The organism is Streptomyces pseudovenezuelae (assembly GCF_029892565.1).
In the GTDB taxonomy this organism is placed as follows: domain Bacteria; phylum Actinomycetota; class Actinomycetes; order Streptomycetales; family Streptomycetaceae; genus Streptomyces; species Streptomyces pseudovenezuelae_A.
In genome coordinates this window covers 1-56,429 of the sequence record NZ_JARXVH010000004.1, presented here as the reverse complement: position 1 = coordinate 56,429, position 56,429 = coordinate 1, and the positions used below count along the sequence as shown (strand labels likewise).

56 protein-coding genes, 1 other RNA gene and 1 pseudogene (1 of these 58 running past the window's edge) are annotated in these 56,429 nt (G+C 70.5%); 31 read left to right on the top strand and 27 right to left on the bottom strand.

From position 1 onward, the window contains the following. The 6 genes from M2283_RS13060 to M2283_RS13035 form a co-directional block, all read right to left on the bottom strand. A protein-coding gene (locus M2283_RS13060) for an ECF transporter S component (RefSeq protein WP_280876337.1) crosses the window boundary here: on the bottom strand, positions 1-36 show its beginning. Its footprint begins 828 nt before the window's first position; the window shows 36 of its 864 coding nt (coding positions 1-36); the start codon lies at positions 34-36; its stop codon lies off the left edge, out of view. Then, positions 33-1,670: an ABC transporter ATP-binding protein gene (locus M2283_RS13055; RefSeq protein WP_280876336.1), complete on the bottom strand. Its 1,638-nt coding sequence runs from the start codon at positions 1,668-1,670 to the stop codon at positions 33-35. The genes M2283_RS13060 and M2283_RS13055 overlap by 4 nt, the downstream gene beginning before the upstream one ends. Beyond that, the gene (locus M2283_RS13050) at positions 1,667-2,776 is read right to left on the bottom strand and encodes an energy-coupling factor transporter transmembrane component T (protein ID WP_280876335.1); all 1,110 of its coding nucleotides are present in this window, start codon (positions 2,774-2,776) and stop codon (positions 1,667-1,669) included. The genes M2283_RS13055 and M2283_RS13050 overlap by 4 nt, the downstream gene beginning before the upstream one ends. Beyond that, complete coding sequence (locus tag M2283_RS13045) at positions 2,769-3,428, bottom strand: SCO2322 family protein (RefSeq protein ID WP_280876334.1); 660 nt, start codon at positions 3,426-3,428, stop codon at positions 2,769-2,771. Before M2283_RS13045 ends, M2283_RS13050 begins: the two co-directional genes overlap by 8 nt. Continuing rightward, positions 3,425-4,699: a prenyltransferase/squalene oxidase repeat-containing protein gene (locus M2283_RS13040; protein WP_280876333.1), complete on the bottom strand. Its 1,275-nt coding sequence runs from the start codon at positions 4,697-4,699 to the stop codon at positions 3,425-3,427. Before M2283_RS13040 ends, M2283_RS13045 begins: the two co-directional genes overlap by 4 nt. A 344-nt stretch (positions 4,700-5,043) precedes the next feature. Continuing rightward, positions 5,044-6,072, bottom strand: a complete 1,029-nt coding sequence (locus M2283_RS13035) for an MBL fold metallo-hydrolase (RefSeq protein WP_280876332.1) — start codon at positions 6,070-6,072, stop codon at positions 5,044-5,046. 180 nt (positions 6,073-6,252) lie between these two features. On the opposite strand from M2283_RS13035, the gene M2283_RS13030 reads away from it, so the two are divergent. Together M2283_RS13030 and M2283_RS13025 are read left to right on the top strand one after the other, a co-directional pair. After that, positions 6,253-7,710 (top strand): aldehyde dehydrogenase, encoded by a 1,458-nt coding sequence (locus tag M2283_RS13030; RefSeq protein WP_280876331.1) that lies wholly within the window; start codon positions 6,253-6,255, stop codon positions 7,708-7,710. Between the two features lie 5 nt (positions 7,711-7,715). Beyond that, complete coding sequence (locus M2283_RS13025) at positions 7,716-7,949, top strand: ferredoxin (protein ID WP_280876330.1); 234 nt, start codon at positions 7,716-7,718, stop codon at positions 7,947-7,949. Here M2283_RS13025 and M2283_RS13020 read toward each other — a convergent pair. Next, positions 7,903-8,634 (bottom strand): hypothetical protein, encoded by a 732-nt coding sequence (locus tag M2283_RS13020; RefSeq protein WP_280876329.1) that lies wholly within the window; start codon positions 8,632-8,634, stop codon positions 7,903-7,905. The two genes, M2283_RS13025 and M2283_RS13020, sit on opposite strands and share 47 nt — an antisense overlap. Positions 8,635-8,797: 163 nt before the next feature. Between M2283_RS13020 and M2283_RS13015 the strand changes: the two genes are divergently transcribed. Together M2283_RS13015 and M2283_RS13010 are read left to right on the top strand one after the other, a co-directional pair. Beyond that, positions 8,798-9,070 carry a hypothetical protein gene (locus M2283_RS13015; protein ID WP_280876328.1) on the top strand — a complete coding sequence of 91 codons (273 nt, stop codon included), beginning with the start codon at positions 8,798-8,800 and terminating at the stop codon, positions 9,068-9,070. An 83-nt stretch (positions 9,071-9,153) separates the two neighbouring features. Next, positions 9,154-10,176, top strand: a complete 1,023-nt coding sequence (locus M2283_RS13010; protein ID WP_280876327.1) for a questin oxidase family protein — start codon at positions 9,154-9,156, stop codon at positions 10,174-10,176. A gap of 20 nt (positions 10,177-10,196) precedes the next feature. Here M2283_RS13010 and M2283_RS13005 read toward each other — a convergent pair whose 3' ends face one another. Further along, entirely contained in the window at positions 10,197-10,862 is a 666-nt protein-coding gene (locus M2283_RS13005; RefSeq protein ID WP_280876326.1) for a TetR family transcriptional regulator, read from the bottom strand. Between the two features lie 210 nt (positions 10,863-11,072). Here M2283_RS13005 and M2283_RS13000 point away from each other — a divergent pair, with 210 nt between their 5' ends. Genes M2283_RS13000 through M2283_RS12990 form a run of 3 tightly spaced genes read left to right on the top strand, consistent with a single transcriptional unit; the run spans position 11,073 to position 14,259 of the window. Beyond that, positions 11,073-12,455, top strand: a complete 1,383-nt coding sequence (locus M2283_RS13000; protein ID WP_280876325.1) for a glycosyltransferase family 4 protein — start codon at positions 11,073-11,075, stop codon at positions 12,453-12,455. Continuing rightward, positions 12,449-13,192: a class I SAM-dependent methyltransferase gene (locus tag M2283_RS12995; protein WP_280876324.1), complete on the top strand. Its 744-nt coding sequence runs from the start codon at positions 12,449-12,451 to the stop codon at positions 13,190-13,192. Before M2283_RS13000 ends, M2283_RS12995 begins: the two co-directional genes overlap by 7 nt. Then, positions 13,189-14,259, top strand: coding sequence for a prenyltransferase/squalene oxidase repeat-containing protein (locus M2283_RS12990; RefSeq protein WP_280876323.1), 1,071 nt, complete (start codon positions 13,189-13,191; stop codon positions 14,257-14,259). Before M2283_RS12995 ends, M2283_RS12990 begins: the two co-directional genes overlap by 4 nt. Positions 14,260-14,263: 4 nt before the next feature. Here M2283_RS12990 and M2283_RS12985 read toward each other — a convergent pair whose 3' ends face one another. Beyond that, entirely contained in the window at positions 14,264-14,551 is a 288-nt protein-coding gene (locus M2283_RS12985; RefSeq protein WP_123999533.1) for a hypothetical protein, read from the bottom strand. 153 nt (positions 14,552-14,704) lie between these two features. On the opposite strand from M2283_RS12985, the gene M2283_RS12980 reads away from it, so the two are divergent. Then, entirely contained in the window at positions 14,705-15,298 is a 594-nt protein-coding gene (locus M2283_RS12980) for a hypothetical protein (RefSeq protein WP_280876954.1), read from the top strand. Positions 15,299-15,337: 39 nt separating this feature from the next. Here the strand turns inward: M2283_RS12980 and M2283_RS12975 are convergent, their stop codons facing one another. From M2283_RS12975 to M2283_RS12965, 3 genes are all read right to left on the bottom strand, one after another. Beyond that, complete coding sequence (locus tag M2283_RS12975; protein WP_280876322.1) at positions 15,338-16,348, bottom strand: LLM class F420-dependent oxidoreductase; 1,011 nt, start codon at positions 16,346-16,348, stop codon at positions 15,338-15,340. A gap of 108 nt (positions 16,349-16,456) precedes the next feature. Next, positions 16,457-17,245 (bottom strand): hypothetical protein, encoded by a 789-nt coding sequence (locus M2283_RS12970; protein WP_280876321.1) that lies wholly within the window; start codon positions 17,243-17,245, stop codon positions 16,457-16,459. Between the two features lie 83 nt (positions 17,246-17,328). Continuing rightward, a complete protein-coding gene (locus M2283_RS12965; protein WP_280876320.1) occupies positions 17,329-18,318 on the bottom strand; it encodes an N-acetylmuramoyl-L-alanine amidase in 990 nt (329 codons plus the stop codon). A gap of 113 nt (positions 18,319-18,431) precedes the next feature. Between M2283_RS12965 and M2283_RS12960 the strand changes: the two genes are divergently transcribed. Then, entirely contained in the window at positions 18,432-18,611 is a 180-nt protein-coding gene (locus M2283_RS12960) for a hypothetical protein (protein ID WP_280876319.1), read from the top strand. A gap of 13 nt (positions 18,612-18,624) precedes the next feature. Here the strand turns inward: M2283_RS12960 and M2283_RS12955 are convergent, their stop codons facing one another. From M2283_RS12955 to M2283_RS12940, 4 genes are all read right to left on the bottom strand, one after another. After that, positions 18,625-19,263, bottom strand: coding sequence for a class I SAM-dependent methyltransferase (locus M2283_RS12955; protein ID WP_280876318.1), 639 nt, complete (start codon positions 19,261-19,263; stop codon positions 18,625-18,627). Between the two features lie 128 nt (positions 19,264-19,391). Next, entirely contained in the window at positions 19,392-20,555 is a 1,164-nt protein-coding gene (locus M2283_RS12950; RefSeq protein WP_280876317.1) for a sialidase family protein, read from the bottom strand. Further along, positions 20,552-21,448 (bottom strand): RICIN domain-containing protein, encoded by an 897-nt coding sequence (locus tag M2283_RS12945; RefSeq protein ID WP_280876316.1) that lies wholly within the window; start codon positions 21,446-21,448, stop codon positions 20,552-20,554. Before M2283_RS12945 ends, M2283_RS12950 begins: the two co-directional genes overlap by 4 nt. 243 nt (positions 21,449-21,691) lie before the next feature. Continuing rightward, positions 21,692-23,428, bottom strand: coding sequence for an MFS transporter (locus M2283_RS12940; protein WP_280876315.1), 1,737 nt, complete (start codon positions 23,426-23,428; stop codon positions 21,692-21,694). Positions 23,429-23,612: 184 nt separating this feature from the next. Here M2283_RS12940 and M2283_RS12935 point away from each other — a divergent pair, with 184 nt between their 5' ends. The 4 genes from M2283_RS12935 (at position 23,613) to M2283_RS12920 (ending at position 27,793) form a co-directional block, all read left to right on the top strand. After that, positions 23,613-24,815: a lipid-transfer protein gene (locus M2283_RS12935; protein ID WP_280876314.1), complete on the top strand. Its 1,203-nt coding sequence runs from the start codon at positions 23,613-23,615 to the stop codon at positions 24,813-24,815. A 72-nt stretch (positions 24,816-24,887) separates the two neighbouring features. Next, positions 24,888-26,375: an MFS transporter gene (locus tag M2283_RS12930; RefSeq protein ID WP_280876313.1), complete on the top strand. Its 1,488-nt coding sequence runs from the start codon at positions 24,888-24,890 to the stop codon at positions 26,373-26,375. 51 nt (positions 26,376-26,426) lie between these two features. After that, positions 26,427-26,972: a SigE family RNA polymerase sigma factor gene (locus tag M2283_RS12925; protein ID WP_280876312.1), complete on the top strand. Its 546-nt coding sequence runs from the start codon at positions 26,427-26,429 to the stop codon at positions 26,970-26,972. Positions 26,973-26,998: 26 nt separating this feature from the next. Beyond that, the gene (locus tag M2283_RS12920) at positions 26,999-27,793 is read left to right on the top strand and encodes a hypothetical protein (protein ID WP_280876311.1); all 795 of its coding nucleotides are present in this window, start codon (positions 26,999-27,001) and stop codon (positions 27,791-27,793) included. 9 nt (positions 27,794-27,802) lie between these two features. Here M2283_RS12920 and M2283_RS12915 read toward each other — a convergent pair whose 3' ends face one another. Continuing rightward, positions 27,803-28,435 (bottom strand): response regulator transcription factor, encoded by a 633-nt coding sequence (locus M2283_RS12915; protein ID WP_280876953.1) that lies wholly within the window; start codon positions 28,433-28,435, stop codon positions 27,803-27,805. 286 nt (positions 28,436-28,721) lie between these two features. Between M2283_RS12915 and M2283_RS12910 the strand changes: the two genes are divergently transcribed. Next, positions 28,722-30,290 (top strand): alpha-L-arabinofuranosidase B, encoded by a 1,569-nt coding sequence (locus M2283_RS12910; RefSeq protein WP_280876310.1) that lies wholly within the window; start codon positions 28,722-28,724, stop codon positions 30,288-30,290. On the opposite strand, the gene M2283_RS12905 is transcribed toward M2283_RS12910, so the two are convergent. Genes M2283_RS12905 through M2283_RS12895 form a run of 3 tightly spaced genes read right to left on the bottom strand, consistent with a single transcriptional unit; the run spans position 30,268 to position 33,218 of the window. After that, positions 30,268-31,596: a sensor histidine kinase gene (locus M2283_RS12905; RefSeq protein WP_280876309.1), complete on the bottom strand. Its 1,329-nt coding sequence runs from the start codon at positions 31,594-31,596 to the stop codon at positions 30,268-30,270. The genes M2283_RS12910 and M2283_RS12905 overlap by 23 nt on opposite strands. A gap of 15 nt (positions 31,597-31,611) precedes the next feature. Then, positions 31,612-32,328 carry an ABC transporter permease gene (locus tag M2283_RS12900; protein ID WP_280876308.1) on the bottom strand — a complete coding sequence of 239 codons (717 nt, stop codon included), beginning with the start codon at positions 32,326-32,328 and terminating at the stop codon, positions 31,612-31,614. After that, on the bottom strand, positions 32,328-33,218 hold the full coding sequence (locus M2283_RS12895) for an ABC transporter ATP-binding protein (protein ID WP_280876307.1): 891 nt from the start codon (positions 33,216-33,218) through the stop codon (positions 32,328-32,330). The genes M2283_RS12900 and M2283_RS12895 overlap by 1 nt, the downstream gene beginning before the upstream one ends. A gap of 403 nt (positions 33,219-33,621) precedes the next feature. Between M2283_RS12895 and M2283_RS12890 the strand changes: the two genes are divergently transcribed. From M2283_RS12890 to M2283_RS12880, 3 genes are all read left to right on the top strand, one after another. Continuing rightward, positions 33,622-34,479: a MaoC/PaaZ C-terminal domain-containing protein gene (locus M2283_RS12890; RefSeq protein ID WP_280876306.1), complete on the top strand. Its 858-nt coding sequence runs from the start codon at positions 33,622-33,624 to the stop codon at positions 34,477-34,479. Between the two features lie 75 nt (positions 34,480-34,554). Next, positions 34,555-35,631: a Zn-dependent alcohol dehydrogenase gene (locus tag M2283_RS12885; RefSeq protein WP_280876305.1), complete on the top strand. Its 1,077-nt coding sequence runs from the start codon at positions 34,555-34,557 to the stop codon at positions 35,629-35,631. 71 nt (positions 35,632-35,702) lie between these two features. Continuing rightward, a complete protein-coding gene (locus M2283_RS12880; protein WP_280876304.1) occupies positions 35,703-36,653 on the top strand; it encodes a 3-oxoacyl-ACP reductase in 951 nt (316 codons plus the stop codon). A gap of 115 nt (positions 36,654-36,768) precedes the next feature. Here the strand turns inward: M2283_RS12880 and M2283_RS12875 are convergent, their stop codons facing one another. Together M2283_RS12875 and M2283_RS12870 are read right to left on the bottom strand one after the other, a co-directional pair. Further along, a complete protein-coding gene (locus M2283_RS12875; RefSeq protein ID WP_280876303.1) occupies positions 36,769-36,912 on the bottom strand; it encodes a hypothetical protein in 144 nt (47 codons plus the stop codon). A gap of 95 nt (positions 36,913-37,007) precedes the next feature. Continuing rightward, positions 37,008-38,276, bottom strand: a complete 1,269-nt coding sequence (locus M2283_RS12870; RefSeq protein WP_280876952.1) for a hypothetical protein — start codon at positions 38,274-38,276, stop codon at positions 37,008-37,010. 222 nt (positions 38,277-38,498) lie between these two features. Here M2283_RS12870 and M2283_RS12865 point away from each other — a divergent pair, with 222 nt between their 5' ends. Genes M2283_RS12865 through M2283_RS12855 form a run of 3 tightly spaced genes read left to right on the top strand, consistent with a single transcriptional unit; the run spans position 38,499 to position 41,440 of the window. Continuing rightward, entirely contained in the window at positions 38,499-39,353 is an 855-nt protein-coding gene (locus M2283_RS12865) for a Nif3-like dinuclear metal center hexameric protein (RefSeq protein WP_280876302.1), read from the top strand. Further along, positions 39,350-40,093, top strand: a complete 744-nt coding sequence (locus M2283_RS12860) for a zinc ribbon domain-containing protein (RefSeq protein WP_280876951.1) — start codon at positions 39,350-39,352, stop codon at positions 40,091-40,093. The genes M2283_RS12865 and M2283_RS12860 overlap by 4 nt, the downstream gene beginning before the upstream one ends. 12 nt (positions 40,094-40,105) lie before the next feature. After that, positions 40,106-41,440, top strand: coding sequence for a bifunctional RNase H/acid phosphatase (locus M2283_RS12855; protein ID WP_280876301.1), 1,335 nt, complete (start codon positions 40,106-40,108; stop codon positions 41,438-41,440). Here the strand turns inward: M2283_RS12855 and M2283_RS12850 are convergent. Continuing rightward, the gene (locus M2283_RS12850) at positions 41,428-42,225 is read right to left on the bottom strand and encodes a helix-turn-helix domain-containing protein (RefSeq protein ID WP_280876300.1); all 798 of its coding nucleotides are present in this window, start codon (positions 42,223-42,225) and stop codon (positions 41,428-41,430) included. The genes M2283_RS12855 and M2283_RS12850 overlap by 13 nt on opposite strands. Positions 42,226-42,369: 144 nt before the next feature. On the opposite strand from M2283_RS12850, the gene M2283_RS12845 reads away from it, so the two are divergent. Beyond that, the gene (locus tag M2283_RS12845) at positions 42,370-43,398 is read left to right on the top strand and encodes a zinc-dependent alcohol dehydrogenase family protein (protein ID WP_280876299.1); all 1,029 of its coding nucleotides are present in this window, start codon (positions 42,370-42,372) and stop codon (positions 43,396-43,398) included. On the opposite strand, the gene eda is transcribed toward M2283_RS12845, so the two are convergent. Then, positions 43,382-44,008, bottom strand: coding sequence for a bifunctional 4-hydroxy-2-oxoglutarate aldolase/2-dehydro-3-deoxy-phosphogluconate aldolase (gene eda, locus M2283_RS12840; protein WP_280876298.1), 627 nt, complete (start codon positions 44,006-44,008; stop codon positions 43,382-43,384). The two genes, M2283_RS12845 and eda, sit on opposite strands and share 17 nt — an antisense overlap. Before the next feature lie 104 nt (positions 44,009-44,112). Continuing rightward, positions 44,113-44,895, bottom strand: coding sequence for a peroxide stress protein YaaA (yaaA, locus tag M2283_RS12835; protein WP_280876297.1), 783 nt, complete (start codon positions 44,893-44,895; stop codon positions 44,113-44,115). 77 nt (positions 44,896-44,972) lie between these two features. Here yaaA and M2283_RS12830 point away from each other — a divergent pair, with 77 nt between their 5' ends. Beyond that, on the top strand, positions 44,973-46,409 hold the full coding sequence (locus M2283_RS12830) for an RNB domain-containing ribonuclease (protein WP_280876296.1): 1,437 nt from the start codon (positions 44,973-44,975) through the stop codon (positions 46,407-46,409). Here M2283_RS12830 and M2283_RS12825 read toward each other — a convergent pair. Together M2283_RS12825 and M2283_RS12820 are read right to left on the bottom strand one after the other, a co-directional pair. Further along, positions 46,357-47,004: a hypothetical protein gene (locus M2283_RS12825; protein WP_280876950.1), complete on the bottom strand. Its 648-nt coding sequence runs from the start codon at positions 47,002-47,004 to the stop codon at positions 46,357-46,359. The genes M2283_RS12830 and M2283_RS12825 overlap by 53 nt on opposite strands. Beyond that, positions 47,001-47,783, bottom strand: a complete 783-nt coding sequence (locus M2283_RS12820; RefSeq protein WP_280876295.1) for a MerR family transcriptional regulator — start codon at positions 47,781-47,783, stop codon at positions 47,001-47,003. The genes M2283_RS12825 and M2283_RS12820 overlap by 4 nt, the downstream gene beginning before the upstream one ends. Positions 47,784-47,924: 141 nt before the next feature. Between M2283_RS12820 and M2283_RS12815 the strand changes: the two genes are divergently transcribed. The 9 genes and pseudogenes from M2283_RS12815 to M2283_RS12775 all read left to right on the top strand — a co-directional run bounded on the left by M2283_RS12815 (position 47,925) and on the right by M2283_RS12775 (position 56,072). Next, positions 47,925-48,749, top strand: coding sequence for a helix-turn-helix domain-containing protein (locus tag M2283_RS12815; protein ID WP_280876294.1), 825 nt, complete (start codon positions 47,925-47,927; stop codon positions 48,747-48,749). A 19-nt stretch (positions 48,750-48,768) separates the two neighbouring features. Further along, a pseudogene (locus tag M2283_RS51915) lies at positions 48,769-49,548 on the top strand (DMT family transporter); the annotation flags it as partial. 118 nt (positions 49,549-49,666) lie between these two features. Beyond that, positions 49,667-50,077, top strand: an RNA gene (gene rnpB, locus M2283_RS12805) — RNase P RNA component class A. 596 nt (positions 50,078-50,673) lie between these two features. Further along, positions 50,674-51,294, top strand: coding sequence for an RNA polymerase sigma factor (locus tag M2283_RS12800; RefSeq protein ID WP_280876292.1), 621 nt, complete (start codon positions 50,674-50,676; stop codon positions 51,292-51,294). After that, a complete protein-coding gene (locus M2283_RS12795) occupies positions 51,291-52,238 on the top strand; it encodes a hypothetical protein (RefSeq protein ID WP_280876291.1) in 948 nt (315 codons plus the stop codon). Before M2283_RS12800 ends, M2283_RS12795 begins: the two co-directional genes overlap by 4 nt. Then, complete coding sequence (locus tag M2283_RS12790; protein WP_280876290.1) at positions 52,235-53,983, top strand: AAA family ATPase; 1,749 nt, start codon at positions 52,235-52,237, stop codon at positions 53,981-53,983. Before M2283_RS12795 ends, M2283_RS12790 begins: the two co-directional genes overlap by 4 nt. Positions 53,984-54,078: 95 nt before the next feature. Further along, complete coding sequence (locus M2283_RS12785) at positions 54,079-54,339, top strand: multiubiquitin domain-containing protein (protein WP_280876289.1); 261 nt, start codon at positions 54,079-54,081, stop codon at positions 54,337-54,339. Positions 54,340-54,343: 4 nt separating this feature from the next. Further along, positions 54,344-54,751, top strand: coding sequence for an E2/UBC family protein (locus M2283_RS12780; RefSeq protein ID WP_280876288.1), 408 nt, complete (start codon positions 54,344-54,346; stop codon positions 54,749-54,751). Positions 54,752-54,755: 4 nt separating this feature from the next. After that, positions 54,756-56,072 (top strand): HesA/MoeB/ThiF family protein, encoded by a 1,317-nt coding sequence (locus M2283_RS12775; protein ID WP_280876287.1) that lies wholly within the window; start codon positions 54,756-54,758, stop codon positions 56,070-56,072. Positions 56,073-56,429: the final 357 nt, after the last annotated feature.

The window sequence follows — 56,429 nt, the reverse complement described above, 5'->3', positions numbered from 1 at the left end:
TGGCGGGGTCGCCTTCCTGGTCCATCGGCCGGTCATCCGAGCGCCTCCCGCACCTGCGTGACCGTGAGCCACTGCTGCGGGGCCAGGATCTTCGTCACCTGCGGGGCGAAGGACGGCGAGGACACGACCACCTCGGTCGTCGGACCGTCGGCGATCACCTCGCCCTCGGCCAACAGGACCACCCGGTGGGCGAGTTCGGCCGCCAGTTCCACGTCGTGCGTCGCGAGGACGATCGCGTGGCCCTCGGCGGCGAGCGACCGCAACAGCCGTACCAACCGCGCCTTCGCCGCGTAGTCCAGACCCCGCGTCGGCTCGTCGAGCAGGAGCAGGGGCGGGCGTGCGGTCAGTATGACGGCCAGCGCGAGCGTGAGTCGCTGGCCCTCGGAGAGGTCGCGGGGGTGGGTGTCGTCGGCGACACCGGGGAGCAGGTCCGAGAGGAGGGCCCGACAGGTGCCGGGCTCGGCGTCCGCGTCCCGGTCGGCCGCCGCGCACTCGCCGGCGACCGTGTCGGCGTAGAGCAGATCGCGCGGCTCCTGAGGCACGAGACCGACCTTGCGTACGAGGTCCTTGGGCCGCGTGCGGTGCGGGGTGAGGCCACCGACGCGGACCGTCCCGCCGCTCGGTTCGACCAGCCCGACGAGTGCGCCGAGCAGCGTGGACTTGCCGGCTCCGTTGCGGCCCATCAGAGCGACGGTCTCGCCGGGGGTGACGGTGAGGTCGACGTGGCGGAGAGCTTGGACGCGGGCGCGACGGACGGCGAGGGCTCGAACTTCCGCGATGGGAGCTGGAGTTGAGGGAGAGGGAGCTGACGAAGAGGGGGTGGGCCGTGTGCCGGACGGCACCTCGCGCACCGCCCCCGCCAACCGCTCCCGCAGATCCCCCGCCCGCCGCCTCGCATCCCTGACCGACAGCGGCAGCGGAGACCAACCGGCCAGTCGCCCCAGGCCGACCACCGGCGGATACACCGGCGATACGGCCATCATCTCGGCCGGTGTGCCGAGCAGAAGGGCGGCGCCGGGGGCGGGTAGGACGGCGACCTGGTCGGCGTACTGGACGACCCGTTCGAGTCGGTGTTCCGCCAGCAGGACCGTCGTACCGAGGTCGTGGACGAGACGTTGGAGTACCGCGAGGACCTCTTCCGCGGCGGCCGGGTCGAGGGCGGAGGTCGGTTCGTCGAGGACCAGGACCCGGGGGTGCGGGGTGAGCACCGAGCCGATGGCGACGCGCTGTTGCTGCCCGCCGGAGAGCGTGGCGATCGGGCGGTCGCGCAGATCGGCGAGGCCGAGCAGGTCGAGGGTCTCCTCGACGCGGCGGCGCATCACATCCGGCGCCAGCCCCAACGACTCCATCCCGTAGGCGAGTTCGTCCTCGACGGTGTCCGTCACGAAGTGCGAGAGCGGGTCCTGGCCCACCGTGCCCACGACGTCGGCGAGTTCACGCGGCTTGTGCGTACGGGTGTCCCGCCCTGCGACGGTGACGCGACCGCGCAGGGTGCCGCCGGTGAAGTGCGGGACGAGACCGCTGACGGAGTTGAGGATCGTCGACTTGCCGGTGCCCGACGGGCCGACGAGCAGGACGAGTTCGCCCTCGGGGACCTCGAAGTCCACGCCCCGGACGGCGGGTTCGGCGGCTCCGTCGTAGGTCACGGAGACATCCTCGAAGCGGATCACGACGGCTCCTTGGGGGCGGAAGTAGGGGCGGGGGCGGGGGCGGACGAGGGTGCGACGAACGCGGGCAGCAGGCCGAGCAGTACGGCCGCCGCGGGCCACAGCGGAAGGGCGGGCGCGACCAGCGGGACGACACCGGGGTGCAGCGCGTCCGGATCGGCGCTCGCCGCGAGGGCGAGCAGCGCGGCCACGGCCGCCCCGGAACCGGCGACCAGCCAGGCTCGCACCCCCCAACTGTCGGGGCGATAACGGGTACGGATGCTGCGCCGACCCCCCAGCCGCAGCCCACCGAGCGCCGCTGCGAGCCCCACGAGCAGCAACGGCAGCCCGTACGTGCCCCCTTCGGCGGTGAGCAGCCCGTACGTCCCCGCACAGACGCCGAGCAGCCCGCCGAGGGTGAGGGCGGCGGTCGTACGCCGGACCGGGGCGGGCACGTCGGCGGTGCGGCCGTACCCGCGGGCGTCCATCGCGGCGGCGAGGGAGACGGAACGCTCCAACGCGCCCTCCAGCACCGGGAGTCCGACCTGGAGGAGGCCGCGGACGCCCTTGTCGGGACGGCCCCGCAGCCGGCGCGCGGCGCGCAGGCGTTGGACGTCGGCGATGAGGTTCGGCGCGAAGGTGAGCGCGACGACGACCGCCACGCCGATCTCGTACAGGGCGCCCGGCAGGGACTTGAGCAGCCGGGCCGGGTTGGCGAGCGCGTTCGCCGTGCCCACGCAGATCAGCAGAGTGGCCAGCTTCAGACCGTCGTAGAGCGCGAAGACGAGCGCCTCCGCGGTCACCTCGCCGCCGAGCCGGATGCCCTGCGCCCAGTGCGGGAGCGGGACTTCGGGGAGCGTGACGAGCACGTGCGTGCCGGGGATGGGGGAGCCGAGGGCGACCGCGAAGAACAGCCGGATGAGCAGCACGGCGAGCGCGAGCTTGACGAAGGCCGAGTAGGAGTGCGCCCAGGGGGTGTCGGGGCGACAGGTGGCCACGACGTACGCGGAGACCGCGATGAGCAGGGCGAGGAGGAGGGGGTTGGTGGTGCGGGTGGCGGCGGTACCGAGGGCGAGGGCCCACAACCACCAGGCGCCGGGGTGGAGTTGGGAGCCGCGGCCGTCAGCCATGCCTGCGTCGCCGTGCCTGCCACACCGCTGCCGCACCCAGCAGGGCGACGGCCCCGGCACCGGCCCACAGCCCGACCGAGGGTCCGCCGCCGTCGCCTTTCGGCGCCTCGGTGTTCGTCGCCGGCTTCTTCCCGGCAGACACCTGCTCCCCGCACCCCGTCCGCGGATACCCCGCGATCGCGCACAGCAGCGCGCCGGTGTCGTACCGCAGGGGCTTCGCGACGGAGGCGAGCGCCTGCGCCGTCGTCGCGTCGGACGCCACCCGCGCACAGGCCGTACGACGGGCCGGCGGTGTCTCGCCCGACGGGGCGTCCGCCGCCGTACCGAAGTCGATGACGAGGGCGACGCGCTTCTCGCCGTCCTTGGCCGGCGTCCGCGCGCAGATGACGGAGAAGACCGCCGCCCCGCGCGGCCGTGCCGAGTCCGACGAGTCCTCGCTGACGGAGAAACGGAAGCCCTGGACGTCACCGTCGGAGGGGCGGGCGGTGGAGGGGCCCTGGGTGGCGTAGGTCCAGGTGTCGCCGGTGCGGTCCCAGAAGGACCAGTAGCGGTAACCGGCGGCCTGGGCCGGGACGGCCTGGCCGACGGCGGCGGCCAGGGTGAGGAGGAGGGCGGCGAGGCGTAGGGCGTGGTGGGCGCGGGGGCGGGTCACGGCTGCTGCCGCCGTCGGCCGCGGAACATCAGCGCGGCGCCGACGAGGGCACCGAGCAGGAGCCCGCCGCCGACCGCCCACACGGCCTTCGGGGTGCCGTCGTCGTCCCCGTCCGCCGACTTGGTGCCGGGGCTCGCGGTGGCGGTGGCGGTGCCCTGCGCGTCGGGCACCTTCTTCGGCGTCGGGCCGGTCGCGTCGAGCAGGTCGACCAGGTTCTGCCCGCCGAAGTCCCGGGGATCGGAACCCGCGTCGGTGGCGGCGAGGATCAACTGCGCGAACGCCGCCGGTCCTGCCTGCGCCGCCCACTTCGCGGAGTTCGCCTCCAGCCAGCGCACGGCGGCCCCGGCCTGGTCGGTGAGGCCGGCCGAGGTGAGGGCGACGACCGCGTCGGCGGTGTTGCCGTAGTCGGGCTGGTCCTCGGCGCCGGGGAGGGCGGAGGTGAGGTGACCGTCCTTGGCGAGGGCCTTGGCGAGATAACCGGCGCCGTTCAAGGCGGCCTGCTCGGGGTCGGAGGTCTTCGTGCACGGCGACGGGGTCGCGGTGTGGGCGGTGCCCTTGGCGCCTTCGGTGCCGGAACCGGTTATGGGCTTGCCGAGCGCGCCCAGGACCGCCGCCGCGGTCGCGTCCGCGTTGGCGGTGAGCGCGCCCTTCTTGTCCGGCTGGTAGGCGAAGGCCCCGGCGTCGGCCCCGGTGCAGGGCAGCGCGAGCGCGAGCAGGGCGTCGAAGGGGGACTTGCCGGAGCTGCCGGAGGTGCCGCCCTTGCGGATGTCCTGCGGCTTCTGCCCGGCCTGGGCGAACGCGCCGATGACGACGGACGTCGAGTTCGCGTCGCTGGGCCCGCCCGCCGCGTACCCCCAGCCGCCGTCCTTGTTCTGCACGGACTTCAGCCAGTCCAGCGCCTTGCCGGTCGCGGAGTCATGACCGTCCAGCGCCGCAAGGGCCTGTACGGCGACGGCGGTGCTGTTGGTGTCGGCGGCACAGAGCTTCCCGGCGTCCGCACGGAAGGCGCCGAAGGCACCGTTCCCGCACTGCTGCCCGGCCAGCCACGTCACCGCCTTGTCGGCCGGGACCACGCCCACGGCGTCCTGCGCGATCAGGGCGAGCGACTGACGCCAGACGCCGTCGTAGGTCGGGTCGGCGGTGCCGTAGAGCCCGGCGGGGATCGCCACGGACGGCGAGGGCGAGGGCGTCGCGGCGAAGGCGGGTGTTGCGGAGCCGATGACTGCTGTGGCGGCGGCCAGGGCCGCGACGTTGCGGCGGACGACGTTCATGATCGGCGGATGCCTCTCCTGCGGGAGCCGGGCAGGCGCACGGGAACCCCGGGCGGCTCGGCTCCGTATGCCTCGACGGTGCCGTGCGCCGACGGGCTGCCGACACACCTGAGCCGGTCACGATCCGCGCGGGGCGATCCGGCTCACCGGCCCTCGCGGACCGGCTCACGGTTGCGGGTCAGCGCCGGAATTGCACCGGCTTTCCCCCGTACGGGCATGATGGCGACCGGCCCACTGTACCCGCCCGTAACCGGCCCCCTGAGAACGCCCTGTGAGCCCGCGCGACGGCCGACCGGCCGTACGTATGTCACGGTCGCGGCATCCGTCTCCTCCGCCTCCTCCGCTCAGACGGCCACGTACGTCACCGGCTCCGTCCCCGGCACCGCCTCCGCGCGCCCCAGCTTCACCAGTCGCCGCAGATGCGCCTCTGCCTCCGAGACCGCGATGTTCCGTGATCCGTACGGGATTTGGGCCCAGGGCCGGTTCCACTCCATGCGCTCGGCGACCTGCCAGGGGGTGAGCGGCTCGACGAGGAGGGCGCGCAGACCGGTGAGCCGTTCCTCGTGGTGGTCGAGCAACTCCCTTACGCGGCCCGGTCCGTCGGTGAACACGTACTGATGGGCGGGGAGCACCTCGGCGGGGGCGAGCCGGCCGATGCGTTCGAGGGAGTCGAGGTAGTCGCCGAGCGGATCGGTGATCGTGCCGTCGTCGGGATCCTCGTAGAGACCGATGTGCGGGGTGATCTCCGGGAGCAGGTGATCACCGGAGAACAGGCGCCCGTTGCCCGGGAGTTGGGAGGGGTGCTGCTCTTCCAGATGGAGGCAGACATGACCCGGCGTGTGCCCCGGCGTCCAGATCGCGCGCAGCCGCCGACCGGGCAGGTCCAGAAGTTCACCGGGGACGATCTCGCGGTCCGGCAGCGCGGGGGAGAAGCCCGGCAGGGTGCTGCGCGGAGCGGCGTCACGCAGCGGCGCCACATGCTCCTCGGGCGCGCCGACGGTGATCAGCTTGGCGGTCATGTACGAGAACCACCGCCCCGGCCGCGTCTCCCGCGTCCGCCGCACGATCGCCGTGTCCGCCGCGTGCATCGCGATCCAACTCCCGGACGCCTCCCGCACCTTGCCCGACAGCCCGTGATGATCGGGATGGTGATGGGTCACGACCACGCCATGAATCTCGTCGACCGAGGTACCGCATCCGGCCAGCCCCTCGGCGAGCGTGTCCCAGGAGGCGGGGTCGTCCCAGCCGGTGTCGATCAGCACGGGCCCGCGGTCGGTGTCGACGACGTAGACGAGGGTGTGGCCGAGGGGGTTGTCCGGAATGAAGACCTTGATCGACCGTACGCCGCCGCCGTGATCGGCCGTCTCCGCCATGGGTTCCCCTATCGCCGCGTCCCGGCCACTATAACTAGAACGCGTTTCGATGGGAGCCCGAGTCATCCGTCCGTCCCGTTCCGTGGACTCCTCCGAGTGGAACTGGTATCAGTTCCACTGAGTGCGTATCTGATGGATCGTCAGAGACTCAGAGGCGAGGATCCGGAGAGGCAGTCGGCCATGACCGAGCTCGTGGAACACGGACAGCTGTTCATCGGCGGGGAGTTGACCGATCCCCTCGGCAAGAACGTCATCGAGGTGATCTCGCCGCACACCGAGGAGGTCATCGGTCGGGTGCCGCATGCCTCGACGGCGGACGTGGACCGGGCGGTCGCCGTGGCCCGGACGGCGTTCGACCAGGGGCCGTGGCCGCGGATGACACTGGACGAGCGGATCGAGGTGGTCGGCCGGATCAAGGACGGGATCGCCGTACGGCACGAGGAGATCGCCCGCGTGATCTCGTCCGAGAACGGGTCGCCGTACTCCTGGAGCGTCCTCGCGCAGGCGCTCGGCGCGATGATGGTGTGGGACTCGGCGATCAAGGTCGCGCGGGACTTCACCTACGAGGAGACGCGTGACGGCGTCCTCGGCAAGATCCTGGTCCGCCGGGAGCCGGTCGGGGTGGTCGCGGCCGTGGTCCCCTGGAACGTCCCGCAGTTCGTGGCCGCCGCCAAGCTCGCGCCCGCGCTGCTGACCGGCTGCACGGTCATTCTCAAGCCGTCGCCCGAATCGCCCCTGGACGCCTATCTGTTGGGCGAGATAGCCAAGGAGGCCGGGCTGCCGGAGGGCGTGCTGTCGATCCTGCCCGCCGATCGCGAGGTGAGTGAGTACCTGGTCGGGCACCCCGGGATCGACAAGGTCTCCTTCACCGGGTCGGTGCCGGCGGGCAAGCGCGTGATGGAGGTCGCCGCGCGCAATCTCACGCGCGTGACACTGGAGTTGGGCGGCAAGTCGGCGGCGGTCGTCCTGCCCGACGCCGACATCACGACGTCCGTCCCCGGCATCGTCTCGGCGGCCTGGATGAACAACGGCCAGGCCTGCGTGGCCCAGACCCGCATCCTCGTACCGCGCTCGCGCTACGACGAGTTCGCGGACGCCTTCGCCGCGGCGGCGAGCGCGCTGGTGGTCGGCGACCCGCTGGACCCGGCGACCCAGGTCGGCCCGCTGGTCGCCAAACGCCAGCAGCAGCGCAACCTCGACTACATCCGCATCGGCCAGGAAGAGGGCGCCAAAATCCTTACGGGCGGTGGCCGTCCACCCGGCCTCGACCGTGGCTGGTACGTCGAGCCGACCCTCTTCGGCGACGTCGACAACTCCATGCGGATCGCCCGCGAGGAGATCTTCGGCCCCGTCATCTGCCTGCTCCCGTACGGCGACGAGACCGAGGCCGTGAAGATCGCGAACGACTCGGACTACGGGCTGTCCGGCAGCGTGTGGACCGCCGATGTCGCCCACGGCATCGACATCGCCCGCCAGGTCCGTACCGGCACCTACTCCGTCAACACCTTCAGCCTCGACATGCTCGGCCCCTTCGGCGGCTACAAGTCCTCCGGTCTGGGGCGGGAGTTCGGGCCCGAGGGCTACGGCGAGTTCCTCGAACACAAGATGATCCACCTGCCGGCCGGCTGGGAGGCGTGAGCGGTATGGGCGACCGCTGGGAGGTAGAGGTCGACCGCTCCATCTGCATCGGCTCGGCCCAGTGCGTCAACCGCGCCACCGGCGCCTTCCACCTCGACTCCGCCATGCAGTCCCACCCCGTCGAACCGGAGACCGACGCGAACGAACGCATCCTGGAGGCGGCGGAGAGCTGTCCGGTGGAGGCGATCGTGATCACGTTGCTGGGGAGCGGGGAGCCGGTGTTTCCACCGGAGGAGTAGGAGTAGGAGTCGGAGCAAGAGTCGGGCCGCGCGGAGCGGGGAGGTCCGAGGGGCGGAGGAGTCCGAAGGCGGTGGTGGGGAGGGCGGCGAGGAGGTCTCGTGCCCTCCGCGCCCGATCCGGGAAACCGGCTAGCAGGTCGTCCAGAAAACGGGAGCGGTCGTCCGGTCCAGATCCTGCGGGGACCGGCAACTCGTCGCTCGTGTGGGTCAGTTCGAGGCGGCCGTCGGCCAGGAGGTGTACGGCCTGTTCGACGCGCATGTCCAGGTAGGCTCCCGCGTCGAGTTCCAGCGCGGGCGGTACGTACTCGGCAGCGGCAGCGGCAGCGGCAGGAGGAGCGGGCGCCGGCGGCCCCTGCCTCCGCCCCGACTCCCGCGCCGCCTCCAGGGTCCGCACCAACTCCTCGTACCGCCCCCGCCACCACTCCACGTCCAGCCGCATGCCCACGGGCGGACGACCCCCACGAGTGCCTGGCCCGCGCCGTTCGGCGCACAGACGCAGGATCTCCCGTACCGCGTCGAAGTCCGGTTCGGTGCGCCGGCGCCCGTTCAGCAGGTCCGAGGTCCAGCTCGGGGTCCTGCCGGAGTTCCGCGGCGATCGTCGCCTGCCGCACGCGCGCACGAGGCGGCGGAGTTCGGCACAGAAGTCCGCGAGGGGTCCGTCGGCGTCCGCCGGTGCTGCGGCCAACTCCCCGTCCCTTCGGTCCGATTCGCCGGAACACTCCGAAGGGTGGGGCCCGACCTGCGTCTTACGCCCGGAGTTCGGGGCTGTTCGGGATCCGGCCCTGACGGCTCCCGGCCGGGAGAACCTCGTCCCGCAACCAGTCGGCCGTCGCCCTGGAGGAAGCGTGGTGACGTTCCCGTCGCTCCAACTGCACGTGCTGTTCGCGGTGTTCGTCTTCGCGGCCGTCTACGTCGGTGTCGTGCTCCCCGCCGTGTGGTCCCGCAGACCGACACGACGGAGCGTGGCGCTCAAGGTGCTGGTCCGGCTCCTCGGCTCCGTCCGTCGGGGGAGGGGACGTCAGGGCGTTGCACGAAGGCTCGTGATGTGGGGCGACGCGGACCTTGAGCGGGCAAGGCCGTTGACCCTGCAGCAGGGAAGCCGACTTCGAGACGCGACCTAGGCCCGACTCGGGTCCGGGCCTAGGCCCGGACCTAGGCCTTCAGCCCGTTACGCCACCGTGGCGCCCCGCCTACCGTCCTCACCATGGACACGACGGGTGATACGACGGGCATTCTCGACGAGGCGCTCCAGCGGCTGCACAGCTCAGGGCCGGAGCGGCAAGGACGGCTCAGCAATCACGCGCCGATGGCCGTCGAAGCCCTGGCCGCGCACGGTCGGGCCGGCTCGGTGCACCGGTGGCTCGACCTGTACGCACGCAAGCTTGAGGAGTTTCCGTCCGGCATCGAGCCGGTCACCGACGCCAACTGGCGTGCAGCCCTTGGCGATCCGCGCCGCGTCGCCGACTGGATCGACTACTTCGGCCGTGAGATCGCCCAGCGTCCATGGCGCGACGTGCTCACCGAGTGGTGGCCCCGTCTCCTGCCCGGCCTGTACGGCGGCGCGACGCATCCGGTGATCCGGGTGGGCCACGCCGTGCGCACCCTTCTGGCCGACGACGGCACCGAGCCGCGTCTGGTCGAACTCGCCCACGGCCTCGGCTACTGGGCCGCCGACTACCACTCCGTCACGGATGTCGCCCCACTGCCCGGCGCCGACAGCGCGGCCGAGGCCCTCGACGCGGTGCCGCCCATCGCCGAACGGGACGGCGGCTTTCGCGCCCGGCTCAGCGGCGTCACCGGCCTGCCGGTGTGGGCGGCCACCGTCACGGACCCGGACGAGGCACACGGCCGCCTCGCCGAACTGGTGCGGGCGGCCACTCACCGCTACGCCACCCATGGCCACGGCGAGCAGACGATGCTGGTCCACGCGGCCACCGCCCCCAACGCCGTCCTGCGCACCCTTCCCGCGCTTCCGCACGCCTTGTGGATACCGAGCCTGCGGGCCGCCTGGACGGCATCCGCGGCGGTGACCGCGATGTACGCGCCCGACGCCCCGGTCGCGTACGCCCCACCGGGCACTCTCACCCCCGAAGAAGTCTTCGAACGGGCCCTGGCGCACGGCGACGAACACGTCATCAAGCTGACCGACACGGCCCTCGACATCGGCGACGAACAGGCCTTGGCGGCGGCCCTGCGCGCCATCGAACTGAGCGAGCCCCTCGCCTAGAGCCCTAGTGGCCTAGAGCCCTAGCGGCCCTGGTTCGTCGGGTCTGTCGGGTCCGTCAGGTCGATCAACCGGCATACCGTCTCGATGTCGATCTTGACCTGGGCGATGGACGCGCGGCCCGAGAGCCAGGTGATGAGGGCAGAGTGCCAGGTGTGTTCGATGACGCGGACGGCGGAGAGCTGCTCGGGGGTCGGGTTCTCCAGGCCCATCGCGTCCAGGATGATCACCGTGGTCTGGCGGGAGACCTGGTCGACCTCGGGGGAGACGCTGCGGTCCGCGAAGGTCAGCGCACGCACCATCGCGTCGGCCAGGTGCGGCTCGCGCTGCAGGGCGCGGAAGGCCCGCATCAGGGTCTCCGCGACCCGCTGGGCCGAGGTCTCGCCCGACGGCGGCTTCTTGCGGAGCGTGCCGTGCATGTGCTCCAACTGGTCCTGCATGGTGGCGACCAGGAGGTGGACCTTGGACGGGAAGTACCGGTAGAGCGTGCCCAGGGCCACCTGGGAGGACTCCGCCACCTCACGCATCTGCACCGCGTCGAAACCGCCCCGGCTGGCCAACTGCGCGCTCGCGTGCAGGATCCGCCGCCGACGCGCCTCCTGGCGCTCGGTCAGCGGCGCGGAGGAAGGCAGGGAGGGAGGCGGGGAGGTTCTGGCCTCCACCTTGGCCGGCTTGGCTTCCGCAGGCATGGTTCCCGTTCCGTGACAGTCGGTGAGGGCGAGTGATCGGGCCGATCATGACAGGGGCTCCGCCGTGGTGTGAATCACCTGATCCACTTCTCACAGCGCCCCTACCTGCCGGTAGATTCAGAGCCTCCTGGACGATCAAGTCTGAAACTTGTTCTAGATTAGCGTCCCGGCGTAATCTCGCGGGACAGTGCAGGCAGAAGGGGGCTCAGAGTGACCGCTGAGGCCAGTCAGGCGGGTCTCCAGGAAGACCTCGCAACCGACGGCGAGCGACCGCTCCGTATCGCACTCCTCACCTATAAAGGGAACCCGTTCTGCGGCGGCCAGGGCGTCTACGTCCGCCATCTCTCCCGCGAACTCGCCCGCCTCGGCCACCGCGTCGAGGTCATCGGATCCCAGCCCTACCCGGTGCTCGACGAGGTCGAGGACCACGCCGGCCGACTGAGCCTCACCGAGCTGCCGAGCCTCGACCTCTACCGCTCGCCGGACCCCTTCCGCACTCCGAAGCGCGACGAGTACCGCGACTGGATCGACGCCCTCGAAGTCGGCACGATGTGGACCGGCGGTTTCCCGGAGCCGCTGACGTTCTCCCTGCGCGCCCGCCGTCATCTGCGCGCCCGGCGTGGTGAGTTCGATGTCGTGCACGACAACCAGACCCTGGGATATGGGTTGTTGGGGGATGTGGGCGCGCCACTGGTGACGACCATCCACCACCCCATCACCGTGGACCGGCAGTTGGAGATCGACGCCGCCGAGAACCTGCGCCAGCGGCTGTCCAAGCGGCGCTGGTACGCCTTCACGCGCATGCAGCGCCGGGTGGCCCGCCGGCTGCCCTCGGTCCTCACCGTCTCCGGCACCTCCCGCCGGGAGATCGTCGACCAGCTGGGGGTGCGGGACGACCGTATCCACGTGGTCCACATCGGCGCGAACGCCGAGCTCTTCTCGCCCGACCCCTCGGTGTCCGTCGTGCCGGGCCGGATCGTGACGACGTCCAGCGCGGACGTCCCCCTCAAGGGCCTGGTCTTCCTGGTGGAGGCGCTCGCCAAGGTCCGTACCGAACACCCCGACGCGCACCTGGTCGTCGTCGGCAAAAGACCCGCCGAGGGGCCCGTTGCACAGGCCGTGGAGCGCTACGGCCTCGAAGGCGCCGTCGAGTTCGTCAAGGGCATCTCGGACGCCGAACTGGTCGACCTGATCCGCTCGGCGGAGGTCGCCTGCGTGCCGTCCCTGTACGAGGGCTTCTCGCTGCCGGCGGCCGAGGCCATGGCCACCGGTACCCCGCTCGTCGCGACCACGGGCGGCGCGATCCCCGAGGTCGCCGGTCCTGACGGAGAGACGTGCCTCGCGGTGCCGCCGGGCGATCCCGGGGCGCTGGCGACAGGGCTGAGCCGGCTGCTGGGTGACCCGGAGCTGCGCGAGCGGCTCGGCAGGGCAGGCCGTGAGCGGGTGCTGGCCCGCTTCACCTGGGCCCGGGCCGCCGAGGGAACGGTGGCCCGCTACCGCGAGGCGATCGACGCCGCCGCGGCCCACAGCTCCGGCCGCCCGGCGGCCGTCAGTGTTGCAGGCATCTCATCCGAAAGCAGGGCCACGTGCTGACCGTCGACTTCTCCCGGTTCCCGCTCGCGCCGGGCGACCGCGTCCTGGACCTCGGCTGCGGAGCCGGCCGGCACGCGTTCGAGTGCTACCGGCGCGGCGCCCGGGTCGTGGCGCTGGACCAGAACGCCGAGGAGATCCGCGAGGTCGCCAAATGGTTCGCGGCGATGGAGGAGGCGGGCGAGGCACCCGCCGGCGCCACCGCGACCGCGATGGAGGGCGACGCCCTGGCGCTGCCCTTCCCCGACGAGTCCTTCGACGTCGTCATCATCTCCGAGGTGATGGAGCACATCCCCGACGACAAGGGCGTACTCGCCGAGATGGTACGGGTGTTGAAGCCCGGCGGCCGGATCGCGATCACCGTGCCGCGCTACGGACCCGAGAAGGTCTGCTGGGCACTGTCCGACGCCTACCACGAGGTCGAGGGCGGCCACATCCGCATCTACAAGGCCGACGAACTGCTCGCCAAGATGCGCGAGGCGGGCCTGCGCCCCTACGGCCGGCACCACGCCCACGCCCTGCACTCGCCGTACTGGTGGCTGAAGTGCGCGTTCGGCGTCGACAACGACAAGGCGCTGCCCGTGCAGGCGTACCACAAGCTGCTGGTCTGGGACATCATGAAGAAACCCCTCGCGACCCGGGTCGCCGAACAGGCGCTGAACCCGCTGATCGGCAAGAGCTTCGTGGCTTACGCGACCAAGCCGCACCTGCCCGGCCTCGCCGAGGCGGCCGCCAAGTGACCACCCCCCGGACAGAACACCTCGTCCTGGCCGGGGTCCTCACCGAGGAGGAAGCCGCCGCGACCGTCCACGGCGTCCTCGCGGTGCAGCGGGAGGACGGGGCGATCCCGTGGTTCCGCGGGCACCACCTCGACCCCTGGGACCACACCGAGGCCGCGATGGCCCTGGACGCGGCCGGCGAGCACGAGGCCGCCGAGCGGGCCTACGAGTGGCTCGCACGCCACCAGAACGCGGACGGATCCTGGTACGCGGCCTACGCCGACGGGGACTTCGCCGACGTCACCGACCGCGGCCGCGAGACGAACTTCGTGGCGTACGCGGCCGTCGGTGTCTGGCACCACTACCTCTCCACCGGCGACGACATGTTCCTGGACCGCATGTGGCCGATGGTGTACGCGGCCGTCGAGTACGTGCTCAGGCTCCAGCAGCCCGGCGGACAGATCGGCTGGAAGGGCGAGGACGACGGCACCTTCACCGCGGACGCGCTGCTGACCGGCTCCTCGTCGGTGCACCATGCCCTGTGCTGCGCGCTCGCCATCGCCGATCAGCGTGAAGAGCCGCAGCCCGACTGGGAGTTGGCGGTCGGCGCACTGCGGCACGCGATCCGCCGGCACCCGGAGCGGTTCCTCGACAAGGACCGCTACTCGATGGACTGGTACTACCCGGTGCTGGGCGGCGCGTTGACCGGTACGGAGGCCAAGTCCCGTATAGAGGAAGGCTGGGAGCGCTTCGTCGTGCCCGGCCTCGGCGTGCGCTGCGTCGTGCCCAACCCGTGGGTGACGGGCGGCGAATCGGCCGAACTCGCCCTCGCCCTCTGGGCGTTGGGCGAGTCCGACCGTGCGCTGGAGATCCTTCAGTCGATCCAGCACCTGCGCGATCAGGAGACCGGGCTGTACTGGACCGGCTACGTCTTCGAGGACCAGACGATCTGGCCCCAGGAACTCACCACCTGGACGGCCGGCTCGCTCCTCCTCGCGGTCGCCGCACTTGGCGGACACGAGGCCACCTGCACGGTGTTCGGCGGCGAACACCTGCCCAGGGGGCTGGACCCGGACTGCTGTAACTGAGACTTCAGTGGCGCTGCATGCGTCCGGCGATGGCGTGGCCGATGAACAGGTAGACGACCGCTGCCAGTCCGTAGCCCGCGACCACGCGTGCCCACGCCTCGTCGAACGTGAACAGGTCGCGCGACCAGCCGGCCAGCCAGTAGGCCATGTTGTGGACGAACTGCACCAGGTCGTTGGCGCGGTTGGCGTCCAGGAGGTACATCAGAATCCACAGGCCCAGGATGAGGGCCATGACGTCGGCGACGATCGCTATGACCGCGCCGGCCCGATTGCCGCTGCTGTATCGAGACATGTGTTCCGCATTGCCGCCGGATCGCATATGAAACCCGGACGGCTTCGCCCGAGTGGCGCCCCCGCCCGACCCGGGTGAGGCTGTCGGAGGAAAACGCCCGCTCGGGGAGGACACGCCGGAGGACTTCTCGTGCGCGTACAGAAGCCCGTACCGATACCTGTACCGATACGGCGCCTGGTCATGGCGCTCACCCTGTGCTGCGCCCTGCTGGCCGGAGCCACCGCCTGCGGCAGCAGCGGCGGCGGCGACAGGAGCGGCGCCCGGGAGACCACCGCCGCGGCGGCCGCGATCGCCGCGGACCAGGCCGGCACCCCGAGCCCGAGCACCTCGGCCCAGCGCCAGAAGTTCGCCAAGACCCGCTTCGTGGCGAACGCGGGCCTGGCCGCCGGGGCGTCGTACCAGTGGATCGTGAAGCCCTGGAAGGCCGGCAAGTTCGAGAAGGGCGCCAAGGGCCGCAGGTTCGCCCTGGTCAAGGCGGGCCTCGCGGGCGCGTTCGCCTACAACCGGCTCAAGGCGGCCACCCGCAACGCGAAGGGCGACCCCACCCTCTCCAAGGCCCTGGCACCCCTCACCGCGGGCATCGACTCCCTCAAGGACCTCCCGTCCAAGCTCCGCAAGGGCGACTCCGCCGACTCGGTGGCCGGTTCCTTCGACGACATCATCAACAAGGTCAAGGACGCGGGGAAGAGCGCGGGCGCGGAGGTGACGGACAAGGTGCCGTCGGCGGGACAACTCGCGGGCGGCTAGCAGGAGTTCATCCCGGCTCTGCGGAGTTCGGCTCCGCTCTCAGGAGTTCAGCTCCGCCAGGACCCGCAGTGAGTGCGGGTCCGGGGACAGGGCGAGGAGGTCGGTGACCGGGCCCTTGCGCCACAACTCCAGGCGTTCCGCGATGCGTTCGCGTGGGCCGACCAGGGAGATCTCGTCGGCGAAGGCGTCCGGCACAGCCAGTACGGCCTCCTCGCGGCGGCCGGAGAGGAACAGCTCCTGGATCCGGCGGGCCTCCTCCTCGTACCCCATGCGGGCCATCAGATCGGCGTGGAAGTTGCGGGCCGCGTGGCCCATGCCGCCGATGTAGAAGCCGAGCATGGTCTTGACGGGGAGCAGGCCCTCGGACACGTCGTCGCAGACCTGGACGCGGGCCATGGGGGCGACGCGGAAACCCGGGGGGAGTTCCTCAAGTGCCGGTCCGTACGCGTCCGGTCGGGACGGGGACCAGTACAACGGCAGCCAGCCGTCCGCGATCTGCGTCGTCTGGGCGACGTTCTTCGGGCCCTCGGCGCCGAGCAGGATCGGCAGGTCGGGGCGGAGCGGGTGCGTGATCGGCTTCAGCGGCTTGCCGAGACCGGTGCCGTCCGCGCCGCGATAGGGGTGGGAGTGGAACCGTCCGTCCAGCTCGACCGGCGCCTCCCGCCGGAACACCTGCCGTACGACGTCGACGTACTCCCTGGTCGCGGTCAGCGGCGACTTGGGGAACGGCCGTCCGTACCAGCCCTCCACCACCTGCGGTCCCGACAGCCCGAGTCCGAGCATGACGCGCCCGCCGGAGAGGTGGTCGAGGGTGAGGGCGTGCATCGCGGTGGTGGTGGGGGAGCGGGCCGCCATCTGGGCAATGGCCGTACCCAGCTTGATCCTTGAGGTCTGCGCGGCGATCCAGGTCAGGGGCGTGAAGACGTCCGATCCCCACGACTCGGCGGTCCACACGGAGTCGTAGCCGAGCCGCTCCGCCTCCTGGGCGAGCGGTACATGGTCCGCGGAGGGGCCGCGACCCCAGTAACCGAGTGCCAGACCGAGCCGCATGCCTGCCTCCTGACGATCCGTCAGATACCGGGTGACCGCTGGCGACTGTACGACAACGACCCCCTGCCGGGAAGGGCGGGGGGCCGTCGGGAAACTCGGCGGTGGGACTCAGCCGCGCTGGATGCCGCTCGTGTCCTGCAGGACGCCACGGCGGCCGTCCTGCGTCTGCGCCACCAGGCTCGGACCGCGCTGCTCGACGGCCAAGTACCAGGTGCCGGGCGCGAGTTCGGCGATCGGCGACGGCGAGCCGTCCTCCGCGAACAGGGGGCGCGGCACCGGCACGGCGAACCAGAACGGCGCGAACTCCCCGGCCGGCTGCGGCGGCTGGGCGGCGGCGGGCGCCGGCTGGGCACCGTAGGGCTGGCCCGGCTGCGGCTGACCGCCGTACGGCTGGGGCTGCTGCGGCTGCTGTGCGCCCGGGTAGCCGTAGCCACCGGGGGGCTGGGCGCCGTAGGGCTGGGCCGTCGCGGGCTTGGGGGCCGGGAGCAGGGCCGCCTGCAGCGGGGGCAGGAGCGGGGTGGCGATGGCGCCGCCGGCCAGGATGAGGGCGGCGAGGAAGCCGAGGATGAGGCCGATGGCGGCGCTGGCGCCGTCCGGGACATCCACCAGCGTCCAGAACATGGCCCACGCGGCGAGGACCGTGAACGCCACGCCGACCGTGCCGAGGTCCAGGCCGAGGATCTTGCGCGGTTGCGGGAGCGCACGGTTGACGACGATCAGGGCGGCGCCGATGACTCCGCCCATGTACACGCCGAGGCCCGTGCCGAGGTTTTCCCACGCGTTCGCATCGAGGTTGAAACCATCGGCGGAGTAGAACTTGAGGAAGGACGCGATGAACAGCAATACCGCTGCCCCGATCACCACGCCGTCGCCTCGAGTGAGGGAGCGGATATTCACTTCAGGTCCTTCGTAGGTCGTCTCGTCGTCGGTAGACCCTATCGTCCACCCGACCTGGGTGTCCGCTGGGATCCGCCCGCCGATCAGGAACCGCGCAGGAAACTCACGATTCCCTCAGAGATCCCCTGCGCGGCCCGCTGTCGCCAGGCGCCGCTGGTGAGCAGTGCCGCATCCTTGCTATCGCGCATGTTCCCGCATTCGATGAACACCTTGGGAACCGTTGACAGATTGAGACCCCCCAGGTCCGTCCGCGTGACCAGTCCGGTGCCGTCACCGATGTAGTTGGACGGGGCGCTGCCGGTCGCGCGCAGGAAGTTGCCCGCGACGCGCTCGCCGAGATCGGCCGAAGGGGCGACGATCTTACGGGTGTCGGCGGCGCCCGCGTGCACGGAGCCCGGCAGGATCACGTGGAAGCCGCGGTTGCCGACGGCGGCGCCGTCCGCGTGGATGGAGATCGCGGCATCGGCGTTCGCCTTGTTCCCGATCTCGGCCCGCTCGTCCACGCACGGCCCCCACGGCCGGTTCCCGTCCTGCGTGAACTTCACCGTGGCGCCCTGCTTCTCCAACAGCGCGCGCAGCCGCCGCGAGACGTCCAGCGTGAACTGGGCTTCCGGGTAGCCGGCGTTGGTGGACGTCCCCGTCGTGTCGCACTCCTTCGAGTTCGTGCCGATGTTCACCTTGCGGTTGATCTCGGCCGTGTGCTGGAAGTTGGTCGGGTTGTGCCCCGGGTCGATGACGACGACCTTGCCCCTGAGCGGGGTGGATCCGGCGGGCGCGGAGGTGCGGGGCGTCGAACTCGTCCCCGGCTGCTTGTCGTCCGCCGCGGAGGAGGAGGGGGCGGAGGGAGAGGACGCGCTGGGGGAGTCGGCGGAATCGTCGGCAGGGCTGCTGTACGACGACGTCCCCAACCCCGCCTGGTCCGACCCGCCACCGTCGCCGGTCCCTCCCACCGCCTCGTACACGAGCCACCCGAGCAGGGCCCCCGGCACGAGCGCGGCGGCCGCGACGGTCAGGGGACGGCGACGGGAACGGCGGGACTGGGGGGGATCGAAATCCGGGCCTACGTACGACACGGGAGCCACCCTAGCGGCCGTCAGCACGCGCGGTCGGGATCCCCGTACCGGGAGCGGTCTGTCCTGAGCGCACCCGAACACCCCGCCGGACAAGGGAACACGGCGCCATCGAAGTGTTCGCGGATCCGGCGGATGCGAAGGCGCGGGCGGACTGCATCCGGGGCGTCACGAAATCCGTGCCGGCGCTCGCCGAGTACGACTACGTCCAGGGCCGGTTCCTCGTCCGGGTCTCGCGGTATCTGACGCCGGAGCGGGCCGCGCTCTACGGGACGGCCGTGGCGCGGCTCTCCTGAGGCAGGTTCTGCGTCACGTCCGCCGCAGGACGCGCAGCGATCCGGTCGACGGGAGTTCGGTGAAGGCGCCGGACTCCAGGGCGCGGAGGTAGACGCGGTACGGGGCCTGGCCGGTGAACTCGTCCTTCGGGTCCGGGAAGACGTCGTGGATGAGGAGGAGGCCGCCCTCGGCGACGTGCGGGGCCCAGCCCTCGTAGTCGGCGGTGGCGTGTTCGTCGGTGTGGCCGCCGTCGATGAAGACGAGGGCGAGGGGGGAGTTCCAGAACTTCGCGATCTGCGGTGAGCGGCCGACGACGGCGACCACGTGGTCCTCCAGGCCTGCCCGGTGCAGCGTCCTGCGGAAGGTCGGCAGGGTGTCCATCAGGCCGAGTTCGGGGTCGACCGTCTCCGGGTCGTGGTACTCCCAGCCCGGCTGCTGCTCCTCGCTGCCGCGGTGGTGGTCGAGCGTCAGCGCGGTGACGCCCGCCTGTCGTGCCGCGTCGGCGAGCAGGATCGTGGACCGGCCGCAGTACGTGCCGACTTCGAGGAGCGGCAGCCCGAGCGCGCCCGCCTCGACGGCGGCCGCGTACAGGGCGAGGCCCTCGTCGACGGGCATGAAGCCCTTCGCCGCCTCGAACGCGGCCAGGATCTCGGGCTTGGGGGCCGCGGGCATGGGGGTCCTCTCGGTCGTACGCGTGTCTGGGCGGCCCATGCTGCCGCACCCCCTGCCGCGGAGGCGACAGGGGGTGCGGCAGGGAGTGCGGACAGGGGTGCCCGGGCGGTGGCGTTCGGGCCGTGGTGTCAGGGTGCGTCGGATATGTCGAGCGTTTTCGTCTTGATGCGGGTGGTGTCGAACTCCCAGACGACCCAGAACTTGCCCGGGGCGTACTCGTCGGCCATGGGGTAGTTGTCCCAGCCCTTGCCGTCGGGCTGGTCCGTGTTGGTGTCCTCCGGGCCGTCGGCGAAGCGCTTGGCGGCGCTCCAGGCCGTCGCGCCGGGGCCTCTGGTCTTGTAGTCGAGGATGTCCCGGCTGCTCAAGCCCGCACCGGTGTTGTAGATGTACAGGTACCGGCCGTTGCTGTCCGTGGTGAAGAAGCTCCTGGCGATGTTGTTGCTCGGCAGGTCGGCGTCCGCCACGAACGGTTGCCAGGTCACGCCGCCGTCGGTGCTGGTGGTCGTCGCGGCGCCGGCCCGGTCGTCGCGGGCGACCATGAACAGCGAATTCTTCGGGGCGCTCGGATTCGCCGGGTTCTGCGAGTAGCCGATCTGGTTCTCTCCCGCCACCAGCCCGGAACCGCTGATGTGGCCACCGAGCGTCCAGGTGCGCAGGTCGCTGGAGAACAGCACCCCGTTCTCCCGCCCCGACGACCAGTACGGCATGACGTACGTCCCGTCCTGCCGCTGGAGCGGGTGGCCGGAGAAGACGAGGTTGGTCTTGACCGGCACGCTGAGGGAGGCGTTCTGCCAGGTGTGGCCCTGGTCGGTGCTGGTCTTGAGGAGGGTGGCGTTGATCGGAAGGCCGTTGTGGTTGAGTCCGTCGGTCGCGTCGCCGTCCGCGCCGTCGCCGTCCGTGTCAGCGATGGTGGTGCGCCCCAGGTAGGCGTACAGCGTGCTGCCGGCCTGGTAGAGGATGACGTAGTGGTAGGCGTACTGGTCGGTCTCCTGGGCCAGCGTCTGGGGGCGGCTCCAGTGGGATCCGCCGTCGGTCGTGTACGCGTACCGCATGTAGCCCATGTCGCGGTTGCCGGGCCGCAGACCCTCCCGCCAGACGACGACCGCGTTGTTCTCGCTGGTGGCCACGATGTCGGGGGTGCGCGTGCCGTCGCCCTTGCTCGCGAGGTTCGTGTAGACGAGCGACTCGCCCGGGATGGGCTCGGCGGAGGCGGTGCGGGGCAGGAGCAGGGTGGTCAGCACGGTCAGCACCACCACGGTCAGCAGAACGGGCCAGGCCCGTCGGAGCGTCACCACAGCCACTGCTCGTTCACGTTGTCCGTGCAGGTCCACTGGATGGCTTCCGTTCCGGGAGTCGGGCTGCTGCTGGGGATGGCGAGGCAGTAGTCGCTCTGCACGTTCCGCAGCCGGTCCCAACTGTCGTGGATCCAGACCTGGTCGGTGCCGATGCCGCATGGCTGCTGGACGGCCTTGGCGCCGAGGGCCGTGCCGACCGCGGGGGTGAGGCACTTGCCGCTCGCCTTGTTGGTCACCCGGTAGCCGCCGGTCACGGCTTCGAGCGACCAGTAGTTGCTGGCGCTGTTGCTGCACGCCCACTGGATCATCGCGGCGCCGTTGGCCGTGTCGGAGCTGGAGTCGGCCAGGCAGAAACCGGTGGCCATGTTGTAGAGGCGCGCCGAGACGGCGTCGTGGTCGAACCAGGTCCAGCGCTGGTCGGTGTTGTCCGAGCAGGTCCACTGGACGGCCTGGGCGAGGTTGGTGGTGTCGGAGGCGAGGATCGCCAGGCACCGGTCGCTGTTCAGGTTCCGCAGCCGGTTCCAGCTGTCGTAGACCCAGATCTGTTCGCTGCCGCTGCCGCACGACCACTGAATGGCCTGCGTGCCGTTGGCCACGCTGGCGCTGGGCATGGCGAGGCACTTGGCGCTGTTGCGGTTGACGATCTGGTAGCGGTCGCCGTTCCCGCCCGCCACCGCGACTAGGCCCCAGTCCTCGTCGTTGATGTCGTCACAGGTCCGCTGGACCAGGCCGGCGCCGTTGGCCGGGCCGGTGGCGGATACGGCCAGACATCTGTCCGAGTTGACGTTGATGAGGTTTCTCCAGGCGCCCTCCGCACTCGCGGGTGTGGAGAACACCAACGTCCACACCACCGTCGCGGCGAGCACGCACATCGCCATGGCGGAGGCCATGAAGATGTTCCTCGGTCTTTTCAGGGGCATGACATCAAGCACCCTCTCTTTTTCCGTCGCCTGACTGCCTGGGCAGCAAATGGCAAGCGCATGCGGGCGGGGTGACGTTGCCGGGAACAGACGGCCACGGACGAACAACGCGGCGGCGAACCTTTCCCGTGCAGAACGAGGAGCGGCCCTCGTAGGGAGGGCCGCTCGGGTCGCCGTTCAGGTTATCGGACGGTTGGCGCTGTCGTGCCGGTGTCAGGGAGCCGCAACCGTCTCCGACGGCAGGGACAGGTCCAGATCCACCGGACGCTCCTCGCCCCCGTGGGTCGCCGAGGACGCCAGCGGACCGTGCCCCGTGGCCCGCGCCGCGAGGACGTACGCGCCACCGGACGGCACGGTCAGCGCGTAGCTGCCGTCCTCGTCGGAGAGGGTCGCGCCCGCCTGCCGGCCCCGTCGGTCGATCAGGGTGACCTTGGCGCGGGCGACCGGGGAGCCGCCGGCGTCCAGGACCCGGCCGCGGAAGCCGCGCAGGATCTGCTCGGCGCGCTCCAGGTTGGCCTCCTCCTCGCTGCTGAAGTTCAGCTGCGGGGCACGGTTGGGCTTGGGGAGGAACAGGGCCATCAGCAGGCCGATCGCCACCGCGCCGGTCGCGATCAGGAAGGAGACGCGGAAGCCGTGCATGGTCGGGATCGCGACGCCGCCCACGTTGTTCGCGGTGTTGGCAAGCACCATGCCGATGACGGCGCTGGAGACCGACGTACCGATCGAGCGCATCAGGGTGTTGAGGCCGTTCGCCGCGCCCGTCTCCGAGGCCGGGACCGCGCCGACGATCAACGCGGGCAGGGAGGAGTAGGCCAGGCCGATGCCCGCGCCGAGGACGACCGCGATGACCAGGCTCTGCCAGGCGGCGCTCATCAGGCCGATGCCCGCGCCGTAGCCGATGCCGATGATCACCATGCCCATGATCAGGGTGACCTTGGGGCCGTACTTCGCCGAGAGGCGGGCGTAGACCGGGGCCGTGAACATCATCGTCAGGCCCAGCGGGGCCACCAGCAGACCCGCGGAGACCATCGACTGGCCGAGGCCGTAGCCGGTCGACTTCGGCAGCTGGAGCAGCTGGGGCAGGACGAGCGAGACGACGTAGAAGCTGACGCCGACCATGATCGACGCGAGGTTGGTGAAGAGGACGGCCGGACGGGCCGTGGTGCGCAGGTCGACCAGCGGGGCCTTGAGGCGCAGTTCCATCACGCCCCACAGGAGGAGTACGACGACGGCCGCGGCGAACAGGCCGAGCGTGGTGCCGGACGTCCAGCCCCAGTCGCTGCCCTTGGTGATCGGCAGCAGGAAGAGGACCAGGCCGATGGAGAGGCCGATCGCACCCAGGACGTCGAAGGTCCCCTTGGCGCGCGCCGGGGACTCCGGTACGACGAGGAGGGTGAGGCCGATGGCGAGCACGCCGAGGCCGGCGGCGCCGTAGAACAGGGCGTGCCAGTCCATGTGCTGCGCGACCAGGGCCGCCGCGGGCAGCGCGAGACCGCCGCCGACGCCGATCGAGGAGCTCATCAGGGCCATCGCCGAGCCGAGCTTCTCGCGGGGCAGCATGTCGCGCATCAGGCCGATGCCCAGCGGTATCGCGCCCATCGCGAAGCCCTGCAGGGTACGGCCGGCGATCATCGTGAGAAGGTCGCTGGTGAGGGCGCTGACCAGCGCGCCGACCACCATGACGGCGAGGCTGAAGATCAGCATCCGCCGCTTGCCGTACAGGTCGCCGAGCCGGCCCATGATCGGGGTGGCGACGGCGCCCGAGAGCAGCGTCGAGGTCAGGACCCAGGTCGCGTTGCTGGGCGCGGTGTCCAGCAGCTGCGGCAGGTCCTTGATGACCGGGACGAGCAGGGTCTGCATCACCGCGACAACGATGCCCGCGAAGGCGAGCACCGGGACCACGGCCCCGCTGGCTGCCCGGGCGGGCTGTTCGTTGGTCGTGTGGGTCATGAGGTGAGGCCTCCAGTGAGAATAAGTGCTGGGTAAACCTCGTATGCATGGGCAACTATTCCGTTGCTTCGCACCTCTAATCAATTCTTGACCACGTCATGGGGATCTGAGTCTCCGTCAGGGGTTGGTGGACATCCCAGTCCAGGTCTGGCGAATAAATGGAACCTGTTCTAGTCTCCGCGCCATGAAGGCTTACGTGGCCGGGGTCGGCATGACGAGGTTCGAGAAGCCCGAGACCCGGGACTGGCAGTACTGGGACATGGTGCGGGAGGCGGGGAGCGCGGCGCTCGCCGACGCCGGGATCACTTACGCGGAGGTGGAACAGGTTCCCGTCGGCTACTGCTTCCAGCCCTCCACCGCCGGCCAGCGCGCCGCCTATGAGCTGGGTCTCACCGGCATCCCCGTCTACAACGTCAACAACAACTGCGCCACCGGCTCCACCGCCCTGATGCTGGCCCGGCAACTCGTCGAGGGCGGGTCCGCGGACTGCGTACTGGCGCTGGGCTTCGAGAAGATGAAGAAGGGCGCGCTGGGTGGGGGAGCGGACGGAGGCGACTTCTCCACGTCCCCCGTCGCCCGGCACTACGGGATCATGGCCGCTCGGCACGGCTTCGAGATGACCCCGCCCACCGCGCAGATCTTCGGCGACGCGGCCCGCGAGCACATGGAGAGGTACGGCACCACCGAGGCGCAGCTCGCCGCCGTTGCCGCCAAGAACCACCGGCACTCGGCGCACAACCCGAACGCGCAGTTCCGGGACGTGTACGAGGTCGACGACATCCTCGCCGCGCGCACGGTCCACCGGCCGCTGACCAAGCTCCAGTGCTCGCCGACCTCGGACGGCGCGGCGGCGGCCGTGGTCGTCTCGGAACGGTTCGCCGAGCGGCGCGAACTCACCGGCCTCGTCGAGATCGTCGCCCAGGCGATGACGACGGACACGGAGGAGTCGTTCGCGTCGGGTTCCTGCATCGACGTGGTCGGACAGCCGATGTCCCGCGAGGCGGCCCGGCAGGTGTACGAGCGGTCCGGACTCGGGATCGACGACGTGGACGTCGTAGAGCTGCACGACTGCTTCTCGATCAACGAGCTGCTGACGTACGAGGCCCTCGGTATGTGCGCGGCGGGCGAGTCCGGGAAGCTCGTCGAGTCGGGGGCGACGACCTACGGCGGGCGCTGGGTGGTCAATCCGTCCGGCGGCCTGATCTCCAAGGGGCACCCGCTGGGCGCCACCGGGCTGGCCCAAGTGGCCGAGCTGGCATGGCAGTTGCGGGGCGCGGCGGGGGAGCGGCAGGTGCCGGGCGCGAGGGTCGGGCTCGCGCACAACATCGGGCTGGGTGGGGCTGCGGTGGTGACGCTGCTGCGAGCCGGGGACCAGGTCCTGTCCTAGGACCTGGGGTCCAGGGCGGGTGCGGCGAAATCCCGATGCAAGGGGCGCAGGCGGGTTGAGAGTATGACACCCATGCTCGAAGCCGCAGACGCCACCCGAACAACCCGCCGTCCCGCGCCGCCGACCTGGCTGGTGGTGGCGCTCGCCTGTGCGGGGCAGTTCCTGGTCGTGCTGGACGTGTCCGTCGTGAACGTGGCGCTGCCGTCGATGCGGACCGACCTCGGGCTGAGCGCGCAGGGGCTGCAGTGGGTGGTCAACGCGTACGCGATCGCCTTCGCCGGGTTCATGCTGCTCGGCGGACGGGCCGGGGATCTGTACGGGCGCAAGCGGATGTTCCTGGTGGGGCTCGCCCTGTTCACGCTGGCCTCGCTGGGCGGCGGGCTCGCCCAGGAAGGGCCGGAACTGCTGGTCGCCCGGGCCGTGCAGGGCCTCGGCGCCGCCGTCCTCGCGCCCTCGACGCTGACCATCCTCACCGCGGCCGTCCCGGAGGGCGCCGCACGCGCGCGTGCCATCGCCACCTGGACCGCGGTGGGCGCGGGCGGCGGCGCCGCGGGCGGGCTCGTCGGCGGGGCGCTGGTGGACGGGCTGTCGTGGCGCTGGGTGCTGCTGATCAACGTGCCGGTCGGGGCGGTCGTGCTGGCCGGCGCCTACCGGTGGCTCGCGGAGAGCCGGAACGGCGACGGGCGGCGGCTCGACCTGCCGGGCGCGGTCCTGGTCACGGCGGGACTCGCCACCCTCGCCTACGGCATCTCGCAGACCGAGCGCGAGGGCTGGACGGCGGCGGCCACCCTGGTGCCACTCTTCGCCGGACTCGCGCTGATCGCGCTCTTCCTGTTGGTCGAGGCGCGTACGGCGGCCCCGCTGATGCCCCTCGGACTGTTCCGCGCGCGAGCGGTGTCGTCGGCGAACGGGGCGATGTTCCTGACCGGCTCCGCGATGTTCTGCATGTGGTTCTTCATGACGCTGTACGCCCAGAACGTGCTCGGCTACAGCCCGCTGGAGGCCGGTCTCGCCCTGGTGCCCAGCTCCCTCGCCGTGCTCCTCGGCTCCAAGTCCGCGCCCCGCTTCCTGCCCAGGCTCGGCGCGCGCAACGTGGCCGCGCTCGGCACGCTGATCGCGGCGAGCGGCTTCGCCTGGCAGTCGGCGATGACCGCGCGGGGCGACTACCTCACCGAGATCATGTTCCCGGGGATTTTGATGATGCTGGGCGCGGGCCTGACGGCGACCCCGCTCGCCGCGCTCGCCACGTCGGGGGCGGCGCCCGGGGAGGCAGGGCTGGTCTCCGGGCTCATCAACACCTCGCGCACGATGGGCGGTTCACTCGGCCTCGCGGTCATGTCGACGATCGCGGCGTCGCGGACGGGGGCGAGTCTGACGCCGGAGGCGCTGACCGAGGGGTACGCGCTGGTGTTCCGCACGGGGGCGGGGGTGCTGCTCGTGGGGGCGGTGCTGATGCTGGTGTGGCTGCCGAGGATGAAGCCGCCGGGGAGCGAGACGTCGGGGAGCGAGGCGTCGAGGGGAGACTCGGCCGGAGGAATTTCGACGAGTTCGGCCGGGTGAGGCAACGATCCGGGTGGTCCATGGACTCCTTTGAACATCTAGGAGGTGCCCATGGGGGATCGCAAGGAGGCTCGGGACGAGGAGTTCCAGAGCTTTGTCGTCGGCCGCTGGCCGCGGTTGTTGCGGACGGCATTTCTCCTCACGGGGGAGCAGCACGCCGCGGAGGATCTCGTCCAGTCGACGCTCGAACAGGTCTATGTGGCCTGGCGCAGGGTCGGTTCGGCCGATGATCCGGAGGCGTACGTACGGCGCGTGATGATCAACGCGCACGCGCGAAAACACCGCAAGCGCCTCAAGGAGTTCCTCGCGCCCAGGGACGACTCGGGCCTGGCCCGCGAGGTGGCCGACACCGGTGACCGCATCGCCCAGGCGGACGACCGCGGCGCTCTGCTGACGGCTCTGGCCGATCTGCCGCCCCGGCAGCGGGAGGCGGTGGTCCTGCGCTACTGGGAGGACCTCACCGAGACCCAGACCGCAGAGGCGATGGGCTGTTCGGTCGGCGCGGTGAAGAGCAACACGGCCAAGGGGATCGCGAAACTCCGCGCCATACCGGGACTGGCGGACATGGTGACGAGCGGCGAAGGGCGGCGGAAGTGATGAGCGCGGACCGGGAGAGGCACACCATGACGGACAGGGACATCGCCCTCCTGCTGGCCGACGCGGCGGATGGGGCCGAGATCGGTATAGCCCCCACCCAGGCGGTCATCAGGGGCGGGCGCCGACGCCGGGCCCGGCGCTGGGCGATCGCCACGGCGACGGCACTGGCGATCGTCGGCTCCACGGCGACGCTGGCGCTGGCGGGGCTGCCGGACGGGGACGGCCACCAGGTGGCGCCGGCGGCGACACAGCGGGCGACTACGACACCGGACGCGTTCCAGGACGCGCCGCACCGCACCACGCTGGCCACCGGGACCGACCAGGGCAAGAAGTGGAAGGTGTTCATCGACGTCTGGGGTGCGCCGCGCGACGAGGCGGAGGCGCAGGTCCAGTTGACGGCGATGGCCGAGTACGAGGAGTCGGCGCCGGACGTCCGCAAGGCATCCGATCTGGTCGGCAAGGTGGCGTATTTCGTGTACCGCGGCTACGGCGACACGACATCGCCGGTGTTGGAGAACACGGTCGTCGCGTCGGACGCAATGTCGGACACGGACCTCACATCAGGTGCGCTTCCGCTGGTGCCCGGTGCCGGCAACCCCGTGCGGCTGGGCATCGGTTCGGTGGCCAAGACCGCCGAGCGGGTCCTGTGCCACATGAAGGACGGCGACGGCATCTCACTGCTCAAGGCACCCGCGAGCGAGGAGACGGACAACGTCGAGCCGGCGATCCGCTCGGCCGAGGGCTCCCCGTACAACTGGTTCGTGTGCGTGGCGCCGAAGGGCACGGAGTTCGAGTCGGCGGAGGTGACGGCGCTGAGCTGACGCCCCGCGTCACAGCCACCCCTGCTGCCGGGCCTCCCGCATCGCCTCCATCCGGTTGCGGGTGCCGGTCTTGCCGATCGCGGAGGAGAGGTAGTTGCGGACCGTCGACTCGGACAGATGCAGCTTGCCGGCGATGTCCGCGACGGTCGCGCCGTCCACGGAGGCCTTCAGTACGTCGCACTCGCGGGCGGTGAGCGGATTGGGCCCGGCGCTGAGCGCGGCGGCGGCGAGCGCGGGGTCGATCACGGTCTCGCCGGTCAGCACCCGGCGGATCGCGGCGGCGAGCTCCTCCACCGGGCCGTCCTTGACGAGGAAACCGGCGGCTCCCGCCTCCATGGCCCGCCGCAGATAGCCGGGGCGGCCGAAGGTGGTCAGGATCAGGACGCGGCAGTCCGGGGCCTGGTCGCGCAGTTCGGCGGCGGCGTCGAGGCCGCTCATGCCTGGGAGTTCGATGTCGAGCAGCGCGACGTCGGGGCGGTGGATCAGCGCGGTGTCCACGATCACGTCACCGGCGCCCACCTGCGCGACGACCTCGATGTCCGCCTCCAGGCCGAGCAGCAGGGCGAGCGCTCCGCGCATCATGCCCTGGTCCTCGGCGAGCAGCACTCTGATGGACTTGGCGGGCCGGTGATCCTGGGGCATCTCATCCACGGGGCAAGAGTAAGGCCCGAGAAGGCCACCGGCCGTTCCTAAAAACTCGTCCTGGTTCGGCTCCGCGCGTCTTGACGGCTTCCGGCTGCGGGAAAACAATCGCCTCGGCATTCAGCGATCACCCCTGCAATTCCTGCACAGAGTCGATTCCGAAAACTTTCGACATTTCGATCGCGAACAGGTTCGGTATTTCGGTCGAACGGCGTTCGGTATTTCGACAAGGCGTTACCCGCACTGCCCACCCGCACTGCCCCACCAGGAACGGAAGAGGTGCACTGTGTTCCCAAGACTCCCGCGCCCGCGTCCCCGCCCACGGCGACTCAGAAGCGCGGTCCTGGCCGTGCTGTCGGTGTTCGCGACCGTCGTCGCGCTCGCCGTCGGCGTCCCGCAGGCCGAGGCCGCCTCCTCGCTGCCGTGCGACGTCTACGCCGCCGCCGGCACCCCCTGCGTGGCCGCGCACAGTCTCGTCAGGGCGCTCTACTCCTCCTACAACGGCTCGCTCTACCAGGTGCAGCGGGCCTCCGACAGCGGCACCGCGAACATCGGGCTGCTGGCCGCCGGGGGATATGCCAACGCGGCGGCGCAGGACTCGTTCTGCGCTGGTACGACCTGCATCATCACCAAGATCTACGACCAGTCCGCGCGCCACAACGACCTCACGATCGAGGGCGCGGGCGGAGCCGGTGCGGCCGATGTCGGGGCGCCCGCGGACGCGCTGCCGGTGACGGTCGGCGGGCATCAGGTGTACGGCCTGGAGATCTCGGCCGGCATGGGCTACCGCGACAACTCCACCTCGGGCGTGGCCACCAACGGCGCGGCCGAGGGGATGTACATGGTGACGTCCGGCACGCATGTGAACGGCAGCTGCTGCTTCGACTACGGCAACGCCGAGACCAACAACCTGGACACCGGCAACGGGCACATGGACGCCATCAACTTCGGCACCGAGTGCTGGTTCTCGCCCTGCTACGGCCAGGGGCCCTGGGTGCAGGCCGACCTGGAGAACGGGCTGTTCCAGTCGGATGCCGGGTACAGCAAGAACACGGCGAACACCGGCACCGGGGCGATACCGTTCGTCACCGCTTTGCTGAAGAACAACGGCCAGAACCATTTCGCGCTGAAATACGGCAACGCGCAATCCGGCGCTCTCACCACCACGTATTCCGGCGGTGAACCCACGGCCGGTGGCTACTCGCCGATGCACCAGGAGGGCGCGATCGTCCTGGGTACCGGTGGGGACAACAGCAACGGTTCCATCGGCTCGTTCTTCGAGGGCGTCATGACCGCGGGCATCCCGACCGACGCGGCCGACAACTCGGTGCAGGCCAACATCGTCTCCGTCGGCTACGGCGGATCCACCGGCAGCACCGGCACGCTGACCGCCGGCTCGGAGATCTCGCTGCGCGCGACCACCGCGTGCTGCACGGCCGACTACATCCGCCACCAGAACGACGCGGCGACCGTCTCCGCGATCACGTCGAGCAGCTCGGCCCTCGACAAGGGCGATGCCACCTGGATCGTGCGCCGGGGTCTCGCCAACAGCTCCTGCTACTCCTTCGAGTCACGGAACTACCCCGGTGACTTCCTGCGCCACTTCAACTACCAGCTCTACCGACAACCCATGGTCGGCACCACGCAGTTCAGACAGGACGCCACGTTCTGTGCCGGGACCGGGAAGAGCGGCACGGGCACGTCGTTCGCGTCGTACAACTACCCGACCAGATACCTCCGTCACTACAACTTCAACGTCTACATAGCGAGCAACGGCGGGTCGAACGCCTTCGACAGCGCCACCTCGTGGACGGACGACGTCAGCTGGGTGGTCACAGCGCCCTGGGCGCCGTAGCCACCACGTTGGACGTGAAGTCGACCGGTTCCACGGGGAGTTCGGCGGTGACGGTGAAGCCGCCGCGCGGTGACGGGCCGGCCGTCAGGGAGCCGCCCGCCGCCCTGAGGCGTTCCGTGAGGCCCTTGAGACCGGTGCCGCCGATGCCCTCGGCGGGACCGGTCGCGGGGGAGCCGGTGGCCTTGTCGCCGAAGGCGGTGGCAGTGCCCGTGCCGGTGTCAGTGTCGGCGCCGATGCCGTTGTCCGTGACGGTGAGATTGGCGCGGTCGAGGACGCCGCCGATGGTGATCTCGCAGCGGGTCGCGCCGCTGTGCCGGAGGACGTTGGTGACCGCCTCCCGCACCACCCAGCCGAGCAGTACCTCGGTCTGTGGGGTGAGGGGGGCGCCGGAGCGGGTCACGACCGGTTCGATCGCCGCCGCCGACAGTGCCGAGCGGGCCCGGTCCAGCTCGGTGGCCAGGCTGCCCTCGCGGTATCCGGTCACCGCCTCCCGGATCTCGGTCAGCGCCTGGCGGCCGACGGACTCGATGTCGGTGATCTGGGCGAGGGCAGCGTCCATGTCCCGTGCGGCCAGGCGTCGCGCGGCCTCCGACTTCACGACGATCACCGACATGGTGTGCCCGAGCAGGTCGTGCAGGTCGCGGGAGAAGCGCAGGCGTTCCTCCTCGACCGCACGGCGGGCCAACTCCTCGCGGGCGGCGCGCAGTTCGCGTACCGCCTCGGAGAGGGAGAGGATCGCGGCCGTGACCATGGTGGACAGGAAGGTGCCGTAGGCGATGTTGATGGCGTCCCAGCCGGCCCGGAACACGGAGACCGTCGCGGCCAGCGCGGTCAGTCCGAGACCGACCTGGCCGAGCCGCGGGCCCCGCAGTGCCGCGCCGGCGGCGAGGCCGAGCAGCGGGAAGAAGTACAGCCAGCTGCCGCCGTACCCGATGGCGAGACCGCAGGTGACCAGCCCCATCACGGCGAGCGCCACCCGGGTCGAGAGCTCCTCGCGCTTCTCCTTCACGAAGGAACGGAAGGTCACGTAGATGTAGAGGGAGTTGAAGGTGAGCAGGCCCAGGCCGCCAACCCAGGGGTTCGGGGTCTCGCCCTGGAACAGGTTGGAGAACGCGCCCATCCCCATCAGCAGCCACGGCAGCAGGGAGAAGCCGGTCGGCGGCGGGCCCGGGTCCTCGGGCATCGCCTCCCCGTTGCGGCGGGCCTCCTTCTGCGCGGCCTTGAAGGCCTCCATGTCCGCCTTCCACTGGGCCCGCGCGGCCCGCGCCCGGCCCACCTGGCAGGTCACCTCTCGCATCCAGGTCATCTCTCAGCTCCCCGTTCAGACGGTCCGGCCGGACCGGCGGTACGACAGCACAGCGTACGAACCGAAGGCCAGCAGCCAGAGGGTCAGGACCAGAATGGCGCCGAGGGCGGGGGCGTGTCCCTCCGCTACCCCCGTGCCCAGCTGGGCGAAGCGGTACGTGGGGGTGTACGCCGACAGGGTGCGCAGCCAGTCGGGGAACAGGGTGACCGGGAACCACAGGCCGCCGAGGACGGCCAGACCCAGGTTGCAGGCCATGTTGGTCACGCCGGTGGTCTGGCCGGTCAGCCGGTATCCGTTGCCCAGGCCCAGCAGGGTGAAGGGCACCGAGCCCAGCCACAGCAGCAGGGCGACCGTCGCCCACTGCCAGGCGGCCATCCGGACGCCGTTGACCAGACCGCCCGCCGCGAGCACCACGACGATCGCCGGCAGCACGGTCACCGAACCGGTCAGGGTGCGGCCCACCACGACCTGGCGCGGGGTCATCGGGGTCACCCGCAGTTGCCGCAGCCAGCCGATCGCCCGGTCCTCGGCGACCCCGCCGCCGGTGTTCAGGGCGCAGCCGACGGCGCCGTACCCGGCCATGCCGATCATCGAGCCGGTCTTCCAACCGCCGTCGTCCGCACCGAGGTTGGTGAACAGCAGATACATCAGCACCGGCATCCCGATGCCGCCGATCACGAACCCCGCGTCCCGCAGGGTCCGGCGCACTTCGAGCCGCAGATAGTCCAGCATCACGCCACCTCCGTCACGGACGAGGTCGAAGAAGAGGTCGAGGTCGAAGGAGAGGTTGAAGTCGAGGCCGAGGTCGAGGTCAGGGCCAGGAACGCGTCGTCCAGGGAAGCAGGGGCGACCTCCAGGCCGCGGATCGCGCCGAGACCGGCGAGCGCGATCACCGTCGCGTCCGGGTCGTCGGTGCGCAGCCGGGCCCGGTCGCCGCGCACCTCCAGGGAGCGCACACCGGGCAGCAGGTCGAGGCCCGTCGTGTCGCGCCCGGCGAGGTCGAAGGCGACCAGGCCGCCGCCCACCGACCGCTTGAGCTGCTCGCCGGTGCCGTCGGCGACGATCCGGCCGCGGTCGATGACGAGGATGCGGTCGGCGTACGCGTCCGCCTCCTCCAGGTGGTGCGTGGAGAACAGGACCGTGTGGCCGCGGCGCGCGAACACCCGCATCGACGCCCAGAATGCCTGCCGCGCCTCCACGTCCAGGGCGGCGGTCGGCTCGTCAAGGACGATCAGCGAGGGGTTCCCGGCCAGCGCCACGGCGAAGCGGACCCGCTGGGTCTGGCCGCCGGAGAGCCGGTCCACGCGCCGTCCGGCCAGTTCGGTGATGCCGGCCAGCCGCAGGGCCTCGGAGACGGGGAGCGGCGCCGGGTAGCGGCCGGCGACGAAGGCGACCAGTTCACGGACCGTGACCCGGGGCACCGCCCGAGCCTCCTGGAGCATGGCGCCGACCCGCCCGGCTCGCACCGACAGCTCCGGGGGAGCGCCGAAGAGCCGGACGGTGCCCTCGTCGGGCTCGTTCAGGCCGAGCAGCAGCGAGATCGTCGTCGACTTGCCGGCGCCGTTGCGGCCGAGCAGGGCCACGGTCTCGCCGGGGGCGATGTCGAGGTCGATGCCGTCCACGGCGCGGACGGCGCCGAAGGATTTGACGGCCGCGGTGAACCGTACGGCTGGGTCTGTCTGTGCAGCCGCTGTCTGTGCACCAGCGGTTGTACCCGCTGTCTGTTTACCCGTCCCCTGAGTCATGGCTATGACGCTACGAACTCGCCCCCGCCCTCCGGCAGATGCGCTTGTACGGACTCGGGCAGGACAAATGTCACGGCCCGGAACGGGAGGGGGACCGGGAGTCGGCCGGGGCGCGTCCGGCCACCTGACACAGCGTCAGGAGCCTTCACAAGTGCGGTGCGCTGGGCTATACAAGGGGCGCCGGACTGGAACGCGTTCTAGATCGGCCCGTGACGACCTCGGTGCGGCCGACGGTGCGGACGGCCGTACCGGGGTCTCTCCGATTACTCAGGGAGCCGCATTGCCCATCGACGCCGCCAAGGCCCTGGCCGCCGAACCCCGGACCGGCGAGATCACCTGGACCTCGAAGGACGTCCAGCTCTACCACCTCGGCATCGGGGCCGGCCGCCCCGCCACCGACCCCGACGAACTGCGCTACACCCTGGAGTCCCGGCTGCACGTCCTGCCGAGCTTCGCCACCGTCGCCGGCTCCGGCGCGCCCGGCGTGATCAGCGGACTGTCCCTGCCCGGCATCGACGTCGAGCTGGCCAAGGTCCTGCACGGCGGCCAGACGCTGGAGCTGCACCGTCCGATCCCGGCGACGGGCACCGCGACCACCACCGGCCGCATCGCCGCCGTGTACGACAAGGGCAAGGCCGCCGTCCTGGTGATGCGCACCGAAGTCGCCGACGCCGACGGCCCGTTGTGGACCAACGACTCGCAGATCTTCGTACGGGGGGAGGGCGGCTGGGGCGGCGATCGTGGTCCATCGGCTCGTCTCGACCCGCCCTCCGGTGAGCCCGACCGGACCGTCGAGCGCGGCATCCGTGAGGACCAGGCCCTGCTCTACCGGCTCTCCGGCGACTGGAATCCACTGCACGCGGACCCCGAGTTCGCGAAGGTGGCCGGGTTCGAGAGGCCGATCCTGCACGGGCTGTGCACGTACGGCATGACGCTGAAGGCGGTTGTCGACACGCTGCTCGACGGGGATGTGGGCCGGGTCCGGGCGTACAGCACCCGGTTCGCGGGTGTCGTCTATCCCGGCGAGACCCTGCGCATCCGCATGTGGCGGCAGGACGGTTCGGCCCGGGTGGCCGTGAGCGCCGTGGAGCGGGACGACGCGCCCGTCCTCGCCGACACCATCGTCCAACACTCCTGAATCCGGGCCGACTTGACCGCGACGACGACTTGACCGGGACGACTTCGACCGGGCAGACCTGAGGGGAGCCGCACCATGCGCGCAGCCGTACTGCAAGAGATCGGCCAGGACAAACTGGAGGTCCTCGACGACGTCGAGGCGGTGGGCTTCGGGCCCGGCAGGGTGCGGATCCGGGTGCGGGCCACGGGGCTCTGCCACTCGGACCTGTCCGCGATGAGCGGGGTGCTGCCGCAGCCGGCGCCTTTCGTACCCGGGCACGAGGGTGCGGGAGAGATCCTCGAAGTCGGCGAAGGCGTGACCAACTTGAAGGTCGGCGACCGGGTGGTCGTGTGCTGGCTGCCGGCCTGCGGTGTGTGCGCGGCCTGCAAGCGCGGTCAGACCGAGCTGTGTCTGGCCGGGTTCATGAACGCCGGTACCCCCAACTTCCGGCGCCCCACCGGTGACGTCTTCGGCTTCGCGGGGACCGGCACCTTCGCCGAGGAGGTCGTCGTCGACGCGGGCAGCGCGGTGCCGATACCCGACGACGTGCCCTTCGACATCGCCGCGCTGATCGGCTGCGGGGTGACCACCGGGCTCGGCGCGGCCCTCAACACCGCTGATGTGGAGGCCGGTTCGTCGGTCGCGGTGATCGGCTGTGGGGGTGTAGGGATCTCGGCGATCCAGGGCGCCCGGCTCAAGGGCGCCGCCGAGATAGTCGCCGTCGACCCGGTCGCCTCCCGGCGCGAGTCCGCGCTCAAGTTCGGTGCCACCAGGGCCGTTTCGCCCGAGGAACTGCCCGACGCCAAGCAACAGGTCACCGCGGGCGAGGGGTTCGACTACGTCTTCGAGGTCGTCGGCCGCTCCGCCACCGCACGCACCGCCTACGACAACACCCGGCGCGGCGGCAGCCTGATCATCGTCGGCGCGGGCTCCATGGACGACTTCCTCCAACTCAACATGTTCGAGCTGTTCTTCGACGAGAAGCGGATCCTGCCGTCGATGTACGGCGGCGGCGACGTGCTGCGCTCCTACGAGCGGACCATCGCCCTGTGGCGGGCCGGCCGCATCGACCTGGAGGGCCTGATCACGCACCGGGTGCCGCTGGCCGACATCAACGAGGCCCTGGACCAGATGCGTACCGGGACGGCCCTGCGTACGTGCATCGAGATCTGACGGGGGTCGCGGTGTCGCTACCAGACCCGACGGAGGTTCCTGTGCCGCTGCCACAACCGACGGGAGTCCCCGTGTCGTTGCCACTGGAGGGGCTGTCCGCCGTAGTCACCGGCGCAGGTCGTGGGCTCGGGCGGGCCGAGGCGCTGGAACTCGCCCGGCTCGGCGCCGCCGTCGTCGTCAACGACTTCGGTCAGCCGGGCCGGGACGGCTCGGGGGACGCCTCCGCGGGCCCCGCCGAGCAGGTCGCCGCCGAGATCCGCGCGGCGGGCGGCACGGCGCTCGCCCACACCGGGGACGTCGCCGACTTCGCCCAGGCCCGCGCCCTCATCGAGTCGGCCGTCTCCGAGTTCGGCAAGCTGGACGTGCTGGTCAACAACGCGGGCATCCTGCGCGACCGGATGGTCTTCTCGATGACCGAGGGCGAGTGGGACGCGGTGATCCGGGTCCATCTCAAGGGGCACTTCAACACCACCCACTTCGCGTCCGCGCACTGGCGCGAGCGGTCCAAGGCGGCGGGTGCACCGGTGTACGGGCGGATCGTGAACACCTCCTCGGAAGCGTTCCTCGCGGGCTCGGCTGGGCAGCCCAACTACGCGGCCGCGAAAGGCGGAATCGTCGGCCTGACCACCTCCACGGCCCTCGCGCTCGCCAAGTACGGCGTGACGGCCAACGCCATCTGCCCCCGCGCCCGCACCCGGATGACCGAGGACGTCTTCGCCGGCTTAGCCACCCCCGAGGAGGGCCTCGACCCGCTCGCCCCCGAGCATGTCGCCCCGCTCGTCGGCTACTTGGCCTCGCCCGCCGCGGCCCGCGTCAACGGCCAACTGCTGGTGGTGCACGGCGGCATGGTGGCGATCGTGGAACGCCCGCACGTCCAGGCGAAGTTCGACAGCAAGCAGGACATCTTCAGCTACGACGAACTCGACGCCCTGCTCACCCCGCACTACGCGGACCGGCCGACGGGGGAGACGTTCGCGGCGGCGGAGGTACTGGGGCTCAAACGGACCGACACGGCGGACTGACAGGGCGGACTGACAGGGCGGGCTCACACGAAGGGCCGGCACCAACAGGTAGGCGCACGAAAGGGGGTGACCCGTGCACCGGGCCACCCCCTTCATCTACGTGCCGTCAGGCCACCTATTCGCCCGACTCCGGCTTGCGGTGTCGGCCGCGAGGGGCCGTGTCGCCGTCCTGGGCCGAGACCGGCCCCCGGTGTCGGCCCTGCCCGTTGTCCTCGTGGGTATCGGCGGTCAGCGGCTGCATCGTGCTTGCGTCGCTCATCGGAAGGTTCACCCCGTCAACATGATCTTTCTAACAGCCCGGCGAGTTTATCCAGCACACCTGACCTCGGATCCACAAGGGCGCGCCAACCGGCACTAGTTCGTTACAAGACGCGCCAACGGCGCCTTCCCCAGCGGCACCGGACGCGGCACGGCGGGCACCGGGGGATCCGGCTGCGACGACCCGTCGGCGGCCGAGGACGAACTTCCCGACGCCGCCTGTACGGCCGTACCGCCCCGATCCGAATCCCCCGGGCCCGCGCCCCCAGCGCCCCACGAGCCCCCCGCCATCCCCGCATCCCCCGATTCCCCCGCGTCCCCCGTCTCCCCCCAGGGCACCGCCACCCGCGCCACTCCGCACGGCACCTCGGCCGTGGTGTAGGGCAGTTGGAGCACCCCGTCCCTGGACCACAACCCGGTGCCCGCCAACCACCCCTCGGGCGCCGGGAGATGGAGCATCCGCCGACCGGACGGCCGCCATACGCCGACCCAGCTGCCGACCGGCCCGTCCACCCGCAGCGCCACCGCGCAGCTCTCCGGCAGCAGCACCTGCCCCGGCTGGATCGCGAACGGCGTCACCGCGCAGTCCGGCAGTCGCAGGCTCTCCGGGAAGCGCACCGGCAGCGTGCTGCCCAACACCCCCCAGCCCAGCCGGTCCTCGCCCGGCGACGGCGCGTCGGAGCGGATCAGCAGCAGCCCGCTGTCCGGGTCGGCGAGCAGCAGCCGGTCGTCGCTGCCGGCTGCGATCTGCAGCAGCGGCGAGACCTCGCCGGCCCGCTCCAGGTCCACGACGATCGCCTTGGTGCAGCCGCCGACCTCCCGGTCCAGGGCGAGCATCCGACCCGTGCGGTCCAGCCACACCCCGCCCGAGCAGCGCCCCGGGATCTCCGCCACGTGCTCGGGCCCGAAGGAGCCGCCCGCCACCAGCCACAGCGTGCTGGCGCGCCGGCCCACGGCGAGGGCGTACGCCTTCCCGCCGCCCGGCGCGGGCGGCACCAGCCGCAGCCGGGTGTCCTCGTCCGGGCACTCGACCCCGCCGATCAGCACCTCGCCGGTGCCGGGCCCGGTCGGGTACAGCAGCGTGAAGACGTGCCGCCCGTCCACCAGGCGCCGGATCAGGACCCGCCCGTCGCTCATCGGCTGCACCTCGGTGCCGGGCTCCTCCGGCTGGTTGCCGGGCAGCGGGACGGCGTACGGCTCGGGGCCGTCCAGGGTCCAGCGCTCCGGGAACCAGGAGCCGCCGTCGAACGCGAGGCGGGCCGCGTAGGCACCGTCCGCGCTGATCGTGCACTCCACCTGCGGAGCCCCCTCCTCAGGGGTCGTCTCCTCAGGGGTCGTCCCGGGTTCGATCGCACAGGCCGTCATCGTCTGGTCACCTCCGGCCACGAAGCTAGTTTTCGTACGCACGGACGTGGGACCACCAGGCACCCTCTTCACACATAAGGGTGGCCCAGGAACGATTCGCCTGAGGAAACGGTGGCGGATGTGCTGAGCGGGGCCCAGGGGAGAGCCCGGGCGTCTCCATCGGTTCAGTACCGGACGTCTCCGTCGGTTCAGTGCCACAGATCAGCCAGGTAGCCTTTGACCGTGCCCCGTCTGTCTGAAGTCATCGCCGCGCTGGACGCTCTGTGGCCCGCCGCGCGGGCCGAGTCCTGGGACGCGGTCGGCACGGTCGTGGGCGACCCCGAGCAGGAGGTCACCCGGGTCCTGTTCGCCGTGGACCCCGTCCAGGAGATCGTCGACGAGGCGGTGAAGCTGGGCGCCGACCTGCTGGTCACCCACCACCCGCTCTACCTCCGCGGTACGACGACGGTGGCGGCCACCCACTTCAAGGGCCGGGTCGTGCACACGCTGATCAAGAACGACATCGCGCTGCACGTCGCCCACACCAACGCCGACACCGCCGACCCCGGCGTCTCCGACGCGCTCGCCGGCGCCCTGGACCTGCGGGTCCTACGACCCCTCGTACCGGACCCGACCGATCCGGCGGGCCGCCGGGGCCTGGGCCGGATCGGCGAACTGGACCACCCGCTGCCGCTCCGCGAGTTCGCCGCCCGCGCCGCCGAACGGCTGCCCGCCACCGCGCAGGGCATCCGCGTCGCTGGCGACCCCGAGGCCACCATCCGCACGGTCGCCGTCAGCGGCGGCTCCGGCGACAGCCTCTTCGACCAGGTCCGCGCGGCCGGCGTCGACGCCTTCCTCACCGCGGACCTGCGCCACCACCCGGCCTCCGAAGCGGTGGCCCAAAGCCCCCTCGCGCTGCTCGACGCGGCGCACTGGGCCACCGAGTGGCCCTGGTGCGAGCTGGCCGCAGCCCAGCTCGACCAGATCTCCGACCGCCACGGCTGGGACCTGCGCGTCCACGTCTCGCCGACGGTCACCGACCCCTGGACCGCCCACGCGGCGTCCAACCCGACGCACACCCCTGGAGCCCCCAACTGAACGCCGCGCCCGCCGACCAGATCCGACTCCTCGAAGTCCAGGCCCTCGACGTCCGCCTCCAGCAGCTCGCGCACCGCCGCCGCTCGCTGCCCGAGCACGCCGAGATCGACGCGCTGACCAAGGACGCCACCCAGCTGCGCGACCTCCTGGTCGCCGCGCAGACCGAGGAGAGCGACACCACCCGCGAGCAGACCAAGGCCGAGCAGGACGTGGACCAGGTGCGCCAGCGCGCCGTCCGCGACCAGCATCGCCTGGACTCCGGTGCCGCCACCTCGCCCAAGGACCTGGAGAACCTCCAGCGCGAGATCGTCTCCCTCGCCAAGCGCCAGGGCGACCTGGAGGACGTCGTCCTGGAGGTCATGGAGCGCATCGAGTCCGTCCAGGAGCGGATCGCCGAGCTCACCGAGCGGGTCTCCTCCGTCCAGTCGAAGATCGACGACGCGACCGCGCGCCGCGGTGCCGCGCTCTCGGAGATCGACGGCGAGGTCGCCACGGTGACCAAGGAGCGCGCGGTCATCGCGGCCACCATCCCCGCCGACCTCCTGAAGCTCTACGACAAGCTCCGCGAGCAGCAGGGCGGCATCGGCGCGGCCAAGCTGTACCAGCGCAGCTGCCAGGGCTGCCGCCAGGAGCTGTCCATCACCGACATCAACGAGATCCGCGCCGCCGCCCCCGACACCGTGGTGCGCTGCGAGAACTGCCGCCGCATCCTGGTCCGCACCTCCGAGTCCGGTCTCTAAGGAGCAAGCGCCGTGCGGGAGTTCATCGTCGAGGCCGACGGCGGCTCACGGGGCAACCCGGGGCCGGCGGGCTACGGTTCCGTGGTGCTGGATGCCGCGACGGGCGAGACGTTGATGGAGGCCGCGGAATACATCGGGGTCGCCACGAACAACGTGGCCGAGTACCGAGGGTTGTTGGCGGGTCTGAGGGCGGCCTACGCCCTCGACCCCTCCGCCTCCGTCCACGTCCGCATGGACTCCAAGCTCGTCGTCGAGCAGATGTCGGGCCGCTGGAAGATCAAACACCCGGACATGAAGCCGCTGGCGGCGGAGGCGGCGGGGATCTTCCCGCCGGACCGGGTGACGTACGAGTGGATCCCCCGAGAGCAGAACAAGCACGCGGACCGGCTCGCCAACGAGGCGATGGATGCGGGGAAGCGGGGCGAACAGTGGTCGGCGGAGGCTTCTACGGCGGAGCTGGACGCGGGGCAGAAGAGCGAACGGTGGTCGGCGGGGGCTCCTACGGCGGAGCTGGACGCGGGCCAGAGGGGCGAACGGTGGTCGGCCGTGACGTCCGGGGCGCAGTCGGACGTGCCTTTTAAGGGGCGCGGGGAACTGCGCGACCAGCCCCCACCGGCCGCCACTGTGGCGACGACCGACAAGACCACGGTCGACACCCGCGCCGCGCGCAACGTATCGGCGGCACCGAAACCCACAGTCGGCTGGGGCTCGTCCCCCGACATGGGCGCCCCCGCCACCTTCGTACTGCTCCGGCACGGCGAAACCCCGCTAACTCCCCAAAAGCGCTTCTCCGGCAGCGGCGGCACCGACCCGTCCCTGTCCGAGGTCGGCCGCGACCAGGCCGAGAGAGCGGGCGCCGCCTTGGCAAGACGCGGCACGATCCAGGCCATCGTCGCGTCCCCCCTGACCCGCACTCGCGAAACCGCAGCCATCGTCGCCGCCCACCTCGGCCTGGAGGTGACCATCGACGAAGGCCTACGCGAAACGGACTTCGGCGCCTGGGAGGGCCTGACCTTCGGTGAGGTCCGCGAACGCCACCCGGAAGACCTGACAGCCTGGTTGGCCGACCCAGAGGCCCAACCCACCGGCGGCGGCGAGAGCTTCGCAGAAACCGGCACCCGAATCGCCGCCACCCGCGACAAGTTGGTCGCGGCCTACGCGGGCCGCACGGTCCTACTCGTCAGCCACGTCACACCGATCAAGACCTTCGTACGCCTCGCCCTGGGCGCCCCGCCCGAGGCCCTGTTCCGCATGGAACTCTCGGCGGCGGCCCTCTCGGCGGTGGCGTACTTCGCGGACGGCAACGCGAGCGTACGGCTCTTCAACGACACCTCTCACCTGCGCTGAGCGGCACGGGCGCGCAGGATCTCCGCCGTCCGTGCGTCCGCCGGCAGGAACGCCTCCAGTTGCAACTCGGCGAGAGTGACGTCGACGGCGGTGGCGAACGACGTCAAGGTCGTCAGCAGCCGCAACTCGCCCTCGGCACATCGCAGTCGAAGAGGTACGGCGAAGCCGAGGTAGTCGTCGTCGGACCCACCCGACGGCGGTACATACCCGGCCAACTCCGTCGCCAGCTCGTCCAGCGACGGGTCGGCGCTGCGAGCCGCCCGCGCCCGCAGGTTCTCCACGATGTGGCGCCCCCATGCATCCAGGTTGATCACCCGCGGCGCCGTCCCGCGCGGATGCAGCGCCAGCCGCAGGACGTTGACCGGCGGCTTCAGCAGCTCCGCCGCCGCGCCCTCGGTGAGCACGTCGAACGCCTCGTTCGCCGCGACGAGTTCACCGCGCGGGCCGGCGACGAGCGCCGGATACGGCTGATGCCCTTCCAGGATGCCGTCCAACGCCTCGCGCACCGGCCCCAGTTCGACCGCGTCCAACGGTGACTCGGGGAACGCGGGCGCGTAACCCGCCGCGAGCAACAGCGTGTTGCGCTCCCGCAGGGTCAACCCCAGCGACTCGGCCAACCGCAGCACGACCGCCCGCCCCGGCACCGAGCGCCCCCGCTCGATGAAACTGACGTACCGCTGAGTGGTCCCGGCCCGCGAGGCCAGCTCCAGCTGACTGACCCGGCGCGCGGTGCGCCAACGCAGCAACTCGCGGGCGAAGGGGGGTGGTTGTCCCACAGTGGTCATGTGGTCAGTTGTACGGGACGGGTACGACACCCAGAGGCAGTGAGAGACAGCCAGAGCCGGCGAGCCCCTAGCCCTACCGAACCCCGCGGCGCCCATACCCCGCAGGGAATTGAGCGCCCCACCCGGGACAACCAGCATGACGACATGCGCACTTACCACCTGGAAACCCTGGGTTCCCTCGACGGCATCGTCGCCCGCGACACCGCCCGTCACCCCGAACCCGGCCCCCGCGACCTCGTCGTCCGGATGCGCGCGGCCTCGCTCAACCGACGAGATCTGCTGATCCTGAACGGGAGTTACCCGCTGAAGGCCGTCGCCGATGTCGTCCCGCTCAGTGACGGCGCGGGCGAGGTCGTCGCCGTCGGGGACGAGGTCACGCGGTTCTCCGTCGGCGACCGGGTGACCAGTACGTACTTCCCGCGCTGGCTCGGCGGCCGGATCACCCCGGCCCTGATCGACCAACCCGGCGTCACCCTCCCCGGCATGCTCGCCGAGTACGTCCGCCTCGACCAGGACGCGGCCGTCGCCGTACCCGGTCACCTGACCTGGGAGGAGGCGGCCTGTCTGCCCTGCGCCGGCGTCACGGCCTGGAACGCGGTGACCGGCGGCGCCGAACCGGTGCTCCCCGGTGAGACGGTCCTGACCCTCGGCACGGGCGCCCTCGCGCTCTTCGCCGTATCGTTCGCGAAGGCCCTCGGCGCCGAGGTCGTCGCCACCACGTCCGCTCCGGCCAAGGCGGAGCGCCTCAAGGCCCTGGGCGCGGACCACGTCGTCAACTACGTCGAGAATCCCGGCTGGTGGCGGGACGTCCGCGAACTAACCGGCGGACGCGGCGCCGACCTCGTCGTGGAAACCGGCGGCCCGGAGACCGTCGAGCAGTCGGTGCGCGCCGCCGCGCTCTACGGCCGTATCGCCCTGATCGCCGCCAACAGCCCGCACCGGACGTCCATGGAGATCAGCACCGACGCGCTCGGATCCGCCCTGGTCACCCTGCGGCGCATCTTCGTCGGCAGCCGTGCCCACTTCGAGCGGATGAACCGTGCGATCACCCTGCATGCCGTCCGCCCGCCCGTGGACCGGGTCTTCGGCTTCGGCCACGACGAGGTGCGCAAGGCGTACACCTACTACGCGACCGGCGCCGCCTTCGGCAAGGTCGTCATCCGGATCGCCTGAGCCCCGCCGCCTCCCGCGCCAGCGACTCGATCCGCCCCCAGTCCCCGGCGGTCACGGCATCCGCGGGAATCATCCAAGTCCCGCCCACACACCCGACGTTGGACAGCTCCAAATACTCCGCCGCGTTCGCCGCCCCGATCCCGCCCGTCGGACAGAACCGCGCCTGCGGCAACGGCCCCGCAAGCGACTTCAGATACGCCGTCCCACCCGCCGCCTCCGCCGGGAAGAACTTCATCTCCCGCACCCCGCGCTCCAACAGCGCCACGACCTCCGACGTCGTCGACACCCCCGGCAGATACGCCACCCCGGACCCCCGCATAGCCTCCAGCAGTACGTCCGTCCAGCCCGGGCTGACCAGAAAACGCGCCCCCGCCGCCACCGACTCCCGCACCTGCGCCGGAGTGATGACGGTCCCGGCCCCGACCACCGCGTCCGGCACCGCACCGGCGATCGCCCGTATCGCGTCCAGCGCGACCGGCGTCCGCAACGTCACCTCGATCGCAGGCAGCCCACCGGCGACCAGCGCCCGAGCGAGCGGAACGGCATCGGCGACGTCATCGAGGACGACAACGGGGACGACGGGGGCAAGGTCCAGTACAGACGTGGGCATGCCGCTCATCCTGCCGGGGTGATGCAGGGTGCGCAAAGGGTGTTGCGCATACTGCAACGCGACCTGGCCTTCTGACGCCCGGCAACGCCTACTGGCCGGCCGCGTCAGTGAATCTCGTCCACCAACACATCCAACGACCACGCCTGCCCGCCCCGCGAAGGCGCCTCCCCCTCCACCACATACCCGAGGTCCCGCAACGCTTCGACCAGCTCAGCCGGCCCCTTGGGGGCCACCCCGGCCGACAGCAGACTCCGTACGATCCGCCCCTTGGTCGCCTTGTTGAAGTGGCTGACCACCTTCCGGGTCGGCGCGTGCAGCACCCGTACGCTCGCCGTCCGCGAGGCCACCTCGCCCTTCGGCTTCCAGGCGCCCGTGTACGCGGAGGACCGCAGGTCGAGGACCAGTCCGTCCCCGGCGACCTCGGGCAGGGCATCGGCCATCGGCGCCCGCCAGTGCGTGCCCAGCGCCCCGAGCCCCGGCAGCTTCACGCCCATCGAGCAGCGGTAGGAGGGGATGCGGTCGGTGACGCGGACCGCGCCCCACAGTCCCGAGAAGACGAGCAGCGACCGCGCGGCCCGCCTCTTCGCGGCGGTGTCCAGCGTGGCCAGGTCGAGGGCGTCGTACAGCACCCCCGTATAGATCTCCCCGGCGGGGCGCGCGGCGGCCGTGCGCAGTTCGAGGTTCTTCGCGATCTCGCCGCGCAGGCCCTCGGTCAGCCCGAGCACCTCGCGTGCTTTCTCCTCGTCGGCGGCGCACAACTCGACCAGCTCGTCGAGTACGGCCGCGCGGGCGTCGGAGAGCCCCGGCAAGGACAGTGACTCCATCTTCAGCGGGGTACCACGGCCAAAGGACGCCTTGCCTTCGGAGGGCGGCAGCAGGACGAGCACGGGATCGATCTCCTTCGGTTGAGCTCCGGGACAGCGTACGGCGTGCCACCCGGCGAACCGGGACCTACGCTCGCTACATGCCCAGCCGCCACATCCGCGTGACCGGCGCCCCCGAAGCACCCCTCCGCGCCGCCCTCACCGCGCTGCGCACCGAACTCGGGGTGCCCGAGAGCTACCCGCCCGACGCCCTCGCCGAGGCCGAGCGGGCCGCGAAGGCTCCCACGCTGCCGTCGCACGACGCGACCGACATCCCCCTGTTCACCATCGACCCGCCCACCTCCACCGACCTCGACCAGGCGATGCACCTCTCCCGCCGGCCCGGCGGCTACCGCGTCCGGTACGCCATCGCCGACGTCGCCGCCTTCGTCGTACCCGGCGCGCCGCTGGACCTGGAGGCACACCGGCGGGTGACGACCCTCTACTTCCCCGACGAGAAGGTGCCGCTGCACCCGACCGTGCTGAGCGAGGGCATCGCGAGCCTGCTGCCGGACCAGACCTGCCCGGCCGCGCTGTGGACTATCGACCTCGACGCGGACGGCCGGACGGTCGCCGTCGACGTCCGCCGGGCCCTGGTCCGCAGCCGCGCCAAGCTCGACTACGCGGGCGTACAGCGACGGATCGACGACGGCACGGCAGAGGAGCCGCTCGCGCTGCTCAAGGAGATCGGCGGGCTGCGGGAGGCGCTGGAGGTCGAACGCGGCGGCATCTCGCTCAACGTGCCGGAACAGGAGATCGTCGAGAGGGATCGCGCGTACGAGCTGACGTACCGCGCCCCGCTGCCCGCCGACGGCTGGAACGCGCAGATCTCCCTCCTCACCGGCATGGCGGCGGCCGACCTGATGCTCGCCCACGGCACCGGCGTGCTGCGCACCCTCCCGGCCGCGTCCGACGGCGCCGTCGGCCGCCTTCGCCGCACCGCGCGCGCCCTGCACATCGACTGGCCGCACCACGTCTCGTACGCCCAACTCGTCCGCTCCCTCGACCCACACCGCCCTGACCACGCGGCCTTCCTCCAGGAATGCACGACCCTGCTGCGCGGCGCCGGCTACACGGTCTTCCGAGACGGCGCACTGCCGTCCATCACCACCCACGCCGCAGTCGCCGCGCCCTACGCCCACTGCACCGCTCCTCTCCGCCGCCTGGTCGACCGCTACGCCGCCGAGATCTGCCTGGCTGCCGTCGCGGGGGCGGATGTGCCGGATTGGGTCCTGGCCGCTCTCGACACCCTCCCGAAGGAGATGGCCGACGGCACGCGACGTGCGGGCGCGGTGGAACGGGCCTGCGTGGACATCGTCGAGGCGGCCCTGCTGAAGGACCGGGTCGGGGAGATCTTCGACGCGGTCGTGGTGGACCTCGACGAGCACAAGTCCGGTGTCGGGACGGTGCAGTTGGAGTCCCTGGCGATCATCGGCCGAATCGAGGGGGACCAACTCCCCCTGGGGGAACGGCTACGGGTACGCCTCACACAGGCAGACCCGGGAGCGGCGGCGAGGGTACGGTTCGCTCCCGCGTGACGGTCTGCTCGATGGACTGCTTGATCGCCTGTACGAGGGTGTCGGCGTCGTCGGCGTGGAAGCGGACGACGCTGATGTCCCGTTGGCGGCCGGTGAAGGTGAAGTGGGTGACGGGCTCGGCGAGTTCGAGGGTGACGGTGGTCTGCGAGCCGATGGCGAGGTCGAGTTGGCCGTCGGTCTTGGTGTGCGTCATGCGCAGTTCGCGCCGGACGTTCGCGATCTTCTCCAGCGGTATGAGCAGATCGACGTGCCCGGCCTGCCGGACGCGCAACGAGCCGCCGCCGACATCGAGCACGTGCGGCCGTACGACGGAGGCCGCGTGCATGCCGACGACGAACAGGACGGTGTAGACGTCCAGTACGAGCATCACCGTGTGCACGGCGGGCAGATCGCGGAGCAGCACGGACATCGCGACCGTCTCGACCACGCACACGAAGGCGAACCCGAACATCACCGCGCCCTGCCCCCGCGCGTACCCGAAGGCCTGCTTGCCCTCGGTGCCGTGCGTGCGGCGGGTCGCCCACAACAAGAGGCTAGCGAGCAGGCGGAGTTCGTGGCGGAGTAGGGCGTGCACGGCTCTCGTAGCCGTCGTCATGGCTGTGGGCACGGCTGTTCCTCCGTTCGTCGTTCCTCGGCGAGGATGCGCAGTGCGCGGCGGATGGCGGCGGCCTGGGCGGGGGCGAAGTCGGCGTAGAAGGCGCGCAGGAAGCTGTTGTCGTGGTCGAGCGCGCCGGCGTCCGGGAGCAACTGCGCCGGGGTGCACTCGGCGAGCAGCAGCGCCGCCGCCTCCACCCGGGGATCGGCGGGGTCGGCGTCGACGAGCTGGTCGAGCAGTGCGTACGCCTCATGGGTCCGGGCCACAGTCTCCGGCGAGCCGACGACGGCACCGATGGCCGTCATCAACCGGTCCCGGTCCTCTGGCGCCGCGGCCGTCGCGACCAGCGCGAGAACCTCGCGGTCCTTGGCGGCCATGGGCGAGTCGGGCAGGCTCGCCGTCCGCTCGAACAGCGCGGCCAGCTCGGGCGAGACCGGGGCATCGGCGGACAGCCCGCCCTCCGCCTCCAGCAGGGCCCGCAACCGCGACCGCCGCTCCCGGATCGCCGCCTCCTGCCGGGCGAGGTCCTCGTCCAACTCGGTGAGCACCTCAGCCAGATCCTTCCCGGCATCCTCGGCAAGCACGTCCCGCACCTCGGCCAGCCCCAGCCCCAACTCGGTCAGCCGGCGGATCCGCGCCAGCGCGACCGCGTGCCGCAGCGTGTACTGCCGGTACCCGTTGGACAGCCGCTCGGGCTCGGGCAACAGCCCCTGATGGTGGTAGTGCCGCACGGCCCGCGTGGTGACGCCGACTGTGGCGGCGAGTTCTCCGATCCGCATGGGACCAGTAGAAACGTTGACGCTGCGGCAGGGTCAAGCGACGCGGCTGCCGCTTGTGAAGGGGGGCGGCATGGAATAGGCCCTTGAAGGCGTTGCGCCTGTGGGAGTGAATGGAACGGGCGCACAGGGGGGTCTGGGGCGATGGCCGAAGAGGCACTGTGGACGAAGGCGCGCCTGGGCCGCTGCGGCCCACCGCTGCACCTCCTGACCGCCCGCTTCGACAAGCACGTCTACTCTCCGCACGCGCACGACGAGTTCACCGTCGGCGTCTGCGTCGACGGCTCCGAACTCATCGACTACCGCGGCGGCCACATCCGCACGGCTCCCGGCTCAATCGTCGTCCTGGCCCCCGGCGAGATCCACACGGGCGGCCCCGGCACCACGACCGACGGCTACGCGTACCGGGCCCTGTACGCCGAGCCGATGTTGCTGACGGAGGGCACGGTAGGTGGCGTCCCACACTTCCGTGAGCCGTTGTTGGACGACCCGGAACTGTCCGCGGCCCTGTTGCTGACCCACTCCGAACTGAGCGCTTGCCCGGACCCCCTGGAGGCCGAGTCCCGCCTCCCCTGGCTACTGACGGCCCTGGCCCGCCGCCACTCCACGTCCCGCCCGACCTGCGACCAGGTCCCGGGCGCGGACGCCATAGCCCGAGCGGTACGGGACCGTCTGGCCGACGAACTCCTGGAACCCCCCTCCCTAGCGGCCCTGGCCGGCGACCTCGGCCTGTCCCGCTACCAACTCCTACGGGCCTTCCGTACGTCGATGGGGGTGCCGCCGTATGCCTGGCTGGCGCAGTACCGGGTGGCCAGGGCGCGGCGCCTTCTGGACACGGGCTTGCGCCCTGCCGAGGTCGCCCCACTGGTGGGCTTCGCGGATCAGGCGCATCTGACGCGCTGGTTCCGCCGGGTTCTGGGGGTGACGCCGGCGGCGTACCGCAACAGCGTTCAAGACGCGGGGCGCTAAGGGGACTCATGCTCCCCTCATGACTGCACGCGGCTGGTTCCTGTTCTCCCTCATGGGCGTCATCTGGGGCATCCCCTACCTGATGATCAAGGTGGCGGTGGAGGACCTCTCCCCGTCGATGGTCGTCTTCACGCGCTGCGCCCTGGGCGCACTCCTCCTGTTCCCCTTCGCCCTGCGCGGCGGCGGCCTGATCCGCACGGTCCGTTCCCACTGGCTGCCGATGCTGGCCTTCGCGTGCATCGAGATCATCGGCCCGTGGTTCACGCTGACGGACGCGGAACGGCATCTGTCGAGCTCGACGGCCGGCCTGCTGATCGCGGGCGTCCCGATCGTTGGCGTACTCCTGGCCCGCTTCTTCGGCGACACGGAACGCTTGGGCGCACGACGGGTGACGGGCTTGGGGCTGGGCCTGGCGGGCGTAGGAGTCCTGACCGTCCCGCACCTGACGGGCGGCGACGCGCGTTCCTTGGCGGAGGTCTTCGTGACGGTCCTGGGCTACGCGACGGCCCCGCTCATAGCGGCCCGCTACCTGAAGGACGTCCCGACCCTCCAGCTGACGGCCCCGTGCCTGGCGCTGGCGGCCCTGGTCTACGCTCCCGCGGCGGCAATGACATGGCCCTCATCCGTCCCCTCCGCCTCGGTCCTGGCATCCCTCGCCGGCCTGGGCGTGATCTGCACGGCGGTGGCCTTCGTAGTGTTCCTGGAACTGATCAAGGAGGTGGGCCCGACGCGCTCCACGGTGTTCACGTACGTGAACCCGGCGGTGGCGGTGGCGGCAGGAGCCCTCTTCCTGAACGAGGCTTTCACCCTGGGTATCGCAACGGCCTTCACCCTGATCCTCGCGGGCTCGATCCTGGCCACGGCGGCCTCCGGTCCGCGCAAGGGCACACGCCCGGTAGCATGGTCGACACGGCAGACGAGCCGGGCGGACGGCCGCGTGGAGTCCCCTTGACGGGGGCTTCCCGAGGAACGTCCGGGCTCCACAGAGCAGGGTGGTGGCTAACGGCCACCCGGGGTGACTCGCGGGACAGTGCCACAGAAAACAAACCGCCCGACGCTTCGGCGCCGGGTAAGGGTGAAACGGTGGTGTAAGAGACCACCAGCGCTTGAGGTGACTCAGGCGGCTAGGTAAACCCCACCCGGAGCAAGGTCAAAAGGAGCGCCGCCGTGAAAAGCGCGCTCTGCGCGGACGCCCGAGGGCTGCTCGCCCGAGTCCGCGGGTAGACCGCAGGAGGCCGACGGCAACGTCGGTCGTAGATGGATGGCCGTCGCCCCGGCGCCCGCGAGGGCCCGGGGAACAGAACCCGGCGTACAGCCCGACTCGTCTGCCGCCACCTGCGGCTTTGCCTCGGAAAGGGCCTCTGACCTGCGTCGGAGGCCCTTTCCGATCTTTCAGGGGCTTGCCGTGTTACGCGGTGGAAAGTCCCTCGGAAGTCCCTCAGACAGCATTGAAAGTCCCTGAAAAGTCCCTGGAGTGAGGGACTGGCGAGGCTTCTGAGCTGGCCGTTCGCGACAGTCGCCGACATGGGGGTGGTCTTGGCTCGGCCGGGTTATGCGGCCCCGGCGTTGACCGTCGTGTCAGTCCGCACGGCCCACTCGGCGTGGGCTGTGGTGAACCGAAGGCACATCATGGGAGGGCTCGTCCGGCTGTCTGGCCACCGCTCGTCCAGTTGGTTCGGATCATCCGTTGGTGGCCTACATGCCGGCGGCCAGCCCGATGAACCGTCACGAAACAGACGGCGGCTGGCTACGATGTGCCCCTTCTCGACATCTCGCCTCTGCATGCTGTGGCCTGGCTTCGTGACTACTGATTCGCAGGCGAACAGACTGGGGCAGAGTGGCGGCGCGCGCATGCGCGATGCGCGGCCAAAGAATTTTCCAGAGAGGGGGTTGCGGTCGCCGCCTTCCGACCGACGTACGGGTGATGGACGACTCTGGGACGGACACTGAAGCCGACGGACTTCTGCTGCGATGGCGGGAGGGTCGGCTCGACGCGTTTGAGCTCTTCAAAGCGGTCCGTGGTGCGATGTACCAGGGCGCCCGACGTGGGATTCACTCGATCACTTCCGCTGTTCCAGATCCCCGCGATGTCGAGGACGCTGTCTGCGAGGCGTTCGAGCAGTTGAGAAAGAAGGACCCCGCTGATGTGTCGTCGGTCACCGGGCTGGCGAAGATGATTGCTCTCCGACGGGGGCAGGACATCGGCAGGGGTGTCGTGCGCGAGCGTGAAGGGATCAAGGGGTTCCTTGCTGACCCGGTAGCCATGGCAGCGGTGGAGTTCCATGACGACGATGCGCGAGCCGCAGAGGAAGACGAGCGTGTAGTCGCCCTGGCCAAAGGATGCCTTGGGTTTCTGACCGATGAGCAACGCGATCTGGTCGTAGAGACGATCATGGGAGAGGAGCTCTTGTCCGACTGGGCGTTCCGCAACGGCAAGACACACCAAGCAGCGAGTCGGCAGCGAAAGCGCGCCATCGAAGCGATCAGACGCTGCGTCGAATCGAAGCGCAGCAGAGGAACCACAGGATGGGAGGGGGCACAGTGACTGACAACGAGGAACTGGATAACCAGAACGACGCGCTTATCGAGGAATACCTACTGTTTCTGCGCGGCCTCGGCCCTCAGCCGGACCTGTCGGATCTGCCGTCGAGCCGTCGAGAGGTGATCACGGGCCAGTTCGAGATCGTGAGGGCGTTGGCCGACCGAGACCCGGAACTCCCACCTATTGAGCAGGACCCCGTTGCCCGGCGATTGGGCTTGGTGGCGGATGCATCGTCCGCTCCGCTGCTCATGGCTGCCCAGTCGACTCCGAGGGCCTCGGGTGGAGTAGCGGATGAACCGCTTAAGGACTCGCTTGAGGAGTTGGCTTTTCGGTTTCGAGGCCGTATCTCGACGGAGTTCCACCCCGCATGGTCGCCGGAGGTACCGCAGGGTATGCGGGCGATTGCGCAGTGCGCTGTGCTGGCGGAAGCGGTAGCGGTCCTCGTGGGTGATACCGACACGTGGTCGAGCGCACCGGAGGAACTCGGGCGGTTCTTTAACCTGTACGCCGATATCTCGGCGATTTGTGTCACTTCTGCTGACGCCGAGCGGGCTGTCGTTCTCTCGCCTGCCGACGTGACGCGCTCGATCAGTCCGGTGCTTGGCTGGCTCGACCCTCACAGCTCGATGTTGCCGGAGCCTCTGGGGCTCGCCTTGGGACGGTTCTTCGAGCGGCGCCTGCCGCGCTGGGACCGGGTCGCCGATTTCGACGTGCTGCCGGATACGGCAGCCGTCGACGCCGTGGCGAGGGAGGTGACCGAGGCACAGATCGCACAGGCTCTTCGTGCGAAGCCTCGGCTCGAATACAAGAAGGAAGGTCAGCTTGCACTTGGCAACCTCGATGCGGCGGAACTCGCCGCCCTCGTAGTGAGCGTGCAAACGGGCGGCCTGATGCCAGATGACTTCGTAGATCGTCTGGCGGAGATGGCGGGGGCTGCCGCATCGTGATCCGACGCATTCGCCTGAGCCATTGGCGAGCCTACGAGACGCTGAACCTGGAGCTCAGCCGCCCGGTCACGTTCTTCGTCGCTCCGAACGGTGTCGGCAAGACGTCGCTGGTTGAGGCCGTCCGATGGGGCCTGCTCGGCACCCCCCCGGCCCGTCGCCTCGGCCAGGCGGTCCGCGTCGGCCACGAATCGGCAACAGTGTGCCTGGACTTGGTGCTGGCGGACACTGAGGTGCAGCTGACCAGGTCGGTCAAGCGCAGCGGCGCTGCTCGCTTTGCTGCCGAGGCCAATGGCACGGCAATCGATGAAGAGGCCTACACGGAACTCCTGCGCCGTGCTTGGGGTGCTGATCCCGGACTTCTCGACGCGTTGGTTTTCGGCGTAGGGGCGAAAGGGGAAGCCACAGGCTTTCCGATCAAAGATCACCTCGCCGATGTTTTCGGCATCACGCCTATGCTGCAGGCTGCCAAAGCGATCAATACGCGGAGGTCCGAGCTTGCGGTGAAGATCAAGACTCTGCGCGATGACTTGAGCGGGACCGACGAGGCCATCGCGTCGTTGACCGAGACGGTCTCACGGTTGGATACGGAAGTGTCTGGGATCGCGGATCAGCGACAGGCCGCGGAGGCCTTGGCGCACCGGCTGGAACCGGCAGCAACTCTCGCGCAGGCATGGAGCGACTACCGGCAGAACGCTCGTGCCTTCGACGAGCAAGTACGGCGGCTTGTCGCGCGCATGGCCGGTTCCATCGATCTCGGCGATCAGGATCCGAGGGCCGCGATCGCCAATAGTGAGCGCGCTGCCTCGAGCGAGCTCGAGTCCAGCCTGGCGGCCACGTCGGCGGCGGAGGTTCGAGCAGCGCGTGCGGCATCGGCTGCTGAGGTCCTTGCGTCTGCCACGGATCAGTGTCCGACCTGCCTTCGCCCGCTGACGCCGGCCGAACGCGAGGCTGCGGCCTCCGCGCACGGCGGTGTGGACCACGCCGCGCACGCCGAGATTGAACAACGTGTGCGCGACACCGCGCAGGCTCGCGAGCGGCTGATCGCGATTACCGGTTTTCGCGACGCCCTCAATGCGCTGCACACTCCGACTGAACCGGTCGGCGACGATCCTGGCGCAGAAGCAGTCACCGAGCTGGCCGAAGCGCGGCGACGTCTCTCAGATCTCGCTGAACGCCATGGCGATGCGGCAGCTCGACTCGGAGCAGCTAAAAGTGAGCTGGTGAGACTACGGCAAGCCGCACGCGATCAGTCCACCCTTATCGCGGCTGCGCGCGAAGACATGGTCATGGAGGTCAGCGAGAAGACCATCCACAAGCTGGCCGATCGCTACCTGACGGACTACGTCGAACCGATCGCGCACGAGGTCGGCCGCCGCTGGAAGCTCGTGTTCGGCACCGACGGACTGCATTTCGGCGCCGATGGAAACCTCACCATTCCCCACGGAGACGCCACGCTGACGGTGGGCGACCTGAGCGGCGGAGAACGGTCCACCGCTCTGCTCGTGACGCGACTGCTGCTGGCGGGTTCGGTTGCACGTGCCTCGACCGTGTGTTTCGACGAACCACTTGAGCATCTTGATCCGCGCCGCCGCGCCGCAGTCGCCCAGACCTTGGTGTCGGCCGTCCAAGCGGGCACCGTAGGGCAAATCCTCATCACGACCTACGAAGAACGGCTGGCACGCCGTCTGGCCAGCGCCGCACCGGACGTCGTGGAGTTGACCTACGCCGCCACGGATTCGGCTTGAAAAATTCTTGCGCGAAGGGGGTTGCGGACGGTCTGCCGCCAGCGACTAGGAGGTGAAAGCCCGCATCCGGCGGGTCGACCCTTGGAGGCCCCGCAATGGCAGCCGCAGACAGTCAGACCGAGACAGACCGCACCAAGCGCCCCACATTCGTCTTCGAGGTCGATGGCGTGGAATACACCCACGACAAGCCGACGATCACCGGTGCACAGATCATGGAGATGGCCGGTATCAACCCGGCCGACGGCCTGGTCCAGATCCTGCCGGACGGAACCCGCATCACGATCACGCCCGACGAGACAGTCCGCCTCGTGCCCGGAGCCCAGTTCAAGCGCCGTCCCCGCTTCAAGCGAGGCTGATCGCGTGTCCGTGCCCGACAGGCTCGCCGAACGCCTGGCGCAGGAGGAAGAGCTGCTGCGCCAAGCGTTCCCGAACGCCACCATCGACGCTGAAGCCCTCGTCGTCGCGCTGCGAGACCACCCGCTGCCCGCGGGCTGGTCCCACGCCGATACCGACGTCCTGTTCGCCATCCCCGCGAACTACCCAGCTGGTCAACCGGACAATATTTGCGCCCGCCCGGACCTGACCCTGGCTGGCGGCGCAACGCCCGGCAATAGCCAGGGCGTACAGCAGCACGCCGGGCGTTCCTGGCTGCAGTTCTCGTACCACATCGACCCGAACGACTGGCACCCCCATGTAGACCCCGTACAGGGCAGCAACCTAGCGGACTACCTGGCCGGCGCTCTGTCCCGTTTCGAGGAGGCGAGCTGAACCGATGAGCACTCTGAAGTTCACGCGAACCGAGCACTGGGAACGCATCGAGCGGCATCTGGCCGATGCGCTCGGGGAGCGATTCGCTTTTGCCTTCACCAAGCTGCTGCACAATGGCGAGAGCGGTCCCGTCCTCGTGGTCGTCGACATCGCACTCATCAACGACGAAGAGATCGAGCCGAACCACGACGGCTGGCGCCTGGCCGACACGGCGCTCGATCGCATCCACAACCATGCGGTCGCCACCGGACGCGGTCTCGTTGAATTCCACAACCACCGGCTGAAGCCACCAGGATTCTCACCCATCGATGAGCGTGCGCTCGCCGAGATGTCGCCCTACGCGGTCGACCTGCTGGGCGGGACACCCTACGGGGCTGCAGTATGGGCGCAAGGAATGGTACGTGCCGACTGGTGGCGCCCCGGGACCGACGGCGAACTCGAACGTAAGCCATTCGACACGGTCACCGTGCTTGGCGACCACATCAAAGTGCTCAACGCGCAGTCTGTCACCGACACCCGGTTCGCCCGCCAGACCCCGCTCCTCGGACCCCTGGCTCAAGCGGCCGTTGCTGCCTTGCGCGTGGCGGTCGTCGGCGCCGGAGGCACAGGATCACACGTCGCGCTCGGGCTCGCCTACCTCGGCTTCCGTAAGGTCATCGTCCTCGACGACGACCTCGTCGAGACAACCAACCTGAACCGGCTCGTCACCGCCGACCAAGCCGATATCGGCAGCCCAAAGACGATCGTCACGCGCCGCCGCATGCGCTCGATCGACCCGAGGATCGAGGTCCAGATCTTCCCCGGGCTCACACCCGCAGGCGAACATCCCGAACTGCACGACGCCGACCTACTCATCGGCTGCGTCGACCACGATGGCCCGAGGCACCGCCTCAACCAGATCGCCGTCGACACACGTACCCCGCTTCTCGACATCGCCACCGGCGTCGATGACCAGCAAGAGCCTGTCGCGATCGGCGGCCGTGTCTTCTTCATGTTGCCCGGCGCCGCATGCCTGACCTGCCTCAACGAACTCGACTCGGCAGAGATCTCGCGCTGGGCCAAACCGGGTCACCAGCAAGCCGTCGACCGCCTCCACGGATACGGAACCGGCGTCGCCAATCCCTCGGTTGTCTACCTGAACGGACTCACCGTCCATGCAGCGCTCGCCGAGCTCGGCGCATGGATCTCCGGTGCACGCGAGCCAGCACCATGGCTCGACATCGACCTGCTCGGGACCTTGAAGTCTCCAGGCACCCAGGTCGGACCGCGCCGGATCCCAGGACATGTTCCCGGCTGCATCGACTGCGGGTACGACAAGTGAGGGGGTCTCGCGGTGGGGCCCCACACGGTTTCGTCGCAGTAGACACCGTCCGGTTCGTTGGGCGGTTCGGGGCGGAACCAAGGCAGGTATGGGCTTCCAAGGCCATCGTGGGTTTGACGCTCCTGGCAGCATGGAGAGTTGGAGTGTGACTGTCGGTCCTGCCCGTCGACTGACAGGAGATAGCGTCGTCGGGATCCACAGACGCCACGGTTCCGTCGTCGGCACACACGGCTACTCCGCCTCGTAACCAAGCATTGGTTTTTGTCAACGGTCATTGAGATGCCCAGGTAGGTGGCCGTTGGAGGCCCAGGCTGGTGGCCATCAGAAACCCAGGCGTGTGGCCGGTGGTGTTCCCGG

Coding starts and splice junctions, on each gene's coding strand:
- M2283_RS13050 (WP_280876335.1), bottom strand. CDS start 2,776: ATGGCTGACGGCCGCGGCTCCCAACTCCACCCCGGCGCCTGGTGGTTG.
- M2283_RS13040 (WP_280876333.1), bottom strand. CDS start 4,699: ATGAACGTCGTCCGCCGCAACGTCGCGGCCCTGGCCGCCGCCACAGCA.
- M2283_RS13035 (WP_280876332.1), bottom strand. CDS start 6,072: ATGGCGGAGACGGCCGATCACGGCGGCGGCGTACGGTCGATCAAGGTC.
- M2283_RS13030 (WP_280876331.1), top strand. CDS start 6,253: ATGACCGAGCTCGTGGAACACGGACAGCTGTTCATCGGCGGGGAGTTG.
- M2283_RS13025 (WP_280876330.1), top strand. CDS start 7,716: ATGGGCGACCGCTGGGAGGTAGAGGTCGACCGCTCCATCTGCATCGGC.
- M2283_RS13010 (WP_280876327.1), top strand. CDS start 9,154: ATGGACACGACGGGTGATACGACGGGCATTCTCGACGAGGCGCTCCAG.
- M2283_RS13005 (WP_280876326.1), bottom strand. CDS start 10,862: ATGCCTGCGGAAGCCAAGCCGGCCAAGGTGGAGGCCAGAACCTCCCCG.
- M2283_RS12985 (WP_123999533.1), bottom strand. CDS start 14,551: ATGTCTCGATACAGCAGCGGCAATCGGGCCGGCGCGGTCATAGCGATC.
- M2283_RS12975 (WP_280876322.1), bottom strand. CDS start 16,348: ATGCGGCTCGGTCTGGCACTCGGTTACTGGGGTCGCGGCCCCTCCGCG.
- M2283_RS12955 (WP_280876318.1), bottom strand. CDS start 19,263: ATGCCCGCGGCCCCCAAGCCCGAGATCCTGGCCGCGTTCGAGGCGGCG.
- M2283_RS12945 (WP_280876316.1), bottom strand. CDS start 21,448: ATGGCCTCCGCCATGGCGATGTGCGTGCTCGCCGCGACGGTGGTGTGG.
- M2283_RS12940 (WP_280876315.1), bottom strand. CDS start 23,428: ATGACCCACACGACCAACGAACAGCCCGCCCGGGCAGCCAGCGGGGCC.
- M2283_RS12935 (WP_280876314.1), top strand. CDS start 23,613: ATGAAGGCTTACGTGGCCGGGGTCGGCATGACGAGGTTCGAGAAGCCC.
- M2283_RS12930 (WP_280876313.1), top strand. CDS start 24,888: ATGCTCGAAGCCGCAGACGCCACCCGAACAACCCGCCGTCCCGCGCCG.
- M2283_RS12925 (WP_280876312.1), top strand. CDS start 26,427: ATGGGGGATCGCAAGGAGGCTCGGGACGAGGAGTTCCAGAGCTTTGTC.
- M2283_RS12920 (WP_280876311.1), top strand. CDS start 26,999: ATGACGGACAGGGACATCGCCCTCCTGCTGGCCGACGCGGCGGATGGG.
- M2283_RS12915 (WP_280876953.1), bottom strand. CDS start 28,435: ATGCCCCAGGATCACCGGCCCGCCAAGTCCATCAGAGTGCTGCTCGCC.
- M2283_RS12905 (WP_280876309.1), bottom strand. CDS start 31,596: ATGACCTGGATGCGAGAGGTGACCTGCCAGGTGGGCCGGGCGCGGGCC.
- M2283_RS12900 (WP_280876308.1), bottom strand. CDS start 32,328: ATGCTGGACTATCTGCGGCTCGAAGTGCGCCGGACCCTGCGGGACGCG.
- M2283_RS12885 (WP_280876305.1), top strand. CDS start 34,555: ATGCGCGCAGCCGTACTGCAAGAGATCGGCCAGGACAAACTGGAGGTC.
- M2283_RS12875 (WP_280876303.1), bottom strand. CDS start 36,912: ATGAGCGACGCAAGCACGATGCAGCCGCTGACCGCCGATACCCACGAG.
- M2283_RS12870 (WP_280876952.1), bottom strand. CDS start 38,276: ATGACGGCCTGTGCGATCGAACCCGGGACGACCCCTGAGGAGACGACC.
- M2283_RS12850 (WP_280876300.1), bottom strand. CDS start 42,225: ATGACCACTGTGGGACAACCACCCCCCTTCGCCCGCGAGTTGCTGCGT.
- M2283_RS12845 (WP_280876299.1), top strand. CDS start 42,370: ATGCGCACTTACCACCTGGAAACCCTGGGTTCCCTCGACGGCATCGTC.
- eda (WP_280876298.1), bottom strand. CDS start 44,008: ATGCCCACGTCTGTACTGGACCTTGCCCCCGTCGTCCCCGTTGTCGTC.
- M2283_RS12830 (WP_280876296.1), top strand. CDS start 44,973: ATGCCCAGCCGCCACATCCGCGTGACCGGCGCCCCCGAAGCACCCCTC.
- M2283_RS12825 (WP_280876950.1), bottom strand. CDS start 47,004: ATGACGACGGCTACGAGAGCCGTGCACGCCCTACTCCGCCACGAACTC.
- M2283_RS12820 (WP_280876295.1), bottom strand. CDS start 47,783: ATGCGGATCGGAGAACTCGCCGCCACAGTCGGCGTCACCACGCGGGCC.
- M2283_RS12815 (WP_280876294.1), top strand. CDS start 47,925: ATGGCCGAAGAGGCACTGTGGACGAAGGCGCGCCTGGGCCGCTGCGGC.
- M2283_RS12800 (WP_280876292.1), top strand. CDS start 50,674: ATGGACGACTCTGGGACGGACACTGAAGCCGACGGACTTCTGCTGCGA.
- M2283_RS12785 (WP_280876289.1), top strand. CDS start 54,079: ATGGCAGCCGCAGACAGTCAGACCGAGACAGACCGCACCAAGCGCCCC.
- M2283_RS12775 (WP_280876287.1), top strand. CDS start 54,756: ATGAGCACTCTGAAGTTCACGCGAACCGAGCACTGGGAACGCATCGAG.